This is a genomic window from Sinorhizobium psoraleae, from assembly GCF_013283645.1.
Taxonomy (GTDB): Bacteria; Pseudomonadota; Alphaproteobacteria; order Rhizobiales; family Rhizobiaceae; genus Sinorhizobium; species Sinorhizobium psoraleae.
Map to the genome: position 1 here is coordinate 57,672 of NZ_JABEKV010000001.1, position 57,120 is coordinate 114,791.

48 protein-coding genes and 1 pseudogene (2 of these 49 running past the window's edge) are annotated in these 57,120 nt (G+C 61.6%); 20 read left to right on the forward strand and 29 right to left on the reverse strand.

The genetic code is table 11. From position 1 onward, the window contains the following. The 7 genes from ILFOPFJJ_RS00245 to ILFOPFJJ_RS00275 form a co-directional block, all read right to left on the reverse strand. A protein-coding gene (locus ILFOPFJJ_RS00245; protein ID WP_173508589.1) for an amidohydrolase family protein crosses the window boundary here: on the reverse strand, positions 1-418 show its 5' portion. The gene continues 416 nt to the left of window position 1, outside the view; 418 of the gene's 834 nt are visible here — the first part of the coding sequence; the start codon lies at positions 416-418; the stop codon falls past the left edge of the window. Continuing rightward, the gene (locus tag ILFOPFJJ_RS00250) at positions 415-1,437 is read right to left on the reverse strand and encodes a zinc-binding alcohol dehydrogenase family protein (protein WP_173508590.1); all 1,023 of its coding nucleotides are present in this window, start codon (positions 1,435-1,437) and stop codon (positions 415-417) included. Before ILFOPFJJ_RS00250 ends, ILFOPFJJ_RS00245 begins: the two co-directional genes overlap by 4 nt. A gap of 13 nt (positions 1,438-1,450) precedes the next feature. Continuing rightward, positions 1,451-2,428, reverse strand: coding sequence for an ABC transporter permease (locus ILFOPFJJ_RS00255; protein WP_173508591.1), 978 nt, complete (start codon positions 2,426-2,428; stop codon positions 1,451-1,453). A 40-nt stretch (positions 2,429-2,468) separates the two neighbouring features. Then, positions 2,469-4,022 carry a sugar ABC transporter ATP-binding protein gene (locus ILFOPFJJ_RS00260; RefSeq protein ID WP_173508592.1) on the reverse strand — a complete coding sequence of 518 codons (1,554 nt, stop codon included), beginning with the start codon at positions 4,020-4,022 and terminating at the stop codon, positions 2,469-2,471. 260 nt (positions 4,023-4,282) lie between these two features. Next, positions 4,283-5,272, reverse strand: a complete 990-nt coding sequence (locus ILFOPFJJ_RS00265; protein ID WP_173508593.1) for an ABC transporter substrate-binding protein — start codon at positions 5,270-5,272, stop codon at positions 4,283-4,285. A 263-nt stretch (positions 5,273-5,535) separates the two neighbouring features. Then, entirely contained in the window at positions 5,536-6,555 is a 1,020-nt protein-coding gene (locus ILFOPFJJ_RS00270) for an aldo/keto reductase (RefSeq protein ID WP_173508594.1), read from the reverse strand. A gap of 41 nt (positions 6,556-6,596) precedes the next feature. Next, positions 6,597-8,102 (reverse strand): UxaA family hydrolase, encoded by a 1,506-nt coding sequence (locus tag ILFOPFJJ_RS00275; RefSeq protein WP_173508595.1) that lies wholly within the window; start codon positions 8,100-8,102, stop codon positions 6,597-6,599. A 365-nt stretch (positions 8,103-8,467) separates the two neighbouring features. On the opposite strand from ILFOPFJJ_RS00275, the gene ILFOPFJJ_RS00280 reads away from it, so the two are divergent. Then, positions 8,468-9,346, forward strand: coding sequence for a GntR family transcriptional regulator (locus ILFOPFJJ_RS00280; RefSeq protein WP_173508596.1), 879 nt, complete (start codon positions 8,468-8,470; stop codon positions 9,344-9,346). A 33-nt stretch (positions 9,347-9,379) separates the two neighbouring features. Here ILFOPFJJ_RS00280 and hpaI read toward each other — a convergent pair whose 3' ends face one another. The 3 genes from hpaI to ILFOPFJJ_RS00295 all read right to left on the reverse strand — a co-directional run bounded on the left by hpaI (position 9,380) and on the right by ILFOPFJJ_RS00295 (position 13,364). Continuing rightward, positions 9,380-10,180: a 4-hydroxy-2-oxoheptanedioate aldolase gene (hpaI, locus tag ILFOPFJJ_RS00285; protein ID WP_173508597.1), complete on the reverse strand. Its 801-nt coding sequence runs from the start codon at positions 10,178-10,180 to the stop codon at positions 9,380-9,382. Between the two features lie 290 nt (positions 10,181-10,470). Further along, a complete protein-coding gene (gene gabD, locus ILFOPFJJ_RS00290) occupies positions 10,471-11,925 on the reverse strand; it encodes an NADP-dependent succinate-semialdehyde dehydrogenase (RefSeq protein ID WP_173508598.1) in 1,455 nt (484 codons plus the stop codon). A gap of 32 nt (positions 11,926-11,957) precedes the next feature. Further along, complete coding sequence (locus ILFOPFJJ_RS00295) at positions 11,958-13,364, reverse strand: pyridoxal phosphate-dependent decarboxylase family protein (protein WP_173508599.1); 1,407 nt, start codon at positions 13,362-13,364, stop codon at positions 11,958-11,960. Between the two features lie 135 nt (positions 13,365-13,499). On the opposite strand from ILFOPFJJ_RS00295, the gene ILFOPFJJ_RS00300 reads away from it, so the two are divergent. Further along, positions 13,500-14,096, forward strand: a complete 597-nt coding sequence (locus ILFOPFJJ_RS00300) for a nitroreductase family protein (protein ID WP_173508600.1) — start codon at positions 13,500-13,502, stop codon at positions 14,094-14,096. 61 nt (positions 14,097-14,157) lie between these two features. Here the strand turns inward: ILFOPFJJ_RS00300 and gyrB are convergent, their stop codons facing one another. From gyrB to ILFOPFJJ_RS00325, 5 genes are all read right to left on the reverse strand, one after another. Next, positions 14,158-16,593, reverse strand: a complete 2,436-nt coding sequence (gyrB, locus tag ILFOPFJJ_RS00305) for a DNA topoisomerase (ATP-hydrolyzing) subunit B (protein WP_173508601.1) — start codon at positions 16,591-16,593, stop codon at positions 14,158-14,160. Between the two features lie 135 nt (positions 16,594-16,728). Beyond that, positions 16,729-17,106, reverse strand: coding sequence for a helix-turn-helix domain-containing protein (locus tag ILFOPFJJ_RS00310; RefSeq protein WP_173508602.1), 378 nt, complete (start codon positions 17,104-17,106; stop codon positions 16,729-16,731). Continuing rightward, positions 17,103-17,669 carry a Smr/MutS family protein gene (locus ILFOPFJJ_RS00315; RefSeq protein ID WP_173508603.1) on the reverse strand — a complete coding sequence of 189 codons (567 nt, stop codon included), beginning with the start codon at positions 17,667-17,669 and terminating at the stop codon, positions 17,103-17,105. The genes ILFOPFJJ_RS00310 and ILFOPFJJ_RS00315 overlap by 4 nt, the downstream gene beginning before the upstream one ends. Then, on the reverse strand, positions 17,662-18,768 hold the full coding sequence (mltA, locus tag ILFOPFJJ_RS00320; RefSeq protein WP_173508604.1) for a murein transglycosylase A: 1,107 nt from the start codon (positions 18,766-18,768) through the stop codon (positions 17,662-17,664). The genes ILFOPFJJ_RS00315 and mltA overlap by 8 nt, the downstream gene beginning before the upstream one ends. Before the next feature lie 7 nt (positions 18,769-18,775). After that, complete coding sequence (locus ILFOPFJJ_RS00325; protein ID WP_173508605.1) at positions 18,776-19,480, reverse strand: Tim44/TimA family putative adaptor protein; 705 nt, start codon at positions 19,478-19,480, stop codon at positions 18,776-18,778. A 135-nt stretch (positions 19,481-19,615) separates the two neighbouring features. On the opposite strand from ILFOPFJJ_RS00325, the gene ILFOPFJJ_RS00330 reads away from it, so the two are divergent. Further along, positions 19,616-20,122 (forward strand): FxsA family protein, encoded by a 507-nt coding sequence (locus ILFOPFJJ_RS00330; RefSeq protein ID WP_173508606.1) that lies wholly within the window; start codon positions 19,616-19,618, stop codon positions 20,120-20,122. Positions 20,123-20,423: 301 nt separating this feature from the next. Then, the gene (secB, locus tag ILFOPFJJ_RS00335) at positions 20,424-20,927 is read left to right on the forward strand and encodes a protein-export chaperone SecB (RefSeq protein WP_173508607.1); all 504 of its coding nucleotides are present in this window, start codon (positions 20,424-20,426) and stop codon (positions 20,925-20,927) included. A gap of 57 nt (positions 20,928-20,984) precedes the next feature. On the opposite strand, the gene dnaQ is transcribed toward secB, so the two are convergent. From dnaQ to ILFOPFJJ_RS00360, 5 genes are all read right to left on the reverse strand, one after another. Continuing rightward, positions 20,985-21,683 (reverse strand): DNA polymerase III subunit epsilon, encoded by a 699-nt coding sequence (dnaQ, locus tag ILFOPFJJ_RS00340; protein WP_173508608.1) that lies wholly within the window; start codon positions 21,681-21,683, stop codon positions 20,985-20,987. Positions 21,684-21,802: 119 nt separating this feature from the next. Next, positions 21,803-22,387 carry a dephospho-CoA kinase gene (gene coaE, locus ILFOPFJJ_RS00345; protein WP_173508609.1) on the reverse strand — a complete coding sequence of 195 codons (585 nt, stop codon included), beginning with the start codon at positions 22,385-22,387 and terminating at the stop codon, positions 21,803-21,805. Then, positions 22,384-23,244, reverse strand: a complete 861-nt coding sequence (locus ILFOPFJJ_RS00350; protein WP_173508610.1) for a shikimate dehydrogenase — start codon at positions 23,242-23,244, stop codon at positions 22,384-22,386. The genes coaE and ILFOPFJJ_RS00350 overlap by 4 nt, the downstream gene beginning before the upstream one ends. Next, positions 23,237-23,836 (reverse strand): Maf-like protein, encoded by a 600-nt coding sequence (locus ILFOPFJJ_RS00355; RefSeq protein ID WP_173508611.1) that lies wholly within the window; start codon positions 23,834-23,836, stop codon positions 23,237-23,239. The genes ILFOPFJJ_RS00350 and ILFOPFJJ_RS00355 overlap by 8 nt, the downstream gene beginning before the upstream one ends. Positions 23,837-23,865: 29 nt before the next feature. Beyond that, entirely contained in the window at positions 23,866-24,687 is an 822-nt protein-coding gene (locus ILFOPFJJ_RS00360) for a pyruvate, phosphate dikinase/phosphoenolpyruvate synthase regulator (protein ID WP_173508612.1), read from the reverse strand. Between the two features lie 407 nt (positions 24,688-25,094). Between ILFOPFJJ_RS00360 and hemE the strand changes: the two genes are divergently transcribed. The 3 genes from hemE to rho all read left to right on the forward strand — a co-directional run bounded on the left by hemE (position 25,095) and on the right by rho (position 28,127). After that, complete coding sequence (gene hemE, locus ILFOPFJJ_RS00365; protein WP_173508613.1) at positions 25,095-26,126, forward strand: uroporphyrinogen decarboxylase; 1,032 nt, start codon at positions 25,095-25,097, stop codon at positions 26,124-26,126. Continuing rightward, a complete protein-coding gene (hemJ, locus tag ILFOPFJJ_RS00370; protein WP_173508614.1) occupies positions 26,123-26,665 on the forward strand; it encodes a protoporphyrinogen oxidase HemJ in 543 nt (180 codons plus the stop codon). Before hemE ends, hemJ begins: the two co-directional genes overlap by 4 nt. A gap of 196 nt (positions 26,666-26,861) precedes the next feature. After that, a complete protein-coding gene (gene rho / locus ILFOPFJJ_RS00375; RefSeq protein WP_173508615.1) occupies positions 26,862-28,127 on the forward strand; it encodes a transcription termination factor Rho in 1,266 nt (421 codons plus the stop codon). A 539-nt stretch (positions 28,128-28,666) separates the two neighbouring features. On the opposite strand, the gene ILFOPFJJ_RS00380 is transcribed toward rho, so the two are convergent. Then, complete coding sequence (locus tag ILFOPFJJ_RS00380; RefSeq protein ID WP_173508616.1) at positions 28,667-28,843, reverse strand: hypothetical protein; 177 nt, start codon at positions 28,841-28,843, stop codon at positions 28,667-28,669. 398 nt (positions 28,844-29,241) lie between these two features. Here ILFOPFJJ_RS00380 and mnmE point away from each other — a divergent pair, with 398 nt between their 5' ends. The 5 genes from mnmE (at position 29,242) to ILFOPFJJ_RS00405 (ending at position 34,931) form a co-directional block, all read left to right on the forward strand. Next, on the forward strand, positions 29,242-30,567 hold the full coding sequence (gene mnmE, locus ILFOPFJJ_RS00385; protein ID WP_173508617.1) for a tRNA uridine-5-carboxymethylaminomethyl(34) synthesis GTPase MnmE: 1,326 nt from the start codon (positions 29,242-29,244) through the stop codon (positions 30,565-30,567). A gap of 108 nt (positions 30,568-30,675) precedes the next feature. Next, entirely contained in the window at positions 30,676-32,559 is a 1,884-nt protein-coding gene (gene mnmG, locus ILFOPFJJ_RS00390) for a tRNA uridine-5-carboxymethylaminomethyl(34) synthesis enzyme MnmG (protein ID WP_173508618.1), read from the forward strand. Beyond that, the gene (gene rsmG / locus ILFOPFJJ_RS00395; protein ID WP_173508619.1) at positions 32,556-33,197 is read left to right on the forward strand and encodes a 16S rRNA (guanine(527)-N(7))-methyltransferase RsmG; all 642 of its coding nucleotides are present in this window, start codon (positions 32,556-32,558) and stop codon (positions 33,195-33,197) included. The genes mnmG and rsmG overlap by 4 nt, the downstream gene beginning before the upstream one ends. 15 nt (positions 33,198-33,212) lie before the next feature. Next, positions 33,213-34,007 carry a ParA family protein gene (locus ILFOPFJJ_RS00400; RefSeq protein WP_173508620.1) on the forward strand — a complete coding sequence of 265 codons (795 nt, stop codon included), beginning with the start codon at positions 33,213-33,215 and terminating at the stop codon, positions 34,005-34,007. Between the two features lie 33 nt (positions 34,008-34,040). Beyond that, a complete protein-coding gene (locus ILFOPFJJ_RS00405; RefSeq protein ID WP_173508621.1) occupies positions 34,041-34,931 on the forward strand; it encodes a ParB/RepB/Spo0J family partition protein in 891 nt (296 codons plus the stop codon). 289 nt (positions 34,932-35,220) lie between these two features. Here ILFOPFJJ_RS00405 and holA read toward each other — a convergent pair whose 3' ends face one another. Genes holA through leuS form a run of 3 tightly spaced genes read right to left on the reverse strand, consistent with a single transcriptional unit; the run spans position 35,221 to position 39,428 of the window. After that, positions 35,221-36,255 carry a DNA polymerase III subunit delta gene (holA, locus tag ILFOPFJJ_RS00410; protein ID WP_173508622.1) on the reverse strand — a complete coding sequence of 345 codons (1,035 nt, stop codon included), beginning with the start codon at positions 36,253-36,255 and terminating at the stop codon, positions 35,221-35,223. A gap of 10 nt (positions 36,256-36,265) precedes the next feature. Beyond that, entirely contained in the window at positions 36,266-36,811 is a 546-nt protein-coding gene (locus ILFOPFJJ_RS00415; RefSeq protein ID WP_173508623.1) for an LPS assembly lipoprotein LptE, read from the reverse strand. Next, the gene (gene leuS / locus ILFOPFJJ_RS00420) at positions 36,798-39,428 is read right to left on the reverse strand and encodes a leucine--tRNA ligase (RefSeq protein ID WP_173508624.1); all 2,631 of its coding nucleotides are present in this window, start codon (positions 39,426-39,428) and stop codon (positions 36,798-36,800) included. The genes ILFOPFJJ_RS00415 and leuS overlap by 14 nt, the downstream gene beginning before the upstream one ends. 327 nt (positions 39,429-39,755) lie before the next feature. Between leuS and ILFOPFJJ_RS00425 the strand changes: the two genes are divergently transcribed. Together ILFOPFJJ_RS00425 and ILFOPFJJ_RS00430 are read left to right on the forward strand one after the other, a co-directional pair. After that, positions 39,756-40,415 carry a YggS family pyridoxal phosphate-dependent enzyme gene (locus ILFOPFJJ_RS00425; protein ID WP_173508625.1) on the forward strand — a complete coding sequence of 220 codons (660 nt, stop codon included), beginning with the start codon at positions 39,756-39,758 and terminating at the stop codon, positions 40,413-40,415. A 166-nt stretch (positions 40,416-40,581) separates the two neighbouring features. Next, positions 40,582-42,489: a propionyl-CoA synthetase gene (locus ILFOPFJJ_RS00430; RefSeq protein ID WP_173508626.1), complete on the forward strand. Its 1,908-nt coding sequence runs from the start codon at positions 40,582-40,584 to the stop codon at positions 42,487-42,489. 37 nt (positions 42,490-42,526) lie between these two features. On the opposite strand, the gene ILFOPFJJ_RS00435 is transcribed toward ILFOPFJJ_RS00430, so the two are convergent. Then, positions 42,527-43,402, reverse strand: coding sequence for a LysR substrate-binding domain-containing protein (locus tag ILFOPFJJ_RS00435; protein WP_173508627.1), 876 nt, complete (start codon positions 43,400-43,402; stop codon positions 42,527-42,529). A gap of 137 nt (positions 43,403-43,539) precedes the next feature. On the opposite strand from ILFOPFJJ_RS00435, the pseudogene ILFOPFJJ_RS00440 reads away from it, so the two are divergent. Then, positions 43,540-43,926 (forward strand): annotated as a pseudogene (locus tag ILFOPFJJ_RS00440) (ectoine synthase). A gap of 163 nt (positions 43,927-44,089) precedes the next feature. Here ILFOPFJJ_RS00440 and ILFOPFJJ_RS00445 read toward each other — a convergent pair. Continuing rightward, positions 44,090-44,788 (reverse strand): DUF1013 domain-containing protein, encoded by a 699-nt coding sequence (locus ILFOPFJJ_RS00445; protein WP_173508628.1) that lies wholly within the window; start codon positions 44,786-44,788, stop codon positions 44,090-44,092. Positions 44,789-45,015: 227 nt separating this feature from the next. Between ILFOPFJJ_RS00445 and acs the strand changes: the two genes are divergently transcribed. Continuing rightward, positions 45,016-46,965 (forward strand): acetate--CoA ligase, encoded by a 1,950-nt coding sequence (acs, locus tag ILFOPFJJ_RS00450; protein ID WP_173508629.1) that lies wholly within the window; start codon positions 45,016-45,018, stop codon positions 46,963-46,965. A gap of 200 nt (positions 46,966-47,165) precedes the next feature. On the opposite strand, the gene ILFOPFJJ_RS00455 is transcribed toward acs, so the two are convergent. Further along, positions 47,166-47,366, reverse strand: a complete 201-nt coding sequence (locus ILFOPFJJ_RS00455) for a DUF1674 domain-containing protein (protein ID WP_173508630.1) — start codon at positions 47,364-47,366, stop codon at positions 47,166-47,168. 186 nt (positions 47,367-47,552) lie between these two features. Between ILFOPFJJ_RS00455 and htpX the strand changes: the two genes are divergently transcribed. The 4 genes from htpX to purH all read left to right on the forward strand — a co-directional run bounded on the left by htpX (position 47,553) and on the right by purH (position 53,930). Beyond that, entirely contained in the window at positions 47,553-48,512 is a 960-nt protein-coding gene (gene htpX / locus ILFOPFJJ_RS00460; protein ID WP_173508631.1) for a zinc metalloprotease HtpX, read from the forward strand. A 222-nt stretch (positions 48,513-48,734) separates the two neighbouring features. Further along, positions 48,735-50,153 carry an RsmB/NOP family class I SAM-dependent RNA methyltransferase gene (locus ILFOPFJJ_RS00465; RefSeq protein ID WP_173508632.1) on the forward strand — a complete coding sequence of 473 codons (1,419 nt, stop codon included), beginning with the start codon at positions 48,735-48,737 and terminating at the stop codon, positions 50,151-50,153. A gap of 226 nt (positions 50,154-50,379) precedes the next feature. After that, the gene (locus ILFOPFJJ_RS00470; protein WP_173508633.1) at positions 50,380-52,065 is read left to right on the forward strand and encodes a heparinase II/III family protein; all 1,686 of its coding nucleotides are present in this window, start codon (positions 50,380-50,382) and stop codon (positions 52,063-52,065) included. A 254-nt stretch (positions 52,066-52,319) separates the two neighbouring features. After that, positions 52,320-53,930, forward strand: a complete 1,611-nt coding sequence (gene purH, locus ILFOPFJJ_RS00475; RefSeq protein WP_173508634.1) for a bifunctional phosphoribosylaminoimidazolecarboxamide formyltransferase/IMP cyclohydrolase — start codon at positions 52,320-52,322, stop codon at positions 53,928-53,930. A gap of 55 nt (positions 53,931-53,985) precedes the next feature. Here purH and ILFOPFJJ_RS00480 read toward each other — a convergent pair whose 3' ends face one another. Both ILFOPFJJ_RS00480 and ILFOPFJJ_RS00485 read right to left on the reverse strand, forming a co-directional pair. Next, complete coding sequence (locus ILFOPFJJ_RS00480; protein WP_173508635.1) at positions 53,986-55,374, reverse strand: MFS transporter; 1,389 nt, start codon at positions 55,372-55,374, stop codon at positions 53,986-53,988. Positions 55,375-55,496: 122 nt separating this feature from the next. After that, positions 55,497-57,120, reverse strand: partial view of an NAD-glutamate dehydrogenase gene (locus tag ILFOPFJJ_RS00485; protein ID WP_173508636.1) — the final stretch only. It continues 3,164 nt past the right edge of the window; the window shows 1,624 of its 4,788 coding nt (coding positions 3,165-4,788); its start codon lies off the right edge, out of view — the gene reads right to left on this strand; its stop codon occupies positions 55,497-55,499.

Here is a 57,120-nt window from a genome sequence, read left to right on the forward strand (position 1 = left end):
TCAAGGCGTCGAACCTGAGGTCCAATTGCGGTAACGCCTGCAGCGTGACAATCGCCCGCGGCTGCAGGATCCAGGCAGTCTCCACGATGCCTTGCAGCATCGGTCGGATGCCCTTGAACTTCCGGTGGGCCGTAAGACGGCTGATCTCCGAAATGGCATCGTTGGCCAGAATATTGACCCAACCGACCACGGCGGCGACCGTATCCTCCCGTTCTGCAAGCGCAAGCAGGAACTCGGTTTCCTCGACGTTCGGCGCGGCCTGAACGAGGACGGTTCGCGAAATTCCTGACGCCGCGAGGTGAGGCTTGAGGTCGCCAGGTCCGAAATCACGGTAAATCGGCGCCAGATCGGGCACCGGCCAGTCGTTATGGCCAAGGCCGAGCGTCCAGTAGTGCTGGTGAGCATCGATGAAGGTCATGCAGCACCCACGTTTATCACCGCCTTGACCAGACCGGACTTGTCATGCGCCCAGCGCGGCAGATCGTGCACCGCCTGATCGAGTGTCGTGCGATGGGTGATCAGCGCATCGATCGGGACCAAGCCATCGCGAAGCGACGCAATGACATGATCGAAATCCACACGCGTGGCGTTGCGGCTGGCGACCAAGGTCATCTCGCGTTTGTGAAATTCCGGGTCTGAGAAACGGATATCGTCCTTGACCACACTGACGAAGACGAGCGTTCCGCCATGGGCGACGTGGGCAAACGACCGTTCCATCGACGTTCCGTTGCCTGTCGCGTCGAAAACGACATCGAAGCCATCGCCATCCGTCGCCTGCGCGACCGCACGTTCAACGTCATTGTCGGCAACGATGCGATGCGCGAAGCCAAGCCCGTCGGCGGCGAAGTCCAGTCGTTCGGCACTCGTATCGAGAAGGGTGACGCTGTGTCCGGCGATCCGGGAAAAGATCGCGGTTCCGAGGCCGATCGGACCGGCGCCGATGACGAGCGAACGGGCACCGGGCGCGGCGTTCGACCGGCGCACCGCATGGGCTCCGATCGCCAGGAATTCGACCGCAGCGGCAGCTTCGGGCGATAGATCCTGAGCCGGATAGAGATTTTGTTCCGGCATCATGATCTCCTCGCAGAAGGCGCCATCGGTGTGAACGCCGAGAACACGGATCGCCGTGCAGCAATTCGGCTTTCCGCTTCGGCAGGCCACACAGGTTCCGCAGGAGAGATAGGGATTGACCACCACCAGCGTCCCGGGCGCGAGGGACGTCTCGGGGCCGGCTTCGATCACCTTCGCCGAAATCTCGTGCCCCATCACGCGAGGATATTGCAGGAAGGGGTGCTTGCCTTCGAAGATGTGATAGTCGGTACCGCAGATCCCGACATGGCTGACGGCGAGGCGGGCCCAGCCGACGGCGGGTGCCCCCGGTCGGTTCCGGTCGACGATCTCGAGGCGCCCGGGTTCCGGGCAGAGAATGGCTTTCATGCGTGAACCCCGATCATCGCTCGCCTCGCCGCCGGAGCTGGTCGAAGTAGACGATGACGATAATGAGCAGCCCGGTGATGACGCGCTGCCAGAAGGAATTGACGTTCATGAGATTGGCGCCGTTGTTTATCGTCGCCAGAATGAAGGCGCCGAGCAGCGGGCCGTGGACCGAACCGACGGCGCCGAAAAGGCTCGTGCCGCCGATCACCGACGAGGCTATCGCTTGCAGTTCCCAGCCCTCCGCCTGCGTGGCGTTGCCGATGCCGATGCGCGAGGCAAGCAGCAGGCCGACAAAGGCGGCGCAGGTCGACGACAGGATATAGGCGAGATAGATCGTGCGGTTGACGTTGACGCCGGAAAGGCGGGCCGCCTCGCTGTTCGAGCCGACAGCAAAGAGATAGCGACCGAAACGGCTGAGGTGCAGGAAGATATATGCCGGCACGGCGACGACGATCACCATCCAGAACAGGCTCGGCACACCGAGAAAATCGGCCCGCGAGAAATTGGTGAAGGCTTCGTTGGTGATCGATATCGTCGAGCCGTTGGTGATGAGCAGGCCGATGCCGCGCAGCGACGTCAGCGTTGCCAGCGTGATGATGAAGGGCGGCAGGCCCATGCGGACGATAGCGAAGGCGTGGAACGCGCCGATCAGGACGCCGATCGCCAAGGTGGCGATGAGGGCAAGCCAGAGCGGAACACCGGCGGCAAGCAGCCATGCGACTATGACGCTGGTGAAACCGACCACGGCTCCGACCGAGAGGTCGATGCCGGCGGTGATGATCACGAAGGTCTGGCCGACGGCAAGGATTGCCGTCATCGCTCCCTGGCGCAGCAGGTTGCTGATGTTGTTCGGCGTCCAGAAGCTGTTGGTCGCGAACCCGAGGAGCAGCCAGAGGAAGAGCAGGAGCCCCAGCAACGTCAGGCCGAACAGGATGCTGATCCCTTTCCTCGGCGTCGGCCCCGTGCTGCTTTCTACCGTTTCCACACTCATCTCGTTCCTCCCTGCAGTCCCTTATGCCTGTTTCTCGCAATCACGCGCCGATCGCCTGCGCCAGCACCTCTTCGTGGCTGGCCGTGCGGTAGCCGTGGCTTCCCACAACCCGCCCCTGCCGGAAGACATGCAGCCGGTCCGACAGTTCGTAAACCTCGGGCAAGTAGGAGGAGATCAGGATAATGCCCGCTCCCTTCTCCAGCAGCCGCGAGAAAAGCCGATAGATTTCCGCCTTGGTGCCGACATCGACGCCGACGGTCGGTTCGTCGAAGATGAACAGCTTTGCCCCGTGGCTCAGCCATTTGCCGATGACGATCTTCTGCTGGTTGCCGCCAGACATGGCCGATGCCAGCACCCGGCGTGACGGCGTCTTGATCTTCAGATCCCTGATCTGGCGCTCGGCATTTGCGGCCTCTTCGGCACGGTTGATCGTCAGCCCGCGCGTCAGCCTGCGGAAAACCGGCAAGTTGATGTTGAGCCCGATCGGCAGGTTGAGGCAGAGGCCCTGGTCACGACGGCTCTCGGGCGCAAGCGCGATGCCGAGTTCCATCGCCTTTCGCTCACTGTCGATCTCGACCTTCCTGCCCTGCCAGAAGACCTCTCCTGCGCTGAGCCGATGGCGCCCGTAAAGGCCGAGCGCAAATTCGCTGCGGCCGGCACCGATCAGGCCGTAAAGACCGACGATCTCGCCGGCCCTGACCGTCAGCGACACGTCGGCGAAGCCTGGACCGCTCAGCCCTCGCGCCTCGATGAGTGTCTCGCCTGCGGTAAAATGCTCCTTGTGATAAATCTGTTCGATCGTGCGATTGATCATCAGCGCGATCAGTTCGGCCTCGTTCGTCTCGCCGATCGCCCGCGTGCCGACATGGGTGCCGTCTCGCAGAACGGAGACGCGGTCGGCAAGTTCGAACACTTCCTCCAGGCGGTGGCTGATGTAGACGATCGTGACGCCTTCACTCTGCAGCCGGCGAATGAGGCGGAACAGTTGTTCGGATTCCTGTCGCGTGAGATAGGCCGTCGGCTCGTCGAAGATCAGGAACTGCGTGCCGCGCATCGCCGCGCGGGCGGTCGCGACCAGCTGCTGCTGGCCGATCGTCAGGCTGCCGAGCACCGCACCTGCGGGCAGGTTGAAGCCGAGATCGTCAAGCACCCCTTGGGCGGCGTCGGTCATCGCGCGCTTCCGCATCAGCCCGCGCCTGTTCATCTCGTCGCCAAGAAACATGTTGGCCGCGACGGAAAGATGCGGGCAGAGCACGACTTCCTGATGGACGGCATTGATGCCGCGCGAAATCGCCTCATTGGGACTTGCGAGTTGAACGGGCTCGCCGCACCATAGGATCTCGCCCGAGGTTCGGGTTATCACACCGGTGAGCAGTTTGATCAGCGTCGACTTGCCGGCGCCGTTTTCACCGACGATCGCATGGACCTCGCCGGAGAGAAAGGTAATGGTCGCGGGCTTCAGTGCTTCGACGGCACCGTAATTCTTCCGCAGACTGTGCAATTCGAGGATCGGTTCACCCTTGGGAACGGGATGGCCGGCAGGCGTTCTCGGCTTGCCCTCGTGTCGATGGCCGACCTCGTGAAGTCCAATCATGAAAGCCTCCTCCTCGGCAGCGCCTTGCTTCAAAGCCGGCTGCGGCGCTGCAATACCTCAGAAACTGCGCATAACCCCGAAATCGCTTACAACTCCCGGGGTTATGCGCCGACCCGGAAGGGCGACGGCGCCCCCTCGAACCTGCTGTCGCCTCGTCCGGATCCTTAGATCGTTCCACCGTGTCGCCGACGCAGTGAAACGATCTAACTCTTTGAGACTTTGGCAATTCCGGACGGAAAAACCGTCACACCGGAATTGCTTCAGTTCACCTTCGGATTCAGAAGCGCATCGATTTTCGGATCGGCCATGTTGGCCTTGGTGACGAGGTTCGCGCCGGTATCGACATTGGCTTCGACCTTCTCGCCCTTCGAGACCGCAAGCGCCGTCTTTACGCCATCATAACCCATGCGATAGGGATCCTGTACCACCAGACCCGCCAGCACGCCTTCTTTCAGGAAGCCGACCGTCTTCTCGTCGCTGTCGAAGCCGATCACCTTGATCTTGTCGCCGAGCTTGTTCTCGGCGATCGCCTGGCCGACGCCCTGCGCCATGATCAGATTGGAGGCGAAGACGCCGACGAGATTCGGATTGGCGGTGATCAGGTCGGTCATCATATTGAGGCCGGTCGTTGCCTGACCATCGGCATATTTGTCGGCAACGACCTTGAAGCCCGGATACTTGGTCTTGACCTGATCGAGGAAACCTTCACGGCGCTGATCGAGAGAGCCGACGCCGGGCAGGCTGGTGATGATGGCGATTTCGCCTTCCTCCTTACCGGTTGCCTCCTTGATCGCCGCGGCGAGCCCGTCGGCGGCAATACGACCGCCCTGGACGTTGTCGGTCGTCAGGAACGAGGTGAAGGCCTTCGAGTCTGCCGCCGAATCGATGCCGATGATCGGGACCGACTTTGCTGCCTCGTCGATCGGCTTGCCAAGCGCCTTGAACTCGGTCGGCGAGATCACGACTGCGGCCGGCGAGCCGGCGACGGCGTTTTCAAGGATGCTGATCTGGCCGTTGATGTCCGATTCGGACTGAGCGCCAAGTTCCGGCACGTTCACGCCGAGGTCCTTGCCGGCGGCGCGCGCGCCCGCGAGAACGATCTGCCAGTAGAAGGAAGTGGTGTCCTTCACGATGATCGGGATGGTGACGTCCTGGGCGAAGGACGCGACCGGCGCCATGGTGGCGAGGAATGCGGCACCGGCAAGTGCGGTGAAGGCACGGCGGGACAGAATGTGCTTGGTTATGCTCATCGGGTTTCTCCTCTCAAGTAACACCTCGTTCCGTTATCGAATGCGATCCGCAAGGTGCATACGGATCGATCTTTTATCTATAAAAAACAGATTGGCACGCTAGCGCAGTGAATTTGAAATGGCAAGCCGTTCTGCCGATCCCATTCATCGCGTTCCTCCCAGACGCAACAACATGTTTTCATAGGCATTTCCGGAGGGGCCACGGGCGTGCCGATGTCCCGGTTTGCCGCCGCGCCGACATCAAGTCAGCGCAACGGCACCTGTCAGGCCCGTACCGCCTCCAGCCCGAGTTCGGGCGCGACAAGCGTGTAAGGCTCGAAGGCGGCGAAGTCTTCCGCCGCGATCTTCTGTCGGGTGAGTTCCATATTGCGCTCGAGGCTCGCGGGCTTCGCAGTGCCGAGCAGCACCGAAGCGACCTGCGGACTGGCAAGCGGAAATTGGAGCGCAGGTGCCGCAAGCGGCATGCCGCGGTCGCGTGCGATCTTTTCCATCGCACCAACCCGCGTTCGCACGTCTTCGCTGGCCGGCATATAGTCGAAATGGGCGCCTTCGACCGGTCCGGTGGCGAGAATACCGGAATTGAACACACCGCCAACAACGAGCGACGTCCCCTTCTCCTCGCAAAGCGGAAGCAACTCGGCGACCGCCGAGCGGTCGAGAAGCGTGTAGCGCCCGGCCAGGAGAATGCAGTCGATATCGGCCCGCCGCATGACCTCAAGGCAGACCGGCACTTCGTTGACGCCCAATCCATAGGCCGAGATGACGCCGCCAGACTTCAGCTCTTCCAGGGCCTTCAGGCCGGAATCCATCAGTTGCCGCAAAAACACGGCATTCTTCGCGGCGCCGTGGGTGTAGACGCCGATGTCATGGACATAGAGGATGTCGATGCGATTGAGACCGAGGCGGGCGTAGCTGAACTCGACGGACCGCATGATCGCGTCATAGCTGTAATCGAAGGTGACGTCGAAATTCAGCGGTTTGACGTAGGAATAGTCCGGAACCGCGCCTTCCGGGACCGGGTGAAGCAGGCGGCCCACCTTTGTCGAAAGCACGAAGCTGTCGCGCGGCTTGTCCTGCAGGAAATCGCCCACGCGCCGCTCGGCCAATCCCAACCCGTAATAGGGCGCAGCGTCGAAATAGCGGATGCCGGCCGCCCAGGCGGCATCGAGCGTCTCCATCGCTGCCTCCCGCGTGCATTCGCGATAGAGGCCGCCAAGCCCGGCCGCACCAAAACTGTACTCGGTCACGGAGAGATTCGTCCGGCCGATTTTTCTTTTCTGCATTCCCTGTCTCCTCCCTCCAAGGATGCGCTTTTCCCACATCGTCAGAGTGTCGCCCCCAGATGCCAGGGAACGAATTCATTGTCGCCATAACCGAAGAGTTCGCTCTTCGTCTTGCGGCCGGAAGCGGTATCGACGATCAGATCGAAGATTTCACGGCCAAGACCGGCAATGGTTGCCTCTCCCGAAGCGATCACGCCGCAATCGATGTCCATGTCTTCCTCCATGGCGCGATAAAGCGGCGTGTTGCTGGTGAGCTTGATCGACGGCGCTGGGCGACAGCCGAAGCAGCTGCCGCGTCCTGTCGTAAATGCGATGACATTCGCGCCGCCCGCGACCTGTCCGGTTGCAGAAACCGGGTCGTAACCCGGCGTATCCATGAAGACCAACCCATGCTCGGTCACACGCTCGGCGTAATTGTAGACAGCCGTCAACGGCGATCGTCCGCCCTTGGCGACCGCGCCGAGCGATTTTTCCAGGATGGTGGTCAGACCGCCGCGCTTGTTGCCCGGCGAAGGATTGTTGTCGAGCGACGCTCCGTGCAAGGCAACGTAGTTTTCCCACCAGGAAATCAGGCTATCGAGCTTCACCGCGACGCCTTCGTTGACCGCCCGGCTGCGCAAGAGATGTTCGGCGCCATAGATCTCCGAGGTCTCCGAGAGGATAGCGGTGCCGCCGGCGCCCGCAAGAATATCGACCGCTGCGCCGAGCGCCGGGTTCGCCGTAACGCCTGAAAGCCCGTCGGAGCCGCCACATTGCAAACCGACGATGATCTCGCTGACCGGGATCGGCACACGCCGCGCCGTTGCGACTTCCTGGGCGATTTCGTCGAGGACTCCGAGGGCGCGCTCGACCGACCGGCGGGAGCCGCCCGCTTCCTGGATGTTGAAATGGCGTTTCTCCGCGCCGGAGCCGCTCTGGCCGTAGAGCGTCAACTGGTTGACCTCGCAGCCGAGTCCGACCATCAGCACGCCGCCGAAATTGGTGTGACGGGCATAGCCGGCGAGCGTCCGGTGCAGGTTCTTCATCCCGTCGCCGGTCGACGACATGCCGCAGCCTTGATCGTGCACGATCGGCACGAAGCCATCTATACCTTCGTATCTCGGCAGGATGCGCCGGTTGGCCTCGTCGGCGATGGCTCGACAGACCGTGGTGGAACAGTTCACGCTGGCGATGATGCCGATATAGTTGCGGGTGGCGGCCCGCCCGTCGGCCCTGCGGTAACCCAGGAAAGTCCGTGCCTTGTCGGCCGCGCTTGCGGCTTCCGGCGGAACGGCGGCGCCAATCGCAAGACGGTCCTTGTCAAAGGCGAGATTGTGCGAATGCACATGGTCGCCAGCGCCTATGTCGCCGGTCGCGCGGCCAATTGCCTGCGCATATTTGATTACCGGCTCGCCGCTTGCGATGGCTCGTATCGCAACCTTATGGCCGGGCTCGATCCGCGCCTTGGCCCTGGCGCCGCCCGGAAGCAGCTGCCCCGCCTCGATCGAGAAGGTGGCAACGGCGACATTGTCCTCCGGCGAGAGAAGGATTGAAGACGGGGCGGACAAATTGCGGCACTCCTGAACTCATTCTTGTGCAATGGTCGCACGATCAATTTGTCTTTTATCCACAATAGACAGAAATCCGTCAACAGGTATTATAATCGAAAACTCGCGTCATGGGCCATGGCCGGCCGCAAGGGCGTGGAAAGATCGGGGGCGACCGAATGCCTAGAAATCGTCGCCGCAACGAAGACAAACCTGCGCCGCCGGGCTATTGCGTCACTGCTTCGGTCGGCGCCGACTCGATGAATCATGCAGTACATCAAAATGCTACTGCAGCTTCCGAGCGTCTGGTAGGACGCCCCAAGCCGTAGAACAGCAACAGTTCCGGGCGCGACGCCCGCAGCAACAGGGAACCGGCCGGACTTTCCATGGCGAAGCAGAACACCGTTTTCAAGGATGCCTTCAATCGCTGCCTGAAGCTGCTGGCGGAGACCTCCACGCTGCCTTCCGAACCGGAACTCGGGCAGATGCTGGGGGTGAGCCGCACCACGGTCCGGGCCATTCTTTCCCGCTGCGAGGAGCTCAAGCTGATCATCTGGGACAAACGCCGGAAGATCGTGCTGCGCCGCCCGGAGCCGTCCGACTATTTTCCGACCGAAGAGACCAATTCACTTGCCGAGATCATCGAGCGTAGTTTCATGCGCCGGATTCTGGCCGGAGGCGCCGAACCCGGCATGCAGATCAACGAGCTCGAACTCGCGCGCGAGATCGGCACAGGGACGACAAGCGTACGCGAATTCCTGATCCGCTTCAGCCGCTTCGGGCTGATCGAGAAGCGGCCGAACAGCCATTGGGTGCTCAAGGGTTTTACCCGCGAGTTCGCGCTCGAACTGACCGAAGTGCGGGAAATGTTCGAGCTGAGATCCGCCGCGAGCTTCGTCGCCCTGCCGGAGGATCACCCCGCCTGGGAGGAGCTGAAGAATATCGAGGCCGTGCACCGCGAAATCCTCGCCGACATCGACAACCGCTACAAGGAGTTTTCCGAACTCGACGAGCGCTTCCATCTGCTGGTGCACAAATCGTCCAGCAACCGCTTCATCATCGATTTCTACGACATCATCGCGATCGTCTTCCACTATCACTACCAATGGAACAAGGCGAACTCACGTGAACGCAATGCGCGTGCGCTCGAAGAGCATCTCTCCTATATCGCCGCGCTGCAGTCGCGCGACCCGAAGCAGGTGGATCAGGCTTGCCGACGGCATTTGAAATCGGCGCGGGAGACCCTGCTGCAAAGCATTCCGTAGCCGGCTACCGGGTTATCCTAGCCCGGTAGCCGCTCAGTAGCCGGATGTGGGCCTTGAGGTCTGTTGCTCGCCTGAAAATTCCTGCCGCAAGCGCTGCGTCGCGCTGACAAGGAGCGTGACGTCGGTGCCGATGGCCATGAAATCCGCGCCGAGATCGCGGTAATCGCGCGCCTGGGCAAGATCGAGGGTCATGATGCCGCGCGCCTTGCCGGCGCGTTTGATGCGCGCGAAAGCATCGACAATGGCGGCCCGGACTTCGGGGTGGCCGGAATTGCCGAGATAGCCCATGTCCGCGGCAAGGTCGGCCGGGCCGATGAAGAGGCCGTCCACGCCGTCAAGCGCGGCGATGGCGTCGATCGCATCCAGCCCCTTACGGCTCTCGATCTGCAGGATGAGGCAAATCTCCTCGTTGGCCGTCTGCAGATAATCGCCGATCCGCCCAAAATTCGAGGCGCGGCCAAGAGCGGCGCCGACGCCGCGAATGCCGTGCGGCGGATAACGAACGGCGCGGACCAGTTGCTGCGCCTGCTCGACGCTATCGACCATGGGGATAAGCAGGGTCTGAACGCCGGTGTCGAGCGCCTGCTTGATGAGCGCCGTATCGCCGACGGGCAGACGAACGATCGGATGGCTGGCGCGCCCCGCGATCGCGCGGAACTGCGCCGAAAGAAGCGGCAGGTCGTTCGGCGCGTGCTCACCGTCGATCAGGAGCCAATCGTAACCGCTATCGGCGACGATTTCGGCGGCGTAGGGACTGGCCAGCGCCACCCAGAGACCGAGCTGGAAACGGTTTTCGCGGATCGCCGCTTTAAAGGGGTTCTTCGGGGCCGGCATTGATCGCTCTCCTTTAGCGGAACTAATGATCAGAGCGGATTGCCCCTCACCCTAGCCCTCTCCCCGCTTGCGGGGAGAGGGGACGGGACGTCACGGCTTGTCCCTTCTCCCCGCAAGCGGGGAGAAGGTGCCGGCAGGCGGATGAGGGGCAATGGCCGCAGCCTTTGCAACCCCGCTCGCGAAAAGTCCTGGTGCTCAATCACTCAGAATCGATGACAAGGCTAGCTTATTACCCGCAAAAGAAAACCGGCCAGAATGTCCCGGCCGGCTAGTTTTCCACGGGCTCTAACTCAGGCAATACCGCCGAGGCAGACGTACTTGATCTCCATGAACTCCTCGATGCCGTATTTCGAGCCTTCGCGGCCGAGGCCGGAAAGCTTGACACCGCCGAACGGCGCCTCGGCTGTGGAGATGAGCCCGGTATTGACTCCGACCATGCCGTATTCCAGCGCTTCCGCGACCCGGAAAACGCGCGCGAGATCCTTGGCGTAGAAATAGGAGGCAAGGCCGAACTCGGTGTCGTTGGCTTGGGCGATCACATCGGCCTCGTCCTTGAAGCGGAAGAGCGGGGCAACGGGCCCGAAGGTCTCCTCGCGCGCGACGGCCATCGCTTGGGTGACGTCGGCCAGCACCGTTGCCTCGAAGAAAGTGCCGCCGAGGGCATGGCGCCTGCCGCCCTGGACCACGCGAGCGCCCTTGGCAAGCGCATCGGCCACATGCTCCTCGACCTTGGCGAGCGCCGGCTGGTCGATCAACGGCCCGAGAATGACGCCTTCCTCCATGCCGTTGCCGGTCTTCAGCTTGGCGACGGCAGCGGCAAGGTTTTCGGAGAAGGCTTCATAGACGCCGTCCTGCACATAGATGCGGTTGGCGCAGACGCAGGTCTGGCCGTTGTTACGGAATTTTGCGATCAGCGCGCCCTCGACCGCCGCATCGAGGTCGGCATCGTCGAAGACGATGAAAGGCGCATTGCCGCCGAGCTCGAGACCAAGCTTCTTGATCGTCGTCGCACTCTGGCGATAGAGCTCGGCGCCGACTTCCGTTGAGCCGGTAAAGGTCAGCTTGCGCACGCTCGGGTTCGAGGTCATTTCGGCGCCGATCTCACGCGCCGAGCCGGTGATGACGGAAAAGAGGCCCTTCGGCATGCCGGCGCGTTCCGCGAGCACGGCGATGGCAATCGCGGAGAAGGGCGTCTGCCCGGCCGGCTTCAGCACCATGGCGCAACCGGCGGCAAAGGCGGGGCCGGCCTTGCGGGTGATCATCGCGTTCGGGAAGTTCCAGGGCGTGATCGCGGCGACGACACCGATCGGCTGCTTCATCACCAGGATGCGCTTATCCTTCTGATGCCCCGGCACGAGGTCGCCATACACGCGACGCCCCTCTTCGGCGAACCACTCGATGAAACTGGCACCGTAGACGATTTCCCCGGTCGCTTCCGCGAGCGGCTTGCCCTGCTCCATCGTCAGGATTCGGCCGAGATCGTCCTTGTTCTCGATCATCAGCTCGAACCATCGGCGCAGCACGCCCGCGCGCTCCTTGGCGGTCTTCGCCGCCCATTCCTTCTGCACCCGCGCTGCGGTTTCGATTGCAGCCCGGGTCTCGGCGGCACCAAGCTTCGGAACACGGCCGATGATCTCACCGGTCGCCGGATTGTTCACCTCAATCGCGTTTTTCGGGTCGGCTTCGATCCAGTCTTCGCCGACGAGAGCGGCCTGGCGAAACAGCGACGGGTCTTTCAAGTTCATGGCGCGTCCTTCCTCAGAAAAAACTACAGAACTTATACAACTTTTTTAGACAGTTCGACAATCACCTTGAACGCCGTTTCTGCATCATCCTGCGTCATGCTGAATTGCCCCGCCTGAAACCGGATGGCAATGCGCCCGTCGACGCGCGTCTGCGTCAGGTAGATCCGGCCGTCGTCGTTGATCGCCTTCACCAGAGCGAGATTATGGGCGTCGGCATCGGAGCCGCCGGCATGTCGAAACGAAAAGAGAGACAGAACCGGTTCTGTAACGATTTCGAAGCCCGGTTCGTTCCGCAAGCGCTCCGCCAGATTCTCAGCCCAGCGCACGTGGTTGCGGATCATCTGCCTCAGTCCTGAAAGCCCGTGGAAGCGCAGCAGGAACCACAGCTTGAGCGCCCGGAAGCGGCGCCCGAGGGGCACGGACCATTCCGAATAGTTCATGATCCCGTCCTGTCCGTGCGTCTTCAGATATTCCGGTTGAATTGCCAGCGTGCGGACGAGATCGTCGGGGCTGCGGACGAAATGGGCGGAGCAGTCGAACTGCGCACCGAGCCATTTGTGCGGATTGAAGACGACCGAATCGGCGCCCTCGACGCCCTGCCAGAGTTGGCGGAATTCCTCGCAGATCATCGCTGCCCCTGCCCAGGCGGCGTCCACGTGGACGTAGAGTCCATGTTCTCGGACGATGCGGACGACTTCAGCAATATCATCGCACGCGCCGACACTGGTCCCGCCCGTGCAAGCGATGATGCCCGCCGGAACATAACCTGCCTTGCGGTCCGCCTCGATTGCCGCGGCGAGGGCAACGCAGTCGATCGCCCGACGCTCGCCGACGGTCGGTATGCGGACAAGGTTCTCTTCGCCTATGCCGCTCACCCAGATGGCACGATCGATCGAGGTGTGGACCTGGTCGGAGGAATAGACGCGGACTTTAGGATTGGCGGCGAGCCCCGCCCGATTGCCGTTCCAGGCCAAGGCCTTTTCCCGCATCACCAGAACGGCGGCGAGCGTGGCTGACGACGCGGAATCCTGAATGACACCGGAAAAATCCGCCGGCAGGCCGATCGCCTGCCGCAACCAATCCAGCATCTTCGTCTCAAGCTCGGTCGCTGCCGGCGAGGTCTGCCAGAGCATGCATTGCGCCGCGACTGCGGTGACCAAGTATTCGGCGACGACCGAGACGGGCGCGGCATTGGCCGGGAAGTAGGCAAAGAAACGCGGGTGCTGCCAGTGCGTCATGCCCGGCATGATAACTGTCTCGAAATCCTCGAAGATCCGCTCCATGGCCTCGCCGGTTTCCGGCGGGGATTGCGCGATCTGAGCCGCTATCGCGCCGGCCTCCGTCTGCGCTCGGACGGGACGATCCCGAAGCGATTGCCGGTAGTCCACACCCCAATCCGCGGCCCTGGCTGACCAATGTCTGAATGTTGCCTCGTCCATCGTTCCCTCCCATTTCCATGTTGCGGTTCCATCGATGCTGGAACTTTTGTAGCGTGACGCCGAATCCGCCTCCTCGCCACCATCGAGACTTGGGATCTCCCAAGAGGATTCACGCGCAAATAAGGATGTTCGTTCGTGACAGAAATCAACCATAGAAGAGCCGACCACCCGATCCACTCGATCTTTCTGGAGCGCTGGTCGCCGCGCGCCTTTACCGGCGAGGAAATCAGCGAAAAGGATCTGCTTGCCCTCTTTGAAGCGGCACGCTGGGCACCTTCGGCGAGCAACAACCAGCCGTGGCGGTTCGTCTACGCGCGCCGCGGCACCGAGCACTTCGCGTCGCTCCTGGACATTCTCGATGGAAGCAATCAGCGCTGGGCGAGAAACGCCGCGGCGATCGTCATCATTCTTTCGAAGACCCATAGGCTTACGTCGAACGGCGAGATGCGACCGGCCTACACCCACGCCTTCGACACCGGCGCTTCATGGTTCGCGCTTGCGCTGCAGACCCGGCTTGCCGGGTTGTACGCTCATGCGATGGCGGGGATTGACCGGGACAAGGCCGTGCGCGTGCTCGGCGTACCGGAACACTACCGGGTCGAAGCCGCCGTCGCTATCGGCAAACTTGCCGATCCGTCCACGCTTCCGGACGATCTGCGCGAGCGGGAAAAACCGAGCCAGCGCAAGCCGCTCGCCGACTTCGTCTTCGAGGGCCGGTTCAAGGCCGACTGATACCACGAAAGAAAACCGGCGCCTTTCGGCGCCGGCAATCCGTCGATTCCACACCAACAGATCAGATATCGAGGTTGGCGACGCTCAGGGCGTTTTCCTGGATGAAATCGCGCCGCGGCTCCACCTCGTCACCCATCAGGCGTGAGAACAGGCCGTCGGCGTCGGTCGCATCGGCAACCTTGACCTGCAGCAGCGAACGGACATTCGGGTCGAGCGTCGTTTCCCAGAGCTGCTCGGCATTCATCTCGCCAAGGCCCTTGTAACGCTGCATCGTTAGCCCCTTGCGGCCGGCCGCGAAAATCGCGTCGAGCAGCGCTCGCGGACCGCTGATGGCCTGGGTGCCATCACGCCGGCGCAGCACCGGCGGTTCGGAATAGACTTCCTTCAGTTTCGGCGTCAGTTGGTCGATATGGCGGGCGTCGGAGGAGCCGATCAGCGCCATGTCGAGCACCGCGACTTCCTTGACGCCGCGCACCATGCGCTCAAGCTTCAGGCCGCCTTCCGCAGTGACCATCCCGGACCAGCCGCGCTCGGTCTCCTCGGCGATCACGTCGAGTCGGCGCGCCACTTCCGCCGCCGCGTCCTGAAATTCATCGCGCCGGCCATTCAGTTCGACGTTCAGTGCGCCGGCAATGGCCGCCTGCTCCACGATCGCCCGGCTGTAGCGGGAATGCAGGCCGTCCATCAGCGAACGCAAGCGCAGCGCGTCATTGATGACTTCGCGCAGGTCCTGGCCGGCTCTCACCTCGCCGGACGCAAGCGCAAGGGACGCTTCCTCGAGGCCCATGCTGATCAGGTAATCTTCGAGCGCCTTCTCGTCCTTCAGGTATTGCGTGGATTTGCCGCGCGTCACCTTATAGAGCGGCGGCTGGGCGATATAGAGGTGGCCGCGCTCGATCAGTTCCGGCATCTGCCGGAAGAAGAAGGTGAGCAGCAGCGTTCGGATATGGGCGCCGTCGACGTCGGCGTCCGTCATGATGATGATCTTGTGATAGCGCAGCTTATCGGCGTTGAACTCGTCCTTGCCGATCGAGGTGCCGAGCGCCGTGATCAGCGTGCCGATCTCCTGGCTCGAAAGCATCTTGTCGAAGCGCGCGCGCTCGACATTGAGGATCTTGCCGCGCAGCGGAAGGATCGCCTGGTTCTCGCGCGAACGGCCCTGCTTGGCCGAACCGCCTGCCGAATCACCCTCCACCAGGAACACTTCCGACTTCGCCGGATCGCGCTCGGAGCAATCGGCGAGCTTGCCGGGCAGCGACGAGATATCGAGCGCACCCTTGCGGCGCGTCAACTCGCGCGCCTTGCGCGCCGCTTCGCGCGCCGCGGCCGCCTCTACAACCTTGCCAACGAGGATCTTGGCCTCGCTTGGGTGCTCCTCGAACCACGTGCTCAGTGCTTCGTTGACCAAGCTCTCGACCACAGGTCGAACCTCGGAAGAAACGAGCTTGTCCTTGGTTTGCGAGGAAAACTTCGGATCCGGCACCTTGACAGAGAGAACCGCCGTCAAGCCTTCACGGCAATCCTCACCCTGAAGCGTGACCTTTTCCCTTTTGGTGATTCCGGATGAATCGGCATAGGACGTTACCTGACGTGTCAGCGCGCCGCGGAAGCCGGCCATATGGGTGCCGCCATCACGTTGCGGGATGTTGTTGGTGAAGCAGAGCACGTTCTCGTGGTAGCTGTCATTCCACCACATCGCCACCTCGACGGTGATGCCGTCCTTCTCGCCTCGGATCGAGACCGGCTTGTGCACGAGCGGCTTCTTCGCCCGATCAAGATAGGCGACGAAAGCCTCCAGTCCGCCTTCATACATCAGTTCATCGCGGCGGATGTCCGAATGGCGCTTGTCGGTCAACACGATGCGGACGCCGGAATTCAGGAAGGCGAGCTCACGCAGGCGGTGTTCGAGTATCCCGTAGTCAAATTCTATGTTCGAGAAGGTCTGTTCGCTCGGCAGGAACGTCACTTCCGTGCCGGTTTCGCTTCCAGCATCTCCGGTAATCGTCAGCGGCCCATCGGCAACGCCGTGGGTGAAGCTCATCTCATGAATCTTGCCGGCGCGGCGGATCTTGAGTTTCAGCGAGACGGACAGCGCATTGACGACCGAAACGCCCACGCCGTGCAGGCCGCCCGAGACCTTGTAGGAGTTCTGGTCGAATTTGCCGCCGGCGTGAAGCTGCGTCATGATGACCTCGGCCGCCGAGACGCCCTCTTCCCGGTGGATGTCGGTCGGGATGCCGCGGCCGTTGTCGGTCACCGTCACCGAACCCTCCGGATTGAGCGTCACCGTAACGATATCCGCATGACCGGCAAGCGCTTCGTCGATCGCGTTGTCGACGACCTCATAGACCATGTGATGCAGACCGGAACCATCGTCGGTGTCGCCGATATACATGCCCGGCCGCTTGCGTACGGCATCGAGCCCTTTCAGCACCTTGATGGAATCGGCACCATATTCGGCGATGGCGCCGGTTTCGGTCTCAGGAAAATCGGTCATTCGGCTTCAGGTCTTTCCAGGTTTTGCGAACGTCGTGATTCAGTGCGAATCACAGCGCGGGAGGCCTCGCGGAATATAGGAAATTTGTCCACGGGTTCCAAATCCCGGGCCGCGCGAGACGGCCGGGAAAGGCTTTCATCCCCTGTCATTATCAGGAATTGTGGCTTTTTCCAAAATATCTTCCAAAGCCCGGATCGTCTCCTCCGACAAACTGCGAATCTGGCCGCTCAAGCGGTTGGCAAACGCGGTGTGGCCGGGCGGCAGGCCGGATGTGTCGAGTACGACCTTCGGGTCGGAAATGTCGGCGATCCGGAAGAGCTCGTCCGCCTCGTCCCAGATGACGTTGAAATAGCCGGCGACGCGTTGGAGGAAGTCGAAACTCGGTGCCCCGCGTTTGCCGTGTTCAAGCGCCGAAAGGTAGGCCGCCGAAACGCCGATTGCAGCCGCCATCTGCTTTTGCGACACGCCCTTCCTGCGCCGCAGTTCGCGCATGGCCTCGCCAAAGGGCGTCATGTCGCACTTCCCTTGGCACGCGCCAGGCGGACATAAAGCGCACCCTCACCGCCATGGTTTCGCGCCGCCGGCTCGTAGGACGAGATCAGAGACCGGAACTCCGGAAGCGAAAACCAGAGCGGCACCGCCCGTTTCAGCGCGCCATCACTACCGAGCGATGTGCCCTTGCCAGTGATGACCAGCACGTGGCGAAGGCCGCGCTCGTGCGCCTTAAGGAGAAACTGCAAGAGGAGGCCATGGGCTTCACTCTGGATCATGCCGTGCAGGTCGATCCGCGCTTCGAGCGCCAGACGGCCCTTTGAGAGCTTGCGTTTCACCGGTCTCTCGAGCGGATGATGACGGCGCTCGGGTTTGCCTTTGCTGAGCGCAAAGCCCTGTTCATTTTTTTCACGCGAGGCTGCCGCAACGGTCGGAGATTCCGGCGCCGCGGCGAGCGACTCCTTTTCGCTCTCGCCAAGCAGATCCGCCAGATCGTCGAGGCGGCCGGGCATTGGCCTGGTCGAACGTGCGACCTTCCCCCAAAGAATGCGATCCTCTGGCGAAAGCTTCTTTTCCTTAGCCATGGTGGTATCTGGCCGCGGCCGCACGAGGAACGAAGATGAAGAAGTCCGCGGCATTGCGCACCGATCCCGCGAGATCGCCCGCCGCGTCACCGGATCCGGTAAAGATGTCTCCCCGCGCAGGCCCGACGATCGCAGAACCGGTGTCCAGCGCGACCATCAGACGCGCGAACGAACGCCCGCCGTCGAGATGGGTCAGGGTTTCGCTGGCGATGTAGAAGGGGACGCCGAAGGTGTGAATTAGTCGATCGACGGCAAGCGACCGGCCCGGCTCCAGCGGCACCTTTGCCGCGGCAACGGGGCCCAGGTCTTCATCATCTACCGACGCCTCGCGAAAGAAGATGAAGGACCGATTGTGCCACAGAACTTCGTCCACCTCTTCAGGATGCGCGGCAAGCCAATTGCGGATGCTGGCCATAGACACGGTCGCGGCATCTATTTCTCCGCGATCGATCAGCAGCTTTCCGATTGCGGAAAAGCGGTGCCCGGTCTTTGCCGCATAGGTTATGCGGCGGCGCGATCCGTCCGGATAGACCAGTCTGGCCGCACCCTGCACATGAACGAAAAAGACATCGACCTTCGAGCGGGCATAGGCGATCTCAAGCCCGCGCCCCGCGAGAAAGCCCCGCTCGATCGCCTCGCGGTCCGGGTACTCTTCGATCTGATCGCCCGAAAGGCGACCGAAGGCGAAATAGGGATCCATACCTTCCGGCCGGTTCGCGTCGTCGACATCGATCAAATCGGCCGGTCTGCGATAGAAGGGAAAGCGAAAGATCTCATCCGCCTCGGCACGAACCTCGACCTCCGGCTCGTAGAAGGCGGTGACGAAGCCCGTCCCGCCCTCGCTGGTCCGGACCCTGAACGGGAGGAACTGCTCCTCGAAGAAGGCGCGCGCAGCCGTCGGACCAGAAACGTTGACGCCGGCCGCCTCGAAAGCGGGCAACAGGTCGGCCACGGAAATGCCGAGCGAGCCGGTCTTGTGGGGCTTGGCCGTGGCGACGTGGTGATGGCAGCGCCGAAGAGCCGCAATGACGGGTGTCGGGTCGTCCGCCTGCCAACCGGGCAATTCCGAAAAGGCAACCGGCTCGAGATGAAAGGCCATGATCGCCTCAGTTTTCCGATTCTGTGGCGATCAGCTTCCAGTTCGGATCACGCGATCGGATATCACGCGCAAAGGTCCAGAGGTCGTTCACCTCTGCAACGGAGTCGGCGTCGCCATCTATCAGCTTGCCCTGCTTGTCATAGGTGGCGGAGATGAGCTGGCTGATGATCCGGACGGTGATATTTTCTTCGTTGTCCTTGATCTCCGCATGGGTGATGTCGGCCTTCTCGATGCCGACAAAGGTGGATTTGACCACCTCGCCCCTGGCCTCCCGTTCGGAAATGGCGGCATCGAAGCCCTCGTAGACCTCGCGCGACAACAAACCCTTGAGCGTCTTGCGGTCGCCATCCGCGAAGGCCATGACGATCATCTCGTAGGCCATCTTGGCGCCGTTGACGAACTCCTCCGGATTGAAGCTGCGATCGGCATCGCTCAGAGCCCTGAGCTGGCCGTTCAAAGGCGTCCCAACCTTGGCAAAGGTATCGATGGCTGTGTAGCGAGACTCCTCTTCGGCCGCACTTTCGCGGCGGGGGAGTTGCACGACCTTGCCGTTGTCGGTGTTCTCCGGCCCCTTGCTCACCTCGCGCGGCGAATAGGGATCGAAAGGCGGGCGTTCGCTGCCGGTCCGGCGCCCCAGAACGCTGCGCAACTGCAGGAAGATGACCACGGCAGCGATCAGGAAAAAAAACGTGATGAAGTCAAAAGAGCCCATTTCCACCCGGAACCGCTGTTAGAATTACTCTGAACTATTCCATATAGTCCGCAAGGATAAACCATTCAAATGGCGATGTCGCACCCTTAAACCGGAGGCCAACCAATTGCACGAAACTTCTTGGGAGCGGCGCCGATGCGTTCCTTGATCCTCCCGCTCGTCATCCTCGGGCTTCCGCTCGCCGAAATCGCCGGCTTCGTCATCGTCGGTCGCGAAGTCGGGCTGCTGGCGACGCTGCTCCTCGTATTCCTGAGCGGCGCGGTCGGCATCGCGTTGCTGCGCATCCAGGGATTCGAGGTGTTTCGCCGCGTGCAGGAGTCGGCTCGCGCGGGCCGCGATCCGGGCCGTGACGTTCTGGAGGGCGCGCTGGTCTTCGTCGCAGCGATCCTTCTGATCGTTCCGGGTTTCATCAGCGACATCATCGGTCTGTTCTTGTTCCTTCCGCCGGTAAGGCGCGCCGTCGCCACATTCCTGCAGACAAGATTGACTATAGTGACGGCCGGAACCGGTTTTTATCGCTCCGGCACTACCGAAAGCGGCAGGAGAACGGGGCCACGGGTCATCGATCTGGACGAGGATGAATTCTCCCGGGAAAAGAAGGATGACGATGGGTCGAAGCCCACGAACCGGATTTCCCGCTGAAATCACGGCGGCAAACGACAAGGCGCCTCGCGCTTTTCCCCATTCACCCGGGAACGGGTTTATAATGTGTGAGGCGAAGGTACGGAACGGGCGAAAATCGCTCTTCTCGTACCGCTGCTGCATGTTTTCTTGAATCGCAGCCGATCCAAGGATGAAACACGCAGCATCCAAAGTGCTACAGCGTTCTTCGCGCGGTCGATGAGACGCGCGGCGCTGTAGGAAAGGCCCGGATGGCAAGGGTTGTAAGCCCAAGTCCGAAATGTTAGATGGCCTCACCGATTTGAAGTCCGAGGAAACCCTTATGACGACTGATACCGCATCCACTGGCAACGGCGGCGCCCAGCAAAGCCCTGCACTCAATATCCTGGCCCAGTATGTCAAGGATCTTTCGTTCGAGAATCCCGGTGCGCCGCGTTCTCTGCAGGCCCGTGACCGCGCCCCGTCGATCAACATCAATGTCAACGTCAATGCCAATCCGCTCGCCGAGAACGATTTCGACGTCGTTCTGTCGCTGAATGCGGAAGCAAAGGACGGCGACAAGCTTCTGTTCAACGTCGAACTCGCCTATGGCGGCGTATTCCGTGTTTCCGGTTTTCCGCAGGAGCACATGCTGCCGCTGCTCTTCATCGAGTGCCCACGGCTTCTCTTCCCGTTCGCGCGCCAGATCGTCTCCGACGCAACCCGCAACGGCGGTTTCCCGCCGCTGATGATCGATCCGATCGATTTCGCGCAGATGTTTGCCCAGCGCATGGCCGAAGAAAAGGTCCGCGCCCAGGTCGCCAACAGCAACGACACCGCCAACTGATCCGCTGTCGGCTAGCTTCTAAAGAAAAGGCCCGGTTTACGCCGGGCCTTTTTCATTTCAGCACTCGTATTTCGACCAGATTGCCTTGTTGCCGATCTTGGCGATAAGGGCGGCATGTGCCGCGATTTCGGCCTCCGTCAACCGGACCGGCAAAGGTCGCGGCCGCTGCAGGACGATGATCGGTCCGTCTTCGGCTTCGATCGTCTGGCCGCCGGCCACGCTCGTCACGAGGCCGAGCGCCGCCTGCCGGCCGCCGATCATCTCGATGTAGACTTCCGCCAGGAGTTCGGAGTCGAGAAGCGCGCCGTGCTTGGCTCGATGGGAATTGTCGATGCTATAGCGCCGGCAGAGGGCATCGAGTGAATTCGGGCCCATCGGATGTTTTCGCCTGGCGAGGACGAGTGTGTCCGTCACATATTCGCTCGCCACCGGCGGAAGGCCCAAACGGGCAAATTCGGCGTTGATGAAGCTGATGTCGAAGGTCGCATTGTGCGCTACCCAGCGCGCGCCGCCGAAGAATTCGAGGATCTCGTCGGCGACGTCGGCAAAGCTCGGCTTGTCCTTCAGAAATTCGTCAGTGATGCCGTGAACGGCCAAGGCGTCCGGGTGGACCTTGCGGTCGCCCGGATTGATGTAGAGATGCAGCGTGCGCCCCGTCGGAAACTGGTTCTCAAGCTCGACTCCGCCGATTTCGATCACGCGGTCGTCGCGGCTGTCGAGGCCCGTCGTTTCCGTATCGAAGATGATTTCACGCATACAGTCTCTCCTGGGTCAGGCTGGATCGGAGCGAATCAATCCGGGACCACATGCGGTCGAATCTAGCAACTTGAAGCGCTGTACGGGACAAAAAACCGCCGCACACGACCGCCCATCCCCTAGCTAGCACGCAAGCGGTCGACGATCGCCCGAATTTGCGCTCGGGTGACGTCGAAACTGTCGCTCGTGTCGATGATATGGTCCGCCCGTTCGCGCTTTTCGCTGTCGGGGACCTGGCGCGCGAGGATCATCGCAAATTTTTCCGCCGTCATTCCCGGCCGCTTCATGACCCTTTCCCGCTGTAGTTCGGGCGCACAGGTGACGACGACGACCTGGTCGACGCGTCCTTCCGCCTTCGTTTCGAAAAGCAGGGGAATGTCGAGGACGACGAAGGGCGCACCGGCAGCCCGGTGCCGGTCGATGAATTCCCTCTCCTTGGCACGAACGAGCGGATGCACGATCTGCTCCAGTTCACGAAGTCGCCCGGGGCTGGCAAGGAGCTGCCGCGAAAGCTCGGCGCGGTCGATCACCCCGTTCTTTGCCACACCAGGAAATGCAGCTTCGACCGGTGCCACCGCTTCACCGCGATAGAGTTCGTGGACCGCCTCGTCGGCGTCGTTCACCGGAACGCCGAACTCGCGGAACATCTGGGCTGCGGTCGACTTTCCCATTCCGATCGATCCCGTGAGCCCGACAATGATCATCTGTGACTGTCCATATCGTGAATGATGATCTGCCGAAGGGTTTCGTCGACGACCGGCCGGCGGCCAAACCATTTTTCGAATCCGGGCACCGCCTGATGCAACAGCATGCCAAGCCCGTCGACGATCGCAAAGCCCTGATCTTCGGCCTGGCGCAGCAATGGCGTTTTGAGCGGCACATAGACAATATCCGTCACGACCGCCCCCTCGTCCATCATCGAGAAATCAATCTCCGGCGCCGGCTCGCCATCCATGCCGAGCGAAGTCGTGTTGACGAAAAGGCCCGCGCCCGACATCACTTCGGGCAAGGCTTCGAGCGGGTGGGCGTGGACGGCGGCGCCGAAGCGATCCGCCAGTTCCCGCGCCCTCTCGGGTGTGCGGTTTACCACATGGATTGCCTTGACGCCGCGATCGCGGACCGCCTGGATCACGGCGCGACTTGCACCGCCGGCGCCGAGGACGACGGCGGTCGAAATTCTGTCCCACCCTTTCGCGCGCTCGTCGAGATTGGCGACGAACCCTCGCCCGTCGGTGTTCGTCGCGCAAAGCTCTCCGTCTTCAACCCACAAGGTATTGGCGGCGCCGAGCTCGGCGCTCAGTTCGTCCGGACGATCGGAAAGACGAAATGCGGCTTCCTTATGGGGAATGGTGACGTTGCCGCCACAGAGACCGGAGGCGCCGCTCTTCAGTTGAAGCATGAATTCCGGAAAGCCTTCCGGCGAGACCTCATAGGCCCTATAGCTGCCGGCAATCCCCAACTCCTTCAGCCAATAGCCGTGGATCAGCGGCGAGCGCGAATGCCTCACCGGAAATCCGGTGACGAAGGCATGGTTAACAAATGTTTCACGTGAATCACGCATCGATCGAGCCCAGGTCACGGAGTTTCGAGAGGAGCGGCAACATCGGCAAGCCGAGAATCGTGAAATAGTCGCCTTCGATCTTTTCGAAGAGCTGGATGCCCTCGCCTTCGAGCTGATAGGCGCCGACGCTTGCAAGCGCCTTCTCGCCGACCTTTGCAAGGTGTCTTTCGATGAAGCCCCGAGTGAGCGGCCGCACGGTCATATGGGCAGAGGAAACGTGGCGCCAGACGACCTCGCCGTCACGGACGAGAACGATCGCACTGTTCAGACTGTGCGTCTTGCCGGACAGCGAAAAGAGATGGTCGGCCGCCTCGGCCGTGTCCTTCGGCTTGTGATAGACGCGCGACCCGAGCGACATGGTCTGATCCGAACCGATAACGAGCGCGCCATCGAAATGCCGTGCGACATCCCTTGCCTTGGCCTCCGCCAATTCCAGCGCGACATCCGATGGCGAAGCGCCGCTTGCCTCGAGCGGTTGCTCCAATGCCCGTTCGTCCACGTTGGCGGCTCTTGCCTGAAATGTCAGCCCGGCGTTTTCCAACAGCGCGCGACGAAAGGGACTGGCGGAAGCCAACACGAGTGCGGTCGTCATTGTTAAATCCCGGGTTTTCCTGTTTCGCTCTATCTGAGCCGCGGGCGCAGGGCAACGATCGCAGCGGCGGTTTCCTCGATCGACCGGCGCGTCACGTCGATCATTGGCCAATTGTTGCGCGCACAGAGCGAACGGGCATATTTCAACTCCTCGGCGATCGAGGCCCGGTCGGTATACTGTTCGCCATGGAAGCTCTGGGTCGTCCCGAGCAGGCGGTGCTGGCGCACCTGCGAGATCCTGTCGGCCGTCGCGATAAGGCCGACGACGAGCGGTTTCGTCGCGCTGATCAGACCGTCCGGCAACGGCACACCAGGCACGATCGGGATGTTCGCCGTTTTGATGCCGCGATTGGCAAGATAGATGCTCGTCGGCGTCTTCGATGTACGACTTACGCCGACAAGAACGACATCCGCCTCGTCGAAATCCGCCGGCATCTGGCCATCGTCATGGTCCATGGTGAAGTTCAGCGCCTCGATCCGGGCGAAATACTCGGCGTCCATGACGTGCTGCGCTCCCGAGCGGCGCCGGGATGGCGAGCCGAGATAAGACTGAAACAGATCGATGATCGGATCCAGCACCGAAACACAAGGCACGCCGATCTCGCGGCAGCGCTGATCGATGATGTCGGCAAGCTCGCGGTCGACGATCGTGTAAAGAACAATGCCCGGCGCGCCATCGATCGCGTCCAGCACCTGCATCAGCTGCTTCCGGTTCCGGATCAGCGGATAGACGTGCTCCAGCGCATGCGACGACTGGAATTGCGCCGCGGCCGCGCGTCCCGCTGCAATCAGAGTCTCGCCCGTCGAATCGGAGACGAGATGCAGGTGGAAATAGTTTTTTCGGTTCTCCACGCAATTCTCCGGGGGCTGTTGATAGGCCGGGACAAAAACAGCTAACGGCGCGGCAGCCGTTCAGGCAAGTGGAAAAGCGCCGACTTATTCACATCCCAGCCTCTTCCGGAGAACGTCGAGCGTCTCATGTGGACAAGACTCATGGCGACGACAAAATGTCACGCGGTTCGACAGGTTGTCCACAGAAAGTGCAAGATTCGCGAACCACGTAAGTTTCGGATTTTTCAATGTTTTCTGCTCTTTCCTCGCTCCGTCACGGAGAATTGCCTATTTTCTCCCGGCATCGCACGGCTCGAGTGGGACCACTGGATGAACTGCGGATGGAATTTAATCCTTGATAGCCACCGACTCTAAGAAATAGAAACCTTTTAGATTCAGTTTGATTATTAGATTGGGAGAAGTCGCGGGTGAGCGTGAAACGTCGCAAGGTCCTCGAGGTGCTGGACGGGAAGTGTCTCACGCCTCCACCGATCTGGCTCATGCGCCAGGCAGGACGTTACCTCCCGGAATATCGTGAGACGCGGGCGAAGGCTGGAAGCTTCCTCGATCTTTGCTACACGCCCGAACTGGCTGTGGAAGTGACATTGCAGCCGATCCGGCGATATGCTTTCGACGCGGCAATCCTCTTTTCCGACATCCTCGTGATCCCGGATGCGCTTCACCGGAATGTGCGCTTCGAGGAAGGTCACGGCCCGAAGATGGATCCGATCGACGCTGACGGAGTTGCGCGCCTGAGTGCGGCCGGCGTCTCCGATCACCTGCGGCCGGTGTTCGAGACGGTATCGCGGCTGCGTCGGGAGTTGCCGGCGGAGACGACGCTGCTTGGTTTCTGCGGCGCACCATGGACCGTAGCGACCTATATGATCGCCGGGCACGGAACGCCGGATCAGGCTCCTGCCCGTCTGTTCGCCTATCGCTACCCGAAAGCGTTCGACGATCTGCTGGCGTTCCTGGCTGACATTTCGGCGGACTATCTGGTGGAGCAGATCGACGCGGGTGCGGATGCGGTGCAAATCTTCGATTCCTGGGCGGGTGTGCTGGGCGAGGAGGAATTCGCCCGTTTTGCCGTCGAGCCCGTCCGGCGGATGATCGCTTCCGTTCGCGCGAGGCGACCGGCAGCCAAGGTCATTGCCTTCGCGAAGGGCGCGGGGCTTTTGCTGAAGGATTATCGACAGTCGACCCGCGCCGACGCGATCGGGCTCGACTGGTCGGTGCCCCTGTCGTTTGCGGCCGAGCTGCAGAAGGACGGCCCTGTCCAAGGGAACCTCGATCCGATGCGGGTCGTTGCGGGCGGCGCCGCTTTGGATAGCGGAATCGACCGGATCCTCGATGCGCTCGGAAACGGGCCGCTGATCTTCAATCTGGGCCATGGGATTACGCCGCAGGCGGACCCGGATCACGTCGCGGCGCTGGTTTCCCGGGTCCGCGGGAGACGATGAAGGTGGAGCGCCAGACCGACAGCGGCCCGGGGAACAGGGCGCGCCTGCGCGCCTGGATCGCCCTCTCCGCCTTTGCCCTGCTGCTGGTCGGCCTCTTCGTGCTGCAGCCGGACGATCTCTACCTTTGGATCAAGGCGTTGCACGTCATTGCGGTCATATCCTGGATGGCAGCGCTCCTCTACATGCCGCGCCTCTTCATCTACCACACCGACGCGGCGCCGGGATCGGCGCAGTCCGAGACGTTCAAGATGATGGAACGGCGCTTGCTGAAGGTCATCATGAACCCGGCGATGATGATCTCATGGGCGCTCGGCCTTTATCTTGCCTGGAGCGTTTATGGCTTTCAGGGCGGCTGGCTGCACGCCAAGCTGTTTTTCGTCGTGCTGCTGACGGTGGTGCACATGCATTTCAGCCGCGCAGTGAAAGCGTTCGAGCGTGACGAGAATCACCGCGATGCTCGCTACTGGCGGCTGATGAACGAAGCACCGACACTGCTGATGATTCTCATCGTCATCATGGTCGTGGTGAAACCATTTTGAATTCAATCGATTTTTAGCTGCAATAGTTGTCGCTAATTTGTGCGAGCCCCTTGCGGCGTTTCACGTGAATCGCTATTTTCCCTCATCTCCTTCTTCTCGTGGCTTGTGACAAAGTTTAGAGCCTGCCTCTTCCCTCTCGCAGCTCCCTTACAAAATCACGCCAACCTCCATTCCCCATACGACACGTGGACTCTTCATGGCTGAAATGAAGCTTCAAGAACTTAAGAACAAGACGCCGACCGATCTCCTGGCCTTTGCCGAAGAGCTCGAGGTCGAGAACGCCAGCACGATGCGCAAGCAGGAGTTGATGTTCGCAATCCTCAAGATGCTCGCCACGCAGGATACGGAGATCATCGGTGAAGGCGTCGTTGAGGTGCTGCAGGACGGGTTCGGCTTCCTCCGCTCCGCCAATGCAAACTACCTTCCCGGTCCGGACGATATCTATATTTCGCCCTCGCAGATCCGCCGGTTTTCCCTGAAGACCGGCGATACGGTCGAAGGACCGATTCGTGGTCCGAAGGAAGGCGAGCGTTATTTCGCGCTGCTGAAGGTCAACACGATCAACTTCGACGATCCGGAAAGAATCCGCCACAAGGTGCATTTCGACAACCTGACGCCGCTCTATCCGAACGAGCGGTTCAAGATGGAACTCGAGGTTCCGACGTCGAAAGATCTTTCCGCTCGCGTCATCGATCTGGTGGCGCCGCTTGGAAAGGGCCAGCGCGGACTGATCGTGGCGCCGCCACGCACCGGTAAGACGGTGCTACTGCAGAACATCGCGCACTCGATCACCGCCAACCATCCCGAGTGCTATCTGATCGTTCTCCTGATCGATGAACGGCCGGAAGAAGTGACCGACATGCAGCGCTCGGTGAAGGGCGAAGTGGTCTCCTCGACTTTCGATGAGCCGGCGACGCGCCACGTGCAGGTTGCCGAGATGGTCATCGAGAAGGCGAAGCGCCTCGTCGAGCACGGCAGGGACGTCGTTATTCTGCTCGACTCGATCACGCGCCTCGGCCGCGCCTACAACACAGTCGTGCCGTCATCCGGTAAGGTCCTGACCGGCGGTGTCGATGCCAACGCGCTCCAGCGCCCGAAGCGTTTCTTCGGTGCGGCGCGCAACATCGAGGAAGGCGGCTCGCTGACGATTATCGCGACCGCGCTGATCGATACCGGCAGCCGCATGGACGAAGTGATCTTCGAAGAATTCAAGGGCACCGGTAACTCCGAAATCGTTCTTGATCGCAAGGTCGCCGATAAGCGCATCTTCCCGGCCATGGACATTCTGAAGTCCGGGACGCGCAAGGAGGATCTCCTGGTGCCGCGGCAGGATCTCCAGAAGATCTTCGTTCTTCGCCGCATCCTTGCTCCGATGGGCACCACCGACGCAATCGAGTTCCTGATCGACAAGCTGAAGCAGACGAAGACGAACGGCGATTTCTTCGAATCGATGAATACCTGAGAAGTTTTCGAGTCTGCCGGTTTTAAATGGCCAGGGCGCACCGCGTCTTGGCCATTTTCATTTGCGGCATCGAGTTTCCTTAGCCGGATTCGACGGAACGCGTGGCGTGTGCGGTTTCGGCCTCTGCCTTGCGGCAGAAATTGCCGCCGCCCGGCCATGCCCCGGCAACGCCGCGGCGAATTACCACAACAGGTTGAAAGGCGGCAGTCACGGCTGTTGCCGGCCTTCGAGTCTGGATCTCAGTTGCAGTAGCCGTGCACGTGGCCTTAAGAGGAAAAGGATAATGAGAGCACAGACCCAGGTGTAGACAGCTGGGATCCCCGTTGCCGCGCTCACAAAAGCGGAGGCCACTGTGGCCAAGCCGAACCAAATCCCGAAGCTGAGCCGGTTGGTAAAAATGTTCCAGCCAAGGTCACGTAAGTGCTTTTGCCATCGAATATCGTTCAAAGCCATTGATCAGCTCGCTTCCGCCGTACCTTGGATCGTGAGCCAAATCCTCTTAACAAAGAGTGGAAGTTCGCTCATCATCCTTCCACCTTTCAATGCCTCGTCGTCTCGCCTTCAAGGCCGACGACAGGCTTGCCGTCCTCGACGAGGATCATTGCCGCCTTGCCCTTCGCCATCGCCTCTGCAAGTTCCTTCGCGACGCGTTCGCCGTGGCCGGGATGCTGGCCCTCGAAATGCTTGACCAATTCGGCGAAACTGATCTGGGTCATCTTCCTTCCTCCTTGCGGCGCAGCAAGCGTGTCGCCGTGGCAGCGGCGCGGATGGCACTAACACAAGAGCAGCTTGCTCTTGAGGCTGAGGACGCGTGCCGACAGTTCGGGATTGGCGCGGACATAGCTTTCGTATCGGTCGCAGACGAGCGATGATTCACGTGAAACACGCGGCTCGCGGTTCGCAGGAGTCGCGGCGCTGCTGTGAGATACTTGATTTCCGCCGCCGCTGGGTGCATAAGTCGCGGCGCTCTGCATCCTGTGCAGAAATGGCGAGAGTTGCTTGGCAGAACGAAGACGATGCCGTTCAAGGAAGCAGCCGCTCTAACCCTCAACGACAGAATTTGAACCGAGCTCGCGGCACTATGCAGTGCGCTCGGGGATGGCCGGTAACCGCGATGCAGTTTACGGATACGATATACGCACTTTCGAGCGGCGCCTTGCCGGCGGGCGTTGCGGTTATCCGCATCAGCGGACCGGCAACGGCCAACGCGGTTGCGCAGCTTTGCGGGTCCTTGCCGCAAGCTCGTTCCGCGAGCTTGAAAACGATTCGGACTCGAAACGGTGATCCGTTGGACAGCGGGCTCGTGCTTTATTTTCCGGGGCCGGCTTCCTTTACGGGCGAGGACTGCTGCGAGTTGCAGGTTCACGGCGGGCGAGCCGTCGTTCACGCGATACTGGACGAGCTTGCGGGAATTGACGGCCTGCGCCATGCGGAGGCGGGCGAGTTTTCACGGCGTGCGTTTCAGAACGGCAAGATGGATCTGGTTGAGGTGGAGGGCCTTGCCGATCTGATCGCGGCCGAGACGGAGATGCAGCGGCGGTTGGCGCTCGAACATTCGGGCGGCGGCCAGTCTTCGCTCTACGAAGGTTGGGCGCGTCGCCTGACGCATGCGCGGGCGATGATCGAAGCCGAACTTGATTTCGCCGATGAGGAGGACGTCCCCGGTTCGGTCAGCGCATCGATCTGGAAGGACGTCGAGAAGCTCCGTGGTGAGATCGACGCGCATATCGGCCAGGCAGGTTTGGCGGAAATAATCCGCGATGGTCTCAAGATCGTCATTGCCGGTGAGCCGAATGCCGGGAAGTCGAGTCTGTTGAATGCGTTGGCGAAGCGCGACATCGCCATCGTCACGGAAATTGCCGGAACGACTCGTGACATTATTTCGGTCGACCTTTCCTTAGCCGGATTCTCCGTTAAGTTGTTCGACACCGCAGGGTTGCGGGAGACCGAAGAACTCGTCGAGCGAGAGGGAATTCGGCGCGCACTGGAGACTATCGGAAGGGCCGATCTCGTGCTTCTGTTATCGGATAATCCGGCACGTTTTGCTGTTAGTGAAGCCGTTCCGGGTAATGTCCCGCTCATAAGGGTCGCGACGAAGATTGATCGAGGCGACGTTTCGTGGCTGCCAAGTGATGCGGATGTATTCCTGTCGACCAAGACCGGGGCTGGCATCGCCGACCTGCTCGACGTATTGGGGACCTACCTCCCTGATCTGGCGGGCAAGGCGTCATTGTCAATGCCATCGCGAAAGCGTCATGTCGATTGTCTTCGTCAGGCGAGCGCGGCTTTGGAGCGCGGTTTATCGTCGGCGGCCCTGGGACTGGACATTCAGGCGGAGCAACTTCGCGTTGCCGGCGATGCGCTCGGCCGGATCACGGGGCGGGTCGACGTGGAGAACTTGCTCGATGTGATATTTTCTGAGTTCTGTATCGGTAAATAGGTACAACGGGCCAGATACAGCGCCGCGGGTCATTCACCACGTTTCACGTGAAACCGCTTGACTCGACCAGTGAAATTCAGAATCAGGCTTTCTAGCTGGAGATTGGGAATGACGAGTTATGATGTCATCGTGATTGGCGGCGGACATGCCGGCTGCGAGGCTGCCTCTGCATCCGCGCGCCTCGGCGCCAGCACGGTCCTCATCACGCATAGGCGCGATACGATCGGCGTCATGTCTTGCAATCCGGCCATCGGCGGCTTGGGCAAGGGGCATCTGGTCAGGGAGATTGACGCTCTCGACGGGCTGATGGGACGCGTCGCCGACGCTGCGGGCATACAGTTCCGGCTGCTTAATCGCCGCAAGGGACCTGCCGTACGGGGCCCGAGGACGCAGGCGGATCGAAGGCTCTATCGTGAGGCGATGCAGCGCGCGATCGGCACTGTCCAGAACCTGTCGGTCATCGAGGGCGACGCATTCGACCTGCTGACCGAGAATGGAGCCGTTTGCGGCGTTGTCATGAAGGACGGCCGAACCTTTCGCGCGGCGGCCGTCGTGCTGACCACGGGCACTTTCCTCAAGGGTTTGATCCATATCGGCGATCGCAAGATTCCGGCGGGGCGTGTCGGAGAAGAACCGTCGCTTGGTCTTTCCGAGACGTTGGCTCGTTTCGGGCTCAACCTCGGAAGGCTGAAGACCGGGACGCCGGCTCGCCTCGACGGCCGAACGATTGATTGGGACCGCGTCGGTCGCCAGGGGCCGGACGAGGATCCGGTGCCCTTCTCGTTCCTGACAGATGAGATCGCCAACCGGCAGATCGATTGCGGCGTGACACGCACAACAGAAACCACGCACAGGCTCATCGCCGACAATATCCATAGATCTGCGATGTATTCGGGCCAGATCGAGGGTGTCGGTCCGCGCTATTGCCCATCGATCGAGGACAAGATCGTTCGCTTCGGCGAGCGGGATGGCCATCAGATCTTTCTGGAGCCAGAGGGACTCGATGACGATACGGTCTATCCGAACGGAATTTCGACCTCGCTGCCCGAGGATGTTCAGGGTGCCTTTATCCGGACGATCCCGGGACTGGAGAACGTGACAATCCTGCAGCCTGGGTATGCGATCGAGTACGATCACGTCGACCCGCGGGAGCTGCAACTGTCGCTGGCGGTCCGAAAGGCGCCCGGTCTGTTCCTTGCAGGTCAGATTAACGGAACGACCGGGTACGAAGAAGCGGGCGCTCAAGGGCTGGTCGCCGGATTGAATGCCGCCCTCGCCGCAATGGGACGCCCGCCATTTCAGTTCAGCCGCACAGACTCCTATATCGGCGTGATGATCGATGATCTCACATCGCGCGGTATCGCCGAACCCTACCGGATGTTCACGTCGCGCGCCGAGTACCGGCTCTCGCTCCGGGCTGACAATGCCGACATGCGGCTGACCCCGGTGGGCGTAGGTCTCGGGCTCGTCGGTGAGGCGCGTCAGCAGCGTTTCGTCGAGTGGAAAGGTGCCTATGAAAACGGGCGCACACTCCTGCAGTCCCTCTCTGTGACGCCGTCGGAAGGCAAGCGATTTGGCTTGAAACTGAACCAGGATGGTCAGCGGCGATCGGCATTTGAAATCCTGTCCTATCCGGAGCAATCGATTGGCGGGTTGAAGCCCCTCTGGCCGGAACTCGACGCGATCGACCGGCGCGTGGTCGAAGCGCTGGAGATCGACGCTGCCTATGCTGTCTATATGGAGAGGCAGGCTGCGGATATTGCGGGCATTCGTCGGGAAGAAAGTACAAGCATTCCGGAGGACTTCGACTACAGTCTGCTGCCCGGATTGTCGAACGAGCTGAAGCAGAAGCTGACGCAGAAAAAACCCCGCAACCTGGCGCAGGCCATGAAGATCGACGGTATGACGCCGGCCGCCGCGTCGCTGATTCTCACCTGGTTGAAGCGGCAGGATCGAGAGGTGCGGCGTGTGGAGAGGCAAAGCGTACAATGAAAACGAGTCTGGCCGAAAGCTTGATCGGATTGCGTGTTTCACGTGAAACGGTCGAGAAGCTGGAACACTTTGGCGCCTTGTTTCAGAAGTGGGCGAAGTCCATCAATCTCGTCGCGCCATCGACGATCGAAGATCTGTGGCGGCGTCACATCGTCGACAGCCTGCAGATTTTCCAGCTGTCTCCCACGCCGAAGACCTGGGTCGACCTTGGCAGCGGCGGCGGTTTTCCGGGTGTGATAACGGCAATCTGTCTGTCGGAGCTCGGCGACGGCTGGGTTCATCTGGTCGAAAGCAACAACAAGAAATGCGCATTTTTGCGTGTGGCTCTGAATGAAACCGGCGCGCGCGGCTCCGTGCATCCGATTCGAATCGAGAATGCGAGTGCAATCATACCCCGTTGCGATGCTATTTCAGCGCGCGCACTCGCGGATTTGAGCCAATTGTTGGATTATTGTGCACCCTGGATGCTCGGTGAAGGTGCCAATGCAGTGGCATTCTTCCATAAAGGGCGGGATTACCAGCAGGAAATCGACAAAGCCGTTAGCCGCTTTCAATTCGATCTGGTAAAACATGCGAGTGTCGTCGAGCCAGATTCGGTCGTGCTCGAGATTGCAAATCTTTCACGTCGGACGAAGTGATAGGCGAGCGAAAACATGTTTGGCCCTAGAAATCGGATTATCACAATTGCCAACCAGAAAGGCGGCGTCGGAAAAACGACGACCGCCATTAATCTTGCAACCGCTCTGGCCGCAATTGGCGAGAAAGTGCTGATTGTCGATCTCGATCCGCAGGGGAATGCCAGCACGGGCCTCGGGATTCAGCGCCGCGACCGACACCTGTCGTCCTATGAATTGATGATGGGAACGCATTCGGTCGGCGACATCGCCCAAAATACGGCGGTGCCGAACCTTTCGATCGTGCCTTCAACCATGGATCTGCTTGGTCTGGAAATGGAGATCGCACGGGAGCCCGACCGTGTCTTTCGGCTTCGTAGGGCACTGGCGGCGAGCGAGGCCCTCGCCTATTCCTACGTCCTGGTCGATTGCCCTCCATCTTTTAATTTGCTGACGATGAATGCGATGGCCGCGGCACATTCCGTGCTTGTCCCGCTGCAGTGCGAATTTTTTGCGCTGGAAGGGCTGAGTCAGTTGCTGGAAACCGTCGATCAGGTGCGCCGGACGGTGAATCCGAGCCTGGATATCCAAGGCATCGTGTTGACGATGTTCGATTCCCGCAACAATCTCGCTCAGCAGGTCGTAAGCGATGTTCGCACCCATCTTGGTGACAAGGTCTATCACACCTTGATTCCGCGAAACGTCCGGGTTTCAGAGGCGCCTTCCTATGGCAAACCGGCCATTCTTTATGATCTGAAGTGCGCCGGAAGCCAGGCATATCTGCAATTGGCGTCCGAAGTGATCCAGCGCGAGCGGCAACGCAAGGCGGCGTAATCGTTTCGGTATCGTAATAAGATTGGATGAGAGATGAACGACGACAGCTCCAAAAGGCGTCTGGGCCGCGGTCTTGCGGCATTGATCGGCGAGATGGATCAGCCGTTGCAAAGTGGCGCTGCGCCGCAGGCGCCCTTCAATCCAGACCGTCGCGTGCCGATCGAATTTGTGTCGCGCAATCCGCGCAACCCGCGTCGCCAGTTTGACGAGGCGGAGCTGCAGGATCTGGCGAGCTCGATCCGACAGCACGGCATCGTTCAGCCAGTCGTCGTCCGCACCGTCGGTCATGAGCGCTACGAGATCATTGCCGGCGAACGCCGTTGGCGGGCGGCCCAGCTTGCGGGCTTCACCGAGATCCCGGTGATCGTGCGGGATGTGGATGATCGCACGGCGCTGGAAATTGCGATTGTCGAGAACGTCCAGCGATCCGACCTCAATCCGCTCGAAGAAGCCTTGGGCTACGAGCAATTGATCGCCGAACATGGATATACGCAAAACGATCTCGGTGACATCATCGGCAAGAGCCGCAGTCACGTCGCCAATAGCCTCCGCTTGCTGAAGCTGCCGGAGCCCGTGCGTGACATGCTCTCCGACGGCAGCCTGTCGGCCGGCCATGCGCGCGCTCTGATTCCGACCTCTGACCCGGTGGCTCTGGCGCGCAACATCGTTGCGAAGGGGTTGTCCGTGCGCGAGGCGGAGCGCCTGGCGCAGAACGATATCCGGGCGCAGAACGATCCGAATTTCGCCAAAGCACCGCGCCGCGAGGAGAAAGATGCCGACACGCTGGCGCTCGAGCGCACACTGTCGGACAGCCTCGGGCTCGAAGTTACCGTCAGCCACAAGGCTTCCGGCGGGCACCTGCGGATCGCCTACAAGACGCTCGACCAGCTCGAAGAGATTTGCCGGCTGCTGGAGCGCCGCTGAGCGTAGCGCTGGCCCCCCGCGGTGCCATGCTCGGGCTTACCCGAGGATCCGGAGACTGCCCCAAAGGGGATCGGGCCGGCCGCGAACAGCATCATGACGCCTGTCGATTCAGCTCCTGGCGGCGTGCGAAGGGGATTCTCAGGCCAAGCCTGAAGACGGCAGCGCGGTAAGTCCGTCCAAGATCGTCGGCGTTGCATGCAGTTCGACCAGCGGAATACGCGGCAACTGCGTTGCACATCTCTATTCCATAGGACAGGCCCGCTGAGTCGGCGCCGCCCGCGCACTGCAGTCAGCGCTTCGCCGATTGCACGGTTATCGCCAGAAGGTTCTGCAGAACCAGACTGTCCTCCAGGCTCTGGCGAGCGCGGCTTTGGTATATGGTGGCCTGCAGCCGGTTCATTTCACGCCGGATCGCCGGTCCAGTCCAGTGACGGAGCGCTGCTTCGACAATCGGCTTGCGGCGGAAATGCAGGTTGCGCCCGAGGCTTGCGATCACCTGGGTCGATGATTGGCGGCTGGCATCCATCTCAGCCCGCATCGCGTCCAGCTGCTGGAACTGCCTCAAACAGGCCTGGAGCACGAGGAAGGGCGGTGTCTTCGACGTCGTGATCTTCTTCATGGCATGGAGCAGCGCGTCGACGTCGCCCTTTAGAACGGCATCGACCGCATCATCGACCGAAATCGCGCTGGCATCGCCGACGATGTCGAGCACATCGTCCTCGTCCACCATCTCCTTGCCGCGGCAGTAGAGCGCGAGTTTTCGAACTTCATTGCGCGAAGCGAGGCGATCTCCGCCAAGCACTTCGAGCAGACGCTCGCGCGCGGCCGGGCTGATTCGAAGTCCGGCTTCGGCGAGTTCATGGTCGATGAGCGCATGCAGGCTACGGGCATCGTCGCTATAGCAGGCGATGGAGGCAATGGAACGGGCCGATTCGCCCGCCTTCCGAAGGGCAGCCCCCTTTTTCAGATCCCCAGCCTCGATGATCAGATAGCTGCCCGTGGGCGGATCAGTCGCAAGGATCTGCAGGGCTTCGGAAAGTGCCTTCTCGGCGGATGCGCCGCGAATCCAGACGAGTTTCTCGCCGCCGAAAAGGCCAATGGCGTTGACTTCATCGAGCAATCGTCCGGGATCCTGCTGAACATCGCTGGCGTCGAGCTTGACGACGGCAAACGGGTCATCGAGTGGAATGCCGAATTTAGCGGCAAGCAGTCCGGCGCGTTCGGAAACGAGACCGCGATCCGGGCCGTAGAGCAGGAAAAGCCGGTAGCTTCCAGCCGCCCTCTGCAGGAAGCCGTCGAACTCGTGCGACTTTATCTCGCTCATCGGACCCGGATCAGCGTCCGAGGGCCGCTGCGATATCGGCGCCGATGATCTCCGCCAGTTCCTTCGCCGCGCGATTCTCGCCGTCGCGAACGGCGCGAACCTTGGCGAATTCCTGTTGGGGGAAGTCGACCAGCGCAACGGCCGTGCGGTTGCCCGCCCTCACGGTCTCACCGGTGGCGGTCTTCGTCAGGTTATAGTCCGCCTTCACGACAATGCGGCCGGCTCCCGCGTCGTCATCGTCATCGTCATTATCCGTCGTGTCAAACAGCACACCCATCGTTCGGTGCGAGACGTTGAGTGCGAGATGGTACTGCGGGTTGACCGGCTCGCCAGCGCCGCGCGAGGCGAGGAAGACGAGGGCGTTGCGCACCTCCTGCTCGACGCGGTCGTCAGCCTCCGAGATCTCGATCGACGCGAGTGCCGCCGATGTCGAACCCGTGGGGCCGTCGGAATAAAGCGGCCGGACCTGGCACCCGGCAAGAGCCGTCAGAAGCATGGCACCGGCGAAGACGGAGAAGGACCGGCGGCGGGAACCGGCTCTATCAGACAACGACATTGACGATCCTTTGCGGCACGACGATGATCTTTTTCGGGTGGCTCCCATTGAGCGCCGCCTTGACGGCGTCGAGAGCAAGCACCGCGCTTTCGATCGCACTCTGATCTGCGTCGCGCGCGATTGTCAAATCGGCGCGCTTCTTGCCGTTGATCTGGACCGGCAGGGTGATTTCGTTTTCCACGACCAGTGCCGAATCGAAGCTCGGCCAGCCTCGCTCGGCGATCAAGCCATCGCCACCGATTTCACGCCAGCACTCTTCCGCAAGGTGCGGCATCATCGGCGCGATCAGATTGATCAGGATCGCAACGGCATCCTTTACCGCCGCGGTGACCGCCTGGTCCGTCTTGCCGTTGGCCACCTGGGTCAGCGAACCGGCCAGGACATTGACCAGTTCGTAGATCCGCGCGACGGCCTTGTTGAAAGCGAGCTTGTCGTAGTCCGCTTCGACCGCGCGCAGCGTTCGGTGCGCAGACTGGGAGATAGCAAGGCCCTCGCCTTCCTTTGCCGGCGAAGCTTCGCTCATGCGCAGGTTTTCCGCCGCCTCGGCGATCAGGCGCCAGACGCGCTGAACGAAACGATGAGCGCCCTCGACACCCGCTTCGGACCAGATCACGTCACGGTCCGGCGGCGAATCGGAGAGAACGAAGAAGCGTGCGGTGTCGGCGCCATAGGAGGCGATGATATCGTCGGGATCGACGACGTTCTTCTTCGACTTCGACATCTTCTCGATCGAGCCGATGGCGATTTCCTCGCCGGTTTCGATCAGAAGCGCGCGCCGCTCACCGTCGATTTCCTCGATGCGGACCTCGGCCGGCGTGATCCATTCGCGCTGAGCGCCCTCGCCGCGGCTATAGGTCTCGTGCACCACCATGCCCTGGGTGAAGAGGCCCTTGAAGGGTTCCTCCAGCGCCACGTGCCCCGTTGCCTTCATGGCGCGGGTGAAGAAGCGCGAATAAAGGAGGTGCAGGATCGCATGCTCGATACCGCCGATATACTGGTCGACCGGAAGCCAGCGGTTGGCGACCTTCGGATCGGTCGGATCGTTCTCCCACGGCGCTGTAAAGCGCGTGAAGTACCAGGAGGAATCGACGAAGGTGTCCATCGTGTCGGTTTCACGCCGGGCGTCCTTGCCGCATTGCGGGCAGGCGACATGCCGCCAGGTAGAATGGCGGTCGAGCGGGTTGCCGGGTTTGTCGAAGGTGACGTCCGGCGGCAGCGTGACCGGCAGATCCGCCTTCGGCACCGGGACCACGCCGCAGTCGTCGCAATGGATTACCGGGATCGGGCAGCCCCAATAGCGCTGCCGGGAAATACCCCAGTCGCGCAGGCGGAAATTGACCTTGCGTTCGGCGCGGGGAGCGCCGTTCAGCGTCTCCTTCTCGAGCTTCGAGGCAACCGCCTCGAAGGCTTCGTCCGTCGAAAGGCCGTCGAGGAAGCGCGAATTGATCATCACGCCGTCGCCGACATAGGCTTCGTTCTCGATCTTGAAGGTTGCGGCATCGGCATCCCTCGGCATCACCACGGGCACGACCGGCAGCCCGTATTTGCGGGCGAAATCCAGATCGCGCTGGTCGCCGGAGGGGCAGCCGAAGATGGCGCCGGTACCGTAGTCCATCAGCACGAAATTGGCGATGTAGACCGGCAGCTCCCAGCTCGGATCGAGCGGATGCTTGGCGCGAATGCCGGTGTCGATGCCCTTCTTCTCTGCCGTTTCGAGGGCGGCGAGCGACGTTCCCGCGCGCCGGCATTCTTCGCAGAACGCATCGATCTCTGCATTGTTGGCCGCGGCTTCCCTGGCGAGCGGATGGTCGGCCGAAATTGCCAGGAACGAGGCGCCGAAAAGCGTATCTGGACGCGTCGTATAGACGGTCAGTTCCGTCGCGCTCGCGGGAACAGTCGCTGGATCGAGCTCCCACCGCACCAGCAGGCCTTCAGAGCGGCCGATCCAGTTCTTCTGCATCAGCCGGACCTTTTCCGGCCACTGGTCGAGCGTATCCAGTGCGTCGAGCAGTTCCTGGCTGAAATCGGTGATGCGGAAGAACCATTGCGTCAGCTCGCGCTGCTCCACCAGCGCGCCGGAACGCCAGCCGCGTCCGTCGATGACCTGTTCATTGGCGAGCACCGTATTGTCGACCGGGTCCCAGTTGACCTTCGACTGCTTGCGGTAGACGAGGCCCTTCTCGAGGAAATCGAGGAAGAGGTGTTGCTGGCGCTGGTAATAGGCCGGGTCGCAGGTGGCGAATTCGCGGTTCCAGTCGAGCGACAGGCCCATCACCTTCAATTGCGCCTTCATCGAGGCGATGTTCTGATAGGTCCAGCTTGCCGGATGCACGCCGCGCTCCATCGCGGCGTTTTCCGCCGGCATGCCGAAGGCGTCCCACCCCATCGGATGAAGCACGTTGAAGCCGCGGGCGCGCTTGTACCGGGCAACGACGTCGCCCATGGTGTAGTTGCGCACGTGCCCCATGTGGATGCGGCCCGAGGGATAGGGAAACATCTCGAGCACGTAGTATTTTTCGCGCGGGTCTTCGTTGCTTGTCTCGAAGACCTTGCCTGCTTCCCATTCCTGCTGCCAGCGCGGTTCGGCATCACGCGGATTGTATCGTTCGGTCGCCATGTCTTTTCGATGTTCCGGAGATTCTGGGGGGCGCCCAAAGCACCCTCATGATAGCTGGCGTGACCTTCACCACGAAACCGCCTGAGCGTCAAGTTTTGAAGGATTTGGTGGCGCACTTTGCGTATTTCCGCAGGCGATCCGGCCGCTAAAGCGCCGCCCGTCTTATCAGACGCGCAAAGGGACGCTGTAGCACTTTCGGTTGCTGCATGTTTTTGTCCTTAATCGAGTACGGTTCGAGGAAACATGCGGTAGGCCTTGGCAAGTATCGCAAGTTTCAATAAGCCGCAGGAGAGGTTCGTCGTGGTCTTCGGGCATGGGAGCACAAGGATGGAAGTGCAGGAACGGTTGAACGAAGTCGTGAGCCGGATTCGCATCAGCGAAAAAGCGGCACACCGGCCCGAGCAGGCCGTCGCGCTGGTCGCCGTGTCGAAGACCTTCGATGCCGACGCGATACGCCCCGTCATCGCCGCCGGCCAGCGCGTCTTCGGCGAAAATCGCGTCCAGGAGGCGCAAGGCAAATGGCCGTCGCTCCGCCTCGAGACGCCCGATATCGAACTGCATCTGATCGGTCCGCTGCAATCGAACAAGGCCGCGGACGCCGTCGCTCTTTTCGATGTCATCGAGACGATCGACCGCGAGAAGATTGCCCGGGCCGTTTCCGCCGAGATGAAGCGGCAGGGTCGCAACCTTCGGCTCTACGTCCAGGTCAACACCGGTCTCGAACCGCAAAAGGCAGGCATCGCGCCGGAAGAAGCTGTTGCCTTCGTTAATCTGTGTCGCGGGGACCTGGCGATGAACATCGAGGGGCTGATGTGCATTCCTCCGGTTGACGAGAATCCCGGTCCGCATTTCGCTCTGCTTGCGAAACTCGCGGCGACGTGCGGCCTCGACAAGCTCTCGATGGGCATGTCCGGCGATTTTGAAACGGCCATCGCTTTCTGCGCCACCAGTGTGCGGGTAGGTTCGGCGATTTTCGGTTCGCGCTGAGCGACATTGAAGCGGGATGCGAGCGAAAAACCGCCCGCAGTCTTCTTTCTTCATCCCATTCCGGCCATTACGCTTTCGTCGGGGTTCAGCCTTCGCCTTCATTCGCCTATCCTCGATCGTGAGGAGCCGGACTTCAAATCCGGGAGGTATGTGGAGGAGAACGGATATGGCGAGCCGCTATTCCGAAGTGTATGCCGCGTGGAAGTCGGATCCGCATGGATTTTGGGCTAATGCGGCCGGAGCGATCGACTGGTTTCAGCCGCCCGAGCGCATTTTCGAGTCCGAGCGCGGAACCTATGGTCACTGGTTTCCCGACGGCGTGACGAACACCTGCTATAATTGTCTCGACCGCCATGTGGAAGCCGGTCGCGGGGCGCAGCCCGCCTTCATCTACGACAGCCCCGTCACGGGCCGGATCGAAAAGATCTCCTATGCCGAACTGTTGGCCGACGTGACGGCCATGGCTTCGGTCTACCGCAATCTCGGGGTCGGCAAGGGCGACAGGATCATCATCTATATGCCGATGATCCCGCAGGCGGCGGTGGCAATGCTCGCCGCCGCGCGGATCGGCGCGGTGCATTCGGTCGTCTTCGGCGGTTTTGCCGCCAACGAGCTTGCGGTGCGCATCGACGATTGCCAGGCGAAGCTCGTCGTCTCGGCAAGTTGCGGCATCGAGCCTGGACGCACGGTTGCCTACAAGCCGCTTCTCGATGCGGCAATCGAGATTGCCGCAAACAAGCCGGCCCATTGCCTGATCTTTCAGCGCGACATGCTGGCCGCCGGCATGTTTGCCGGACGCGACATCGATTTCGCCGAGGCGCTCGCTATGGCCAAGGAAGCCGGCGAAACGGAGCCATGTGCCCCGGTCGCATCGACCGATCCGCTTTACGTTCTCTATACGTCCGGGACCACGGGGCAGCCGAAGGGCGTCGTGCGCGACAATGGCGGCCACATGGTTGCGCTGAAATGGTCGATGGAGAATTTTTTCGGCGTTCGGCCGGGCGAGGTCTTCTGGGCGGCTTCCGACATCGGCTGGGTGGTCGGACACTCCTATATCGTCTATGGGCCACTCCTCAACGGCAACACCTCTATTCTCTTCGAGGGCAAGCCGGTCGGCACGCCGGATCCCGGAACATATTGGCGCATCATCGCCGAGCATGGCGTCGCGGTCATGTTCACCGCGCCGACGGCATTGCGCGCAATCCGCAAGGAAGATCCCGAGGCCGCCCACGTGGCCCGCTACGACCTTTCGCGCTTCCGCGCACTTTACCTTGCCGGCGAGCGAGCGGACCCGGACACGATCCACTGGGCCGAGCGGGCGCTGGGCGTTCCGGTCATCGACCACTGGTGGCAAACGGAAACGGGATGGCCGGTCGCCGGCAATCCGCTAGGCCTTGGGCTGCTGCCTGTGAAATACGGCTCTCCGGCCGTTCCCCTGCCCGGTTATGACGTGCAGGTCCTCGACGATGCCGGGCATCCGGTGGCGGCGGGCACTCTGGGCAACGTGGTGGTCAAGCTGCCGCTTCCGCCCGGCTGCCTGCCGACGCTCTGGAACGCCGACGATCGCTTCCATGCGGCCTACCTCAACGAATATCCCGGTTACTACAAGACTGCGGACGCCGGCTATGTCGACGAGGACGGCTACATCTTCATCATGGCCCGCACCGACGATATCATCAACGTCGCTGGCCACCGTCTTTCGACCGGCGCGATGGAAGAGGTCTGTGCCAGCCATCCGGACGTGGCGGAATGCGCGGTGATCGGCATTGCCGACCCGCTGAAGGGGCAGATTCCGGCCGGTTTCCTGGTGATCAATTCCAATGTTTCCCGTGAAACATCGGAAATCGAAAAGGAAGTCATTGGTCTCGTGCGCGAGCGTATCGGGCCGGTCGCCGCCTTCAGGACGGCGATCTGTGTCAAGCGATTGCCGAAGACGCGATCCGGCAAGATCCTCAGGGCAACGATCCAGAAGATCGCCGACCGCCAGCCGTGGAAGATGCCGGCGACGATCGATGACCCGGCGATCCTCGATGAGATCACGGCCGCGCTTCATGCCAAGGGCATTGGCCTTTGAGCCGCGCTGCAGCGCGCTCTGTGCGCGTGCGAGTGAGTCAGCCCGCCACCGGGTTGACCACCGCCTTGAACCACGTGCAGAAGGCGGAAACCGCCTTTTGCCGCGAGAGCTTGCTGATGAGAAAATAGCTCTCGTCCTCCAGGACGGCGATGTCGGAGAGCACGATCAGGTCGCCGTTTTCGATTTCCCGGCGGCATACTTCGATCGGGCAAAGCGCCACACCGTGACCGGCGATGGCGGCTGTTGCCAGCAGATTGAAGTCCTGGAAGACCGGTCCGCTAAGCGGCCGGCGGGGAGATAGGCCGGCCTTGGTAAGCCAATGCTGCCAATGTCTCGTCGTCTCGTCATGGAGCAGGTCCGCCGCGGCGATCTCATCGGGCGTGCCGATGCTGCCCCTGCGCTCGAGGTAGCGCGGGCTGGCGACCGGTCTATTGACGCGCGAAAAGAGCCGCTCGCAGCCGATACCGTCCGAGGTGTCGGCGCCGAGCGTGATCAGCACATCGCAACCCGTCTCGCGCAGGCGCTGTGCCGCCATGGCGTAAACGACCTTCACCGTGATGTCGGCGTTGGCGGCGAGGAAATCGCCGAGCGCCGGGATCAGCCAGCGTGTTGCGATCGAGGGAATGCACGCGACGGTGATCTCCGATTTCGTTCTCTGTTTCAACGCCTCGGCTTCGGCCGAAACGCGCTCGAAACTGGCCGACAGGATTTCGGCCAGCCTTTCGGCTTCCGGCGCCAGACGGACACCGCGTTTTTCCCGCAGGAACAGCGGTCGCCCGAACCATTCCTCCAAAAGCCGGATCTGGTGGCTGACAGCGGCATGCGTCACATGCAGCTCGTCGGCTGCGCGCGAAAAGCTCGCCAGGCGCGCTGCCGCCTCGAAAACCCTGAGCGCTCCAAGCGGTGGCATCATATGTAAATTCTCCTCAACGATCCGGTGAGGAATCGTCATTTGTGCAGAGTACGAATTCGGCAAATAAGGAGGTCATCGCGATCCGATCTGAATTCGTATCGCCGGTTTATCAAATTTTCTAACAGTAGGAGAGCCGCATGTTCGTGCGCAGCCTGAAGGATGTCGAAGCGACGGACTATTTCGTCGAATGGGGAAGCGGCACGAGCCATCGGCTGCTGACGGAAAAGGACGGCATGGGGTTCACCGTCTGTCACACGGTGGTGCGCGCCAATACGGTTTCGCTGCTCGAATACCGCAACCATCTCGAAGCCTGCTATTGCATTGCCGGGTAAGGCGAGGTCGAGGACATGCAGGGTAATGTCTTCCCGATCCGCGAAGGAGACATCTATGTGCTCGACCAGCACGACAAGCACTACCTGCGCGGTGGCCGCGACGAGGACCTGATCCTCGTCAGCATCTTCAATCCGCCGCTCAAGGGAACCGAGCGCCACAATCTCAACATTCCGTCGGGCTCGGCCTACTGAGAGGCGCAACAAAAAACCCGGATCGCGAGATCCGGGTTTGCCTGTGTCCTACTGCATGTTTCCTTAATCGTATCCGATTTAAGGACAAAAACATGCAGCAAATCAAAGTGCTACGGCGTCCTTCGCGCGTCTAAGACGCGCGGCGCTGTACGTCGACAAACGATCAATAGTCGTCGTCTTCGTCGTCCTTGCGATCCGACTTCAGCGACTTCAGCTTGGCGAAGACGGCATCGGCGTCGATTTCCTTTTCTTCCTCGCGCTCGAAGTTGTAGCCGAGCTTCTCGGTCTCCTGCGCTGCCTCCAGCGTGGCGCCTGCCTCGGCTGCGGTCGGCAGCGGGCGGCCCTTGGCGGCGCGTTCGACTTCCAGATCGAGGTCGATCTGCGAGCAAAGGCCGAGCGTCACCGGATCCATCGGTGTCAGGTTGGCCGAGTTCCAATGGGTGCGTTCGCGAATCTGCTCGATCGTCGTCTTCGTCGTGCCGACCAGCCGCGAAATCTGCGCGTCCTTCAGCTCGGGATGGTTGCGTACCAGCCAGAGGATGGCGTTCGGACGGTCCTGGCGCTTGGAGACCGGCGTGTAGCGCGGGCCCTTCCGCTTGGAGTCCGGAACGCGAACCTTGGGTTCGGAGAGCTTGAGCTTGTGGTTCGAGTTAGCTTCGCCGCGCGCGATCTCGTCGCGAGAAAGCTGGCCGGTGGCGATCGGATCGAGGCCCTTGATGCCCTGCGCCGATTCACCGTCGGCGATTGCCTTCACTTCGAGCGGGTGCAGCTTGCAGAACTGCGCGATCTGGTCGAATGACAGCGCTGTGTTGTCAACGAGCCAGACGGCAGTTGCCTTGGGCATAAGCAGTTGCTGAGCCATGGATATAGTCCTTTCGTCCGTCCGCGCCGGTGTCGCGGGCCGTGGAGTCTACCACTGATTTCCGGGAATTGAGCGCCTCTATATCGTCCTTGTCTCGAAATTGCAATTCTTTCAGGATCGAATGTCCTTTTGTCTAATTGCGGGCGGGCTTTGACCTGCTATGAATCGTGACCGAACGGGCGGCTGGGAGTGTCGCCGCGGGCTAGGAATGCGCAGGGAGGAAACACATGTCCGTAAAGACCTATCCGGTTCTGAAATCCGCCAAGAGCCGGACGCTACTCGACAACGCTACCTATCTAAAGTGGTATGAGGAAAGTGTTGCCGATCCGGACAAGTTCTGGGGCAAGCACGGCAAGCGGATCGATTGGTTCAAACCCTACACCAAGGTCAAGAACACGACCTTCAAGGGCAAGGTGTCGATCAAGTGGTACGAGGACGGCATTACCAACGTCTCCTACAACTGTATCGACCGCCATCTTAAGACCCATGGCGAGAAGACCGCGATCATTTGGGAGGGGGACAACCCCTACATCGACAAGAAGATCACCTATAACCAGCTCTACGATCAGGTCTGCCGTCTCGCCAACGTGCTGAAGAAACACGGCGTCAAGAAGGGCGATCGCGTAACCATCTACATGCCGATGATTCCGGAAGCGGCTTACGCGATGCTCGCCTGCGCGCGCATCGGCGCCATCCATTCCGTCGTCTTCGGTGGCTTCTCGCCCGATGCGCTCGCCGGCCGCATCGTCGACTGCGAATCGACATTCGTCATCACTTGCGACGAGGGCGTGCGCGGCGGCAAGCCGGTGCCGCTCAAGGAAAATACCGAAAGGGCGATCGATATCGCCGCCAAGCAGCACGTGATGGTCAACAAGGTCTTGGTCGTGCGCCGCACCGGCGGCAAGGTCTCCTGGGCGCCGGGGCGCGATGTCTGGTACCACCAGGAAATCGCGACCGTGAAGCCGGACTGCCCGCCGGTGAAGATGCGGGCCGAGGATCCCCTGTTCATCCTTTACACCTCCGGCTCGACCGGCAAGCCGAAAGGCGTTCTGCACACGACCGGCGGCTATCTCGTCTACGCGTCGATGACACACGAATATGTCTTCGACTACCGGGACGGCGATATCTACTGGTGCACGGCCGACGTCGGCTGGGTGACCGGCCACTCCTATATCGTCTACGGGCCGCTCGCCAATGCCGCGACGACGCTGATGTTCGAGGGCGTGCCGAATTTCCCGGATGCCGGACGCTTCTGGGAGGTCGTCGACAAGCACAAGGTCAACGTCTTCTACACTGCCCCGACAGCGATCCGTTCTCTGATGGGCGCCGGCGACGAGTTCGTCAAGCGGTCCTCGCGTTCATCCCTGCGCCTGCTCGGAACCGTCGGCGAACCGATCAATCCGGAAGCCTGGGAATGGTACTACAACATCGTCGGCGAGCAGCGCTCGCCGATCGTCGATACCTGGTGGCAGACGGAAACGGGCGGCATTCTGATCACCCCGCTGCCGGGTGCGACCGATCTCAAGCCCGGTTCGGCGACGCGGCCCTTCTTCGGCGTCCAGCCGCAACTCGTCGATAACGAAGGCAATGTGCTCGAGGGTCCGGCGGACGGCAATCTCTGCATCGCCGATAGCTGGCCGGGACAGATGCGGACCGTCTATGGCGATCATGCCCGCTTCATCCAGACCTATTTCTCCGCCTACAAGGGCAAATATTTCACCGGCGACGGCTGCCGCCGGGACGAGGATGGCTACTACTGGATCACCGGCCGCGTCGACGACGTGCTCAATGTTTCCGGCCATCGGCTCGGCACGGCGGAGGTCGAATCGGCGCTCGTCTCGCACCATCTTGTCTCGGAGGCGGCTGTGGTCGGCTATCCGCACCCGATCAAGGGACAGGGCATTTACTGCTATGTCTCGTTGATGGCCGGCGAGACCGGCAATGACGATCTTCGCCAGGCCCTCGTCAAGCATGTCCGCTCGGAGATCGGACCGATCGCCACGCCGGACAAGATCCAGTTCGCCCCCGGCCTGCCGAAGACGCGTTCCGGCAAGATAATGCGGCGCATTCTCCGCAAGATCGCCGAGGACGACTACGGCTCCTTGGGCGACACCTCGACGCTTGCCGATCCGGCGGTGGTCGACGATCTGATTGCCAATCGCCAGAACCGCGCCTGAAGGTATCCGCTGGGCTCCGTATCGGTGGGTACGGGGCCCACAGCGCCGCGCGTCCAATCAGACGCGCAAAGATCGCTGTAGAACTTTGCGCTTCTGCATGATTTTGTAAATCGGTTCCAATTTAAGGAACCGTGCAGGAGCTGCCTTTATTCGATTCGCTGGCGGAACGATGATTAACCCTATGGCGGCGCCTGATCTCGTCAGAAATCGATTGCCCGCCCTTTGATCTCCCAATCGCCGAAACGTGCAGGATCGAGGCCTCCGCGGCCGCCGACCTCGGTCGGCATGACTTGCGGTTCCGCCGCCCGCCTTCTCTCTTCCGCCTCCTTCAGCGCGCGCAGAGCGGCTGCCGGCAGCGGGCGATTGGGGCGATCGGGCGCATTGTCGTTGTCGTTCTGCATCTGGCGGTCCGGCTTTCCGTAACGATATTGAAGAGCGGAGGATTTATCCCCATCATATAAGCGCTTCCGTGCGAACGGAAACCCTGATTCACGTGAAACGTTCGGGCGAGTTGAACGGAACGAAAGCGGCTGCAAACGCTTTTCCACCCAATCGGCGAACGATACGGATATGGCTGGAGCTCATCCATGAATCTTATGCGCACCGCAATGCTGCTTGCCGTCATGACCGTCCTCTTCATGGCCGTCGGCTACGCCATCGGCGGCAGGGGCGGGATGATGATTGCCCTCGTCATAGCCGCCGGTATGAACTTCTTCTCCTACTGGAATTCCGATCGCATGGTGCTCGCGATGTACCGAGCCCAGGAAGTGGATGAACGCACCGCGCCGGAATACTATGGGATCGTCCGGGATCTGGCGCAGAATGCCGGTCTGCCGATGCCGCGCGTGTATGTCATCGACAGCCCGCAGCCGAACGCCTTTGCGACCGGCCGCAATCCCGAGAATGCCGCCGTTGCGGCCTCCACGGGGCTGTTGCACTCGCTCTCCTATGAGGAAGTCGCCGGCGTCATGGCGCATGAGCTTGCGCATATCCAGTATCGCGACACGCTGACGATGACGCTGACGGCGACGCTGGCGGGGGCCATTTCGATGCTCGGCAACTTCGCCTTCTTTTTCGGCGGAAACCGCGAGAACAACAATCCGCTCGGCTTCATTGGCGTGCTCGTCGCCATGATCGTCGCGCCGCTCGCGGCGATGCTGGTACAGATGGCGATCAGCCGCACGCGCGAATATTCCGCCGACCGGCGCGGAGCGGAAATCTGCGGCAATCCGCTCTGGCTTTCCTCGGCACTCCAGAAAATTGCCGGCGCAGCTCACGTGATCCACAACGACGACGCCGAGCGCAACCCGGCGACCGCGCATATGTTCATCATCAATCCGCTTTCCGGGGAACGGATGGACAATCTCTTCTCGACCCATCCGAGCACGGAAAATCGCGTTGCGGCGCTGGAGCAGATGGCGCGCGACATGTCGATGGGCTCGACGCCGCCGGTGCGTGCTGATAATTCGGTGCGCAAATCGCGCTCTGTTCCGAAAACCGGCTGGGGTCGCGGTGGTTCCGAACCGCCCAAAGGTCCCTGGTCCTAGAGCCTTTCCTGGTTGAATGGAAACAGTTCTGTTGGCTCAAGCGGAGCGGAATGCAAAACAGGCCGCCCGCCTCAGCCAACCCGAAGGGCCGGGCACCTTTCCGCCAGGATCAAAGGCGATCGCCTCGGACGTACGTCCGTGTACGACGCTCGGCAATCGCCTTTGATCCCGACGAAAACCTGCTCCGGCAGAATGTTTCCATTTATCCAGGAAAGGCTCTAAATGCCTGAAGACAAGAAAAACGATTCACGCCCGAAACGAACCCGAGCTCACAACAGGTCGCCGAAGACAGCGCCGGGCACCGGTAGTGCCCTGATGGCGGAGAAGCCGGGTTTGAAGAGCCGTCAGGCGGCCGCCAAGATCCTCGCGGCCGTCGTCGACCGCAAGACCTCCCTTGACGGCATGCTCGACCAGGAGCACGGCAATCCGGCCTATCGCGAGCTCAACGACGCCGATCGGGCGCTGGTGCGCGCCATTCTCAATTCCGCGCTTCGGCACCTGCCGCGCATTCGGGCCGCAATCGATTCTCTGTTGCAGACGCCGCTGCCGGAGGGGGCCCGCGCGCTCGATCATGTGCTGACCGTTGCCGCGGCGCAAATTCTCTACCTCGACATCCCGGATCATTCCGCCGTCGACCTTGCTGTCGAGCAGGCGCAAGCCGATCCGCGCAATCGCCGCTTCGCGAGTCTCGTCAACGCGGTTCTTCGCCGGCTTTCGCGCGAGAAGGACGCCATTCTCGACAAGGTGAAGTCGATTCCGGCGATGCCAGGCTGGTTCTACGACAGGCTTGTGGCCAGCTACGGCCGGGAAGAGGCCGAACGCATGTCCGCGTCGCAAGAAGTTCCGGCCGCGATCGATCTGTCGGTGAAATCCGACCCAGCCGCTTGGGCCGAGCGCCTTGGCGGCATGGTTCTGCCGACCGGCTCCGTTCGGCTCGGTACGTTCTCCGGCGCCATTCCCGCACTCCCGGGATTCTCGGAGGGCGAGTGGTGGGTCCAGGACGCGGCTGCCTCCATCCCGGCACGTCTTTTCGGAGATGTCGCGGGCAAGCGCGTCGTCGATCTCTGCGCCGCACCCGGCGGCAAGACGGCACAGCTCATTCTCGCCGGGGCGAAGGTGACGGCACTCGATCAGTCCTCCAGCCGCTTGCGACGGTTGAAGGCCAACCTCGCGCGGCTCGGCCTGGAGGCCCGGACGAAGGAAGTCAACATGGCGGACTTCCAACCCGACGAACTCTTTGACGCCGCGCTTCTGGACGCCCCCTGCTCCTCCACCGGAACGACGCGCCGCCATCCGGACGTGCTCTGGACGAAGGGGCCAGAGGATATCGAGAAGCTTGCAGGGCTGCAGGAGCGTTTGCTGCGCCACGCGCTGAGCGTTGTAAAGCCCGGTGGACTGGTGGTCTTTTCCAATTGCTCGCTCGATCCGCGCGAAGGCGAGGAAGTTGTCGCGCGCGTCGTCGGCGATGGCGAGGACTGCGAGCGGGTTCCGATCACTGCGGCTGATTGGCCGGGTCTCTACGACGCGATCACGGATCGCGGCGAGTTCCGCACGACGCCTGCCATGCTTCCGCTGGCGCCGCCCTTCTCCAGCGGGCTCGATGGTTTTTATGCCGCAGTGCTCCGCCGCAAGCGCGCCTGAATGGCCGGCTGGTATTGGCGCAAGCGCCCCGTCAACAGGCTGTTTTGCCGCGTCAATTGACGCTATCGGCCCGTCGGCCTATCAATGTCGACAGGATTGATAAAAGTTTAATGATCTTTCCGGCACCATTCCGCGCTGGAAAGGGATTCTGGCGCAATCCGGGCATGATTCAGCCTCAGGCGCTTTGAAGGGTCCGTTGCAGGAATAAGGAAACCGACGGGCGCTGATGTTGTTTTCCGGTAAGCAAAGGCTTCTTTACCTGTACCTGCGGGAAGGTTGGCGCCGATTTTCGCGCCGCATCTCGCTCGGCCGCGTGACGGCGATGCGCTTTGCCGGTTCAACTCCCGACCGGTTGATCGTTGCACCAACGGACCTGAGGGCGATCGATCCTTTCGTCGCTGAAGAGATCCTGCAGGGCCGCTTTCCGCTCGCGGGCCGTGTGCTCGACACCGAAGGCGAATCTCCCTTCGAGATCGATTTGCCGTCGCACGAGTTTGCTGTCCGGCTCCACTCCTTCGGCTGGCTGCGGCATCTGCGCGCGATCCGCGAGGATGCCGGCTTCGTCAGGCTCCGGCAGATCGTCGACGACTGGATCGGCAGCCACGGCCGCAACATCGGCGGCATTTCCTGGGAAGCCGATGTGATCGCCCAACGCATCATCGCCTGGCTGTCGCACTCGCCGGTGGTGCTGCGGAACGCCGAACACGGGTTCTACCGCCGCTTCCTGAAAAGCCTGGCATTCCAGGTTCGCTACCTTCGGCACATTGCGGACACGGTCTGCGACGGCGAGGCGCGCCTGCGTGTACGCATGGCGCTGGCCATGGCATCCGTGTCGATGCCGGCCTCGGCTTCCGCCATCCGCAAGGCCGCCCGCAATCTCGATCAGGAACTCGATCGTCAGATCCTGCCGGACGGCGGGCATTCCTCTCGCAGCCCCCGGGCGGGGCTCGAGCTGCTGCTCGATCTGCTGCCGCTCCGGCAGACCTATGTCAATCTCGGCCACGACGTGCCGTCGCGGCTCATCCCCTGTATCGACCGGATGTATCCGGCCCTGCGTTTCTTCCGTCACCAGGGCGGCGAGCTCGCGCTTTTCAATGGCGCGACCTCAGTTCTGGCGCACGAACTCGCCTCTGTGCTGCGATATGACGAAACGGCCGGCGAACCCTTCCGGTCCTTGCCCCACGTCCACTATGAGCGGTTGTCGCTCGGCGAAACCGTCGTCATCATGGATACGGGTCGGCCGCTTTCGATCGACCTTTCGCGCAGCGCCCATGCCGGCTGCCTCTCCTTCGAGATGTCATCGGGCAGAAACCGCTTCGTCATCAACTCCGGCGCGCCAAAGTTCGCCGGCGAACGATTTCGTCAGATGGCCCGGGCGACGGCCGCTCATTCCACGGTAACGGTCAATGACACGTCCTCTTGCCGCTTTTCCCAATCGCGGTTCCTCGGGCCGATCATGACGTCCGGCCTGTCGAAGGTGCTCGTCGAGCGAAAGGACGAGCCGGGCCGCATCGAGTCCGTCAGGGCCAGTCATGATGGCTATCTCATATCCTTCGGCCTTCTCCATGAACGCGATATCAGCATCTTGAACGGCGGCCGGCTGGTCAGTGGCCGCGATCGGCTTTTGCGGGAAGACGGCGGCGATCCGGACGCGGCCAATGTCGCCACCGCCGTCGCCCGCTTTCACATCCACCCGGCGATCGCGATGCGACGGGCAAGCGACAGCGAGATCTACCTGGTAGCGCCCGACGGCGAAGCCTGGCTCTTCGCTTGCAGGGATGGGGAGCTGGCAATCGAGGAAGATATCTTCTTTGCCGATCCCTCGGGGGTGCGGGCCTCGTCGCAGATAACCGTCACTTTCGCTGTGGCGGCACAGCCGGAAATCCAGTGGACGCTCACCCGCGAGAGCTAGAACGTCGCCCGAGATCACGATGATCTTGGTCGAATCGACCCGAAATCATAAACGTTGATCGGTTCTAAAGAATCAGGGCGGGATGCGGGCGGAAAACCGAACACACTTTTCCTCATCCCGCTCTGGCACCTATTTTCCGCTCCTCCCCGCGCTGAAGGTTCCTTCCCGTGGCAAGCTATGCTAACGGGCAGCGATCCCAACCGCCGGCACCTTCTTCTCCCCGAGCGTCCGGCGCCGCCAAAGGAGCATGGTTGATGGCTGTCGCCTCCAAGAAAATCCCCGCCCCGGACGAAGTCCGGATCCGCACCGCCCTCCTCTCGGTTTCCGACAAGACCGGCATTGTCGAGCTCGCGCGTGCTCTTCATGAAAAGGGCGTGCGCCTCGTCTCGACCGGAGGCACGCACAAGGCGCTGTCGGACGCCGGGCTTCCGGTCAGTGACGTTTCGGAGTTGACTGGTTTTCCGGAGGTCATGGATGGCCGCGTCAAGACGCTTCACCCCGGTGTTCATGGCGGCTTGCTCGCCATTCGCGACGACGCCGAGCACGTCGCGGCGATGGACAAGCACGGCATCACCGCGATCGATCTCGCGGTCATCAATCTCTACCCGTTCGAGGAAGTTCGCGCCAAGGGCGGCGATTATCCGACGACGGTCGAAAACATCGACATCGGCGGTCCGGCGATGATCCGTGCTTCCGCGAAAAATCATGCCTATGTTACCATCGTCACCGATCCCGTCGACTATGCGCCCCTTCTCGAAGAAATCGCCGGCGGCACGACGCGCTATGCCTTCCGCCAGAAAATGGCGGCAAAAGCCTATGCCCGGACCGCGGCCTATGACGCGGCAATTTCGAATTGGCTGGCGGATGTTCTCGATACGCCGATGCCGCGCCATCGGGTGATCGGAGGCGTGCTCAAGGAAGAGATGCGCTACGGCGAAAACCCGCACCAGAAGGCAGGCTTCTACGTGACCGGCGAAAACCGGCCGGGGGTCGCGACCGCCACGCTGCTGCAGGGCAAGCAGCTCTCCTACAACAATATCAACGATACCGACGCCGCCTTCGAGCTCGTGGCCGAGTTCCTGCCGGAGAAGGCGCCGGCTTGCGCGATCATCAAGCACGCCAACCCTTGCGGCGTCGCGACGGCGCCGTCGCTTGCGGAAGCTTATCGCCGGGCGCTCGCCTGCGATTCCACCTCCGCCTTCGGCGGTATTATCGCGCTCAATCAGGAGCTCGACGCCGAGACCGCGGACGAGATCGTCAAGCTCTTCACCGAAGTCATCATTGCGCCGTCCGTCAATGACGAGGCAAAGGCGATCATCGCGCGCAAGCCGAACCTTCGGCTGCTTGCGACCGGCGGCCTGCCGGATCCGCGTGTGCCTGGCCTTTCCGCAAAGACTGTCGCTGGCGGCCTGCTCGTCCAGACGCGCGACAACGGCATGGTCGAGGATCTCGAACTCAAGGTCGTAACCAAGCGCGCACCGACCGCGCAGGAACTCGAAGACATGAAATTCGCCTTCAAGGTGGCGAAGCATGTGAAGTCGAATGCGATCGTCTATGCGAAGGACGGCCAGACGGCCGGCATCGGTGCCGGCCAGATGAGCCGCGTCGATTCCGCCCGCATCGCTGCGATCAAGGCGGAGGAAGCTGCCAAGGCGCTCGGCCTCGCCGAACCGCTGACCCGCGGCTCGGCTGTCGCATCGGAAGCCTTCCTGCCCTTCGCCGACGGCCTGCTGTCGGCGATTGCCGCCGGCGCCACTGCCGTCATCCAGCCGGGCGGTTCGATGCGCGACGAAGAGGTGATCGCTGCGGCAAACGAGCACAACGTTGCCATGGTGTTCACCGGCATGCGCCATTTCCGGCACTGAGGCCAGTGACAGCCTGTTTTGAGAACCCGCCGCGAAAGCCCTCTCGGCGGGTTTTTCATGCCGGGCGATGTGCCGGATAGGGCGTTCTTAGAAGAATGATGAGACCCACGGCAAGGAAAGCGACGAGCGCCAACATGCCGATGCGCGCTGAATCGGCCATCACCGTGATCGTCGCGACCGACGCCGGCGCAAGGAACGAGGTCGCGCGTCCGGAAAGCGCATAGAGGCCGAAATAACGGCCGGCTTCCTCAACCGCGACGCTTCGGGCGAGGTAGGAACGAGACGAGGCCTGAACCGGTCCGAAAGCGATCCCGACCAGGAGGCCGTAGAGAATGTAGGCCTTTTCCGCCGCCGTGCCGAAGAGACCGCCGGAGTCTTCCGTCGAAAGCGTCAGCAGCCCGAACAGCGTAAAGCCGGGGCCGGTCGAGACGATCCCGAGCGTGGCGATGGTGAGGCAGACGAGGCTGGCAACGACAATCGTTTTCGAGCCGAGCCGTGCGTCGAGCCGGCTCGCGTAGAGGCAGCCTGCGATCGCGACAACGTTGAGAATCATTCCATAGAGGCCGAGTTCTATCGTCTGCCAGCCGAACATCACGGCTGCAAAGGTGCCGCCAAGCGCGATCAATCCGTTGACACCGTCCTGGAAGATCATCCGAGCGATCAGAAAGCGCAGGATACCGGCTCTCTCCTTGAGTTCCTGGAGTGTGCCCTCAAGTTCCTTGAGCCCCCGGGCCGTTGCGTTCGACAGCGACATCGTCGCCTTCGCCGCATCCGGGGTGAACAGGAACATCGGCAGGATGAAGATCAGGTACCAGACGGCCGAGATCGGGCCAGTGATGCGGGCGTCCTCCCCCTTGGACGGATCAAGGCCGAAAATCGGGTCGAGGCCGAGTGCTGTCTTACCCGTTGCGGGATTTCCGGCTATGAGGGCAACGACTGCGATCAAGACGATCATGCCGCCGAGATAGCCGAGTCCCCACGCAATGTTCGAGATGCGGCCAACCTCTTTCTCGCTCACCAGCCGCGTCATCATCGAATCGTTGAAGACGATCGAAAATTCGGCGGCAACGGTCGCCAGGGCGAGGAAGATCGCCGCATAGAGGATGGGCGAGCCCGGCGCGGCGAACCAAAGCAAGGCGAGCGAGACGATCTTGATGACCGCGAAAAAGCCGATCCAGGGCTTGCGCGGTCCGGTCGCGTCCGCGATCGCGCCAAGCACCGGCGAAAGAACCGCGATGATGATGCCCGAGACAGTGAGCGTATAGCCCCAGATCGCCTGCCCTTGCACAGGGTCGGCCGTGAGCCGGGAAACAAAATAGGGCGCGAAGATGAACGTGGTGATGACGGTGAAGAAGGGCTGTGCGGCCCAGTCGAAAAGCATCCAGCCGGCGATGCCGAGGCGCGGCGTTCTGGGCTGCTCTCTCGATTCGGCCGTAACGTCCAATTTCCCCTCCCGGAATTCATCGGGCCTCGCCGGCTGTTTGGCGAGGTCCGATAACGCGTTGAAATCGCGAGGAAACCCGAAGCGGAATCAGTCCTCCGGGCCGATTGCCCGGAGGGACTGTGTCATTTCGCCTTGCCGCGTGCAAGGTCGTTGAGCAGGCCAGCCGCAACCGTAATCTTGGCGAGTGTCGTCTCGCCTTTTTCGGTGAGCAGCTTCAGCTGGTCGCCAACGCGTGAGACGCGTTCGCGATCACTGTCGTGCCAGGCAAGAACCGGATTGCGTTCGCCCTTCTGCTCGACCAGCGCTGCGACAGTGATGTCCCGCCGGGCGGCGCCGATGTCGGCGACGGCGCGCGAAAGCGCCATGGCCTCGAACTGCTCCGTGGCGGGCACGCGATCGGCGGCGGCCAGCAGACGATTTATCCTGAGATCTTCCGTCACGGTGAAATAACCCTGCGCGGTGCGGCTCAGCGTTTCGCCGGTCTCGGTGGAGATCTGCATGATCTCCGGCACGAGGGTCATCAGCGACAGTTCGGCTATTTCCTCCGCGAGCTTTGCCGGCGCGCCGCTTTCGATGAAGGCTGCGGCCCTCAGGCGTGCCTCTTCGGCGCTGTCGCCGGAGATTGCCGTGCGCATCGTGCCGCGCAGCTTCTGCAAGCCGTCGCGCAGACGCGAAACCGCATCGGAAACGGGGCCACTCGAGGCGCGCGTGCGCAAAGCCTTCTCGGTTACGAGCACGAAGATGCGGCTCACTTCCTGATAGAGCGCATTCTGTACGGCGCCGCTGATCCTGTTGTCCAGCGCGTCGATCTCACCGTAAATCCGCTGCAGGTCGAAGCCGTCGAGCGCCAGCACGGCCGCCTTGACGACATCGCCGGAGAGAAAGCCGGTCGTATCGGTCAGCGTCGAAACGAATGCGGGACCACCGCGGTTGATCACTTCGTTGCCGAGGACCGTCGCGATGATCTCGCGGCGCAGCCGGTGCCCGCGGATATCCCCGGCATAGGTCTTGCGCATCTTTGCCGGGAAATAGCGCTCCAGCGTCGCAGTGAAATAGGGATCATCCGGCAGATCGCCGAGGATCAGCTCTTCGAACAGCACCAGCTTCGCATAGGAAAGCAGAACGCCGATCTCAGGACGCGTCAGCGGCTTGCCCGCCTGGTAACGCTCGCTCATGGCCAGCTCCGTCGGCAGGGTCTCGACCTTACGGTTGAGGTGGCCATCGGCCTCGAGTCGCGCCATAAGCCGCGAGAGCGAGGTGCGGTTCGCGAGCCCCTGCATTTCCGTCAGCGAGATTGCCAGCGATTGCTGGTAGTTGTTGCGCAGCACGAGGTGCGCCACCTCGTCGGTCATCGAAGCGAGAAGCGTGTTTCGTTTCGGCCGCGTCAGACGTCCGTCGCGCATGGCCGAAGCAAGCGCGATCTTGATGTTGACCTCGACGTCGGAGGAGTTGACGCCGGCCGAATTGTCGATCGCGTCGGAATTGCAGCGCCCTCCGGCGAGCGAGAAGCCGATGCGGCCTTTCTGGGTGACGCCGAGATTGGCGCCTTCGCCGATAACGCGGGCACGCACTTCCTCCGCCGTAACGCGGATCGCGTCGTTGGCGCGGTCGCCAACCTCGGCGTCCGTTTCGTTGCTGCCGCGCACATAGGTGCCGATGCCGCCGAACCAGAGCAGATCGACCGAGCTCTTGAGGATGGCGTTCATGATCTCGAAGGGGGTCGCCTTCTGCTTGTCGAGGCCGATT

Coding starts and splice junctions, on each gene's coding strand:
- gabD (WP_173508598.1), bottom strand. CDS start 11,925: ATGAACTTGAAAGACCCGTCGCTGTTTCGCCAGGCCGCTCTCGTCGGC.
- hpaI (WP_173508597.1), bottom strand. CDS start 10,180: ATGCCGGCCCCGAAGAACCCCTTTAAAGCGGCGATCCGCGAAAACCGT.
- hemJ (WP_173508614.1), top strand. CDS start 26,123: ATGAAGGTGGAGCGCCAGACCGACAGCGGCCCGGGGAACAGGGCGCGC.
- mltA (WP_173508604.1), bottom strand. CDS start 18,768: ATGGCCTTTCATCTCGAGCCGGTTGCCTTTTCGGAATTGCCCGGTTGG.
- ILFOPFJJ_RS00470 (WP_173508633.1), top strand. CDS start 50,380: ATGTTGTTTTCCGGTAAGCAAAGGCTTCTTTACCTGTACCTGCGGGAA.
- ILFOPFJJ_RS00315 (WP_173508603.1), bottom strand. CDS start 17,669: ATGGCTAAGGAAAAGAAGCTTTCGCCAGAGGATCGCATTCTTTGGGGG.
- ILFOPFJJ_RS00280 (WP_173508596.1), top strand. CDS start 8,468: ATGGCGAAGCAGAACACCGTTTTCAAGGATGCCTTCAATCGCTGCCTG.
- ILFOPFJJ_RS00405 (WP_173508621.1), top strand. CDS start 34,041: ATGAACGACGACAGCTCCAAAAGGCGTCTGGGCCGCGGTCTTGCGGCA.
- ILFOPFJJ_RS00415 (WP_173508623.1), bottom strand. CDS start 36,811: ATGTCGTTGTCTGATAGAGCCGGTTCCCGCCGCCGGTCCTTCTCCGTC.
- ILFOPFJJ_RS00265 (WP_173508593.1), bottom strand. CDS start 5,272: ATGAGCATAACCAAGCACATTCTGTCCCGCCGTGCCTTCACCGCACTT.
- ILFOPFJJ_RS00430 (WP_173508626.1), top strand. CDS start 40,582: ATGGCGAGCCGCTATTCCGAAGTGTATGCCGCGTGGAAGTCGGATCCG.
- ILFOPFJJ_RS00330 (WP_173508606.1), top strand. CDS start 19,616: ATGCGTTCCTTGATCCTCCCGCTCGTCATCCTCGGGCTTCCGCTCGCC.
- ILFOPFJJ_RS00270 (WP_173508594.1), bottom strand. CDS start 6,555: ATGCAGAAAAGAAAAATCGGCCGGACGAATCTCTCCGTGACCGAGTAC.
- ILFOPFJJ_RS00435 (WP_173508627.1), bottom strand. CDS start 43,402: ATGATGCCACCGCTTGGAGCGCTCAGGGTTTTCGAGGCGGCAGCGCGC.
- ILFOPFJJ_RS00455 (WP_173508630.1), bottom strand. CDS start 47,366: ATGCAGAACGACAACGACAATGCGCCCGATCGCCCCAATCGCCCGCTG.
- leuS (WP_173508624.1), bottom strand. CDS start 39,428: ATGGCGACCGAACGATACAATCCGCGTGATGCCGAACCGCGCTGGCAG.
- ILFOPFJJ_RS00260 (WP_173508592.1), bottom strand. CDS start 4,022: ATGATTGGACTTCACGAGGTCGGCCATCGACACGAGGGCAAGCCGAGA.
- rsmG (WP_173508619.1), top strand. CDS start 32,556: ATGAAAACGAGTCTGGCCGAAAGCTTGATCGGATTGCGTGTTTCACGT.
- ILFOPFJJ_RS00380 (WP_173508616.1), bottom strand. CDS start 28,843: ATGACCCAGATCAGTTTCGCCGAATTGGTCAAGCATTTCGAGGGCCAG.
- acs (WP_173508629.1), top strand. CDS start 45,016: ATGTCCGTAAAGACCTATCCGGTTCTGAAATCCGCCAAGAGCCGGACG.
- holA (WP_173508622.1), bottom strand. CDS start 36,255: ATGAGCGAGATAAAGTCGCACGAGTTCGACGGCTTCCTGCAGAGGGCG.
- coaE (WP_173508609.1), bottom strand. CDS start 22,387: ATGATCATTGTCGGGCTCACGGGATCGATCGGAATGGGAAAGTCGACC.
- ILFOPFJJ_RS00445 (WP_173508628.1), bottom strand. CDS start 44,788: ATGGCTCAGCAACTGCTTATGCCCAAGGCAACTGCCGTCTGGCTCGTT.
- gyrB (WP_173508601.1), bottom strand. CDS start 16,593: ATGACCGATTTTCCTGAGACCGAAACCGGCGCCATCGCCGAATATGGT.
- ILFOPFJJ_RS00325 (WP_173508605.1), bottom strand. CDS start 19,480: ATGGGCTCTTTTGACTTCATCACGTTTTTTTTCCTGATCGCTGCCGTG.
- ILFOPFJJ_RS00355 (WP_173508611.1), bottom strand. CDS start 23,836: ATGACGACCGCACTCGTGTTGGCTTCCGCCAGTCCCTTTCGTCGCGCG.
- secB (WP_173508607.1), top strand. CDS start 20,424: ATGACGACTGATACCGCATCCACTGGCAACGGCGGCGCCCAGCAAAGC.
- ILFOPFJJ_RS00310 (WP_173508602.1), bottom strand. CDS start 17,106: ATGACGCCCTTTGGCGAGGCCATGCGCGAACTGCGGCGCAGGAAGGGC.
- htpX (WP_173508631.1), top strand. CDS start 47,553: ATGAATCTTATGCGCACCGCAATGCTGCTTGCCGTCATGACCGTCCTC.
- ILFOPFJJ_RS00425 (WP_173508625.1), top strand. CDS start 39,756: ATGGAAGTGCAGGAACGGTTGAACGAAGTCGTGAGCCGGATTCGCATC.
- ILFOPFJJ_RS00400 (WP_173508620.1), top strand. CDS start 33,213: ATGTTTGGCCCTAGAAATCGGATTATCACAATTGCCAACCAGAAAGGC.
- mnmG (WP_173508618.1), top strand. CDS start 30,676: ATGACGAGTTATGATGTCATCGTGATTGGCGGCGGACATGCCGGCTGC.
- ILFOPFJJ_RS00465 (WP_173508632.1), top strand. CDS start 48,735: ATGCCTGAAGACAAGAAAAACGATTCACGCCCGAAACGAACCCGAGCT.
- purH (WP_173508634.1), top strand. CDS start 52,320: ATGGCTGTCGCCTCCAAGAAAATCCCCGCCCCGGACGAAGTCCGGATC.
- rho (WP_173508615.1), top strand. CDS start 26,862: ATGGCTGAAATGAAGCTTCAAGAACTTAAGAACAAGACGCCGACCGAT.
- mnmE (WP_173508617.1), top strand. CDS start 29,242: ATGCAGTTTACGGATACGATATACGCACTTTCGAGCGGCGCCTTGCCG.
- ILFOPFJJ_RS00255 (WP_173508591.1), bottom strand. CDS start 2,428: ATGAGTGTGGAAACGGTAGAAAGCAGCACGGGGCCGACGCCGAGGAAA.
- ILFOPFJJ_RS00350 (WP_173508610.1), bottom strand. CDS start 23,244: ATGCGTGATTCACGTGAAACATTTGTTAACCATGCCTTCGTCACCGGA.
- ILFOPFJJ_RS00295 (WP_173508599.1), bottom strand. CDS start 13,364: ATGGACGAGGCAACATTCAGACATTGGTCAGCCAGGGCCGCGGATTGG.
- ILFOPFJJ_RS00250 (WP_173508590.1), bottom strand. CDS start 1,437: ATGAAAGCCATTCTCTGCCCGGAACCCGGGCGCCTCGAGATCGTCGAC.
- dnaQ (WP_173508608.1), bottom strand. CDS start 21,683: ATGCGTGAAATCATCTTCGATACGGAAACGACGGGCCTCGACAGCCGC.